We start from the raw sequence: 56774 nt of genomic DNA, 5'->3' as shown, positions 1-56774 counted from the left end.
CCAAGCGTCAGCGCGACGGCCTGGACCGCTGCCGCAGGGAGGACCGCGCCCCAGTGGACGCGCTCGGCCGACATGGCGGCCAGCCTGCCCGTCAACGCCCTGCCTGTCGAGGCCGCTGTCAGTCTCGGGTGAGAGGCTGTCACCCTCATGGCAGCAGACGTGCTCGACAGGTTCTCCCCCGCCACCGCGGCGTGGTTCAGGGGCTCCTTCACTGCGCCCACCGCCGCGCAGGCGGGGGCCTGGGAGGCCATCTCCACCGGGCAGCACGCCCTGGTCGTCGCCCCCACCGGGTCGGGCAAGACCCTGTCGGCGTTCCTGTGGGCGCTCGACCGGCTGGCCGCCGAGCCACCCCCGGCCGAGAAGCTCAAGCGCTGTCGCGTGCTCTACGTCTCCCCCATGAAGGCGCTCGCCGTCGACGTCGAGCGCAACCTGCGCTCACCCCTGGTGGGCATCGGCCACGCGGCCACGCGGCTCGGCGTTGCGCCACCCGACATCACCGTCTCGGTGCGGTCCGGCGACACCCCTGCGGGTGAGCGCCGCGCCTTCGCCCGCACACCCACCGACGTGCTGATCACGACGCCGGAGTCGCTGTTCCTCATCCTCACCTCGCAGGCCCGCGAGGCCCTGGCCGGCGTGGAGACCGTCATCCTCGACGAGGTGCACGCCGTCGCCGGCACCAAGCGTGGCGCCCACCTCGCCCTCAGCCTCGAGCGGCTCGACGCGCTGCTCGAGAAGCCCGCCCAGCGGATCGGGCTGTCTGCCACCGTCGAGCCGGTCTCCGAGGTCGCCCGCTACCTCGCCGGGGGTCGCCCGGTCGAGATCGTGCGCCCGCCGTCGACCAAGGAGTGGGACCTCGACGTCGTGGTCCCCATCGCCGACATGTCCGCCCTCGGGGAGGTCATCGAGGACGACCTGTCCGGCCCCGCCTCCGGGGCCGAACGCCGCGCCTCGATCTGGCCCCACGTCGAGGAGCGGATCGTCGACCTCGTGTCGTCCCACCGCTCGACGCTGGTCTTCGCCAACTCGCGCCGTCTCGCCGAACGGCTCACCGCCCGGCTCAACGAGATCTGGGACGAGCGGCTCGAGACCATGCGCGAGGCGCAGGGCGACGCGTCACCCGAGCCGGCCCCGCGGCACGCCGGCAACCGCACCCCGGCCCAGCTGATGGCTCAGTCGGGCGCGTCGTCCGGCGCACCCGCCGTGCTGGCCCGCGCGCACCACGGCTCGGTCAGCAAGGAGCACCGCCAGCTCATCGAGGAAGACCTCAAGGCCGGGCGGCTGCCGGCCGTGGTGGCGACCAGCTCGCTGGAGCTGGGCATCGACATGGGCGCCGTCGACCTCGTCATCCAGGTCGAGTCCCCGCCCTCGGTCGCGTCGGGTCTGCAACGCGTCGGCCGGGCCGGCCACCAGGTGGGGGCGGTGTCCCGGGGCGTGTTGTTCCCGAAGTTCCGCGGCGACCTGGTGCAGACCGCCGTGGTGGTCGAGCGGATGCGGGCCGGCGCCATCGAGTCGCTGCGGGTGCCGGCCAACCCGGTCGACGTCCTGGCCCAGCAGATCGTCGCCATGTGCGCCCTCGACGAGTGGACCGTCGACGACCTCGAGTCCGTGGTCCGCAAGGCCACGCCGTTCGCCGCGCTGCCGCGCTCGATCCTCGAGTCGGTGCTCGACATGCTGTCGGGGCGCTACCCGAGCGACGAGTTCGCCGAGCTCCGTCCGCGGATCGTCTGGGACCGCGTCACCGGCGTCCTCACCGGCCGGCCCGGGGCCCAGCGCCTCGCCGTCACCTCCGGCGGCACCATTCCCGACCGCGGCCTGTATGCCGTGTTCCTGGCCTCCAGCGAGGGTGCCGGCCGCCGTGTGGGCGAGCTCGACGAGGAGATGGTCTACGAGTCGCGGGTCGGCGACGTCTTCACCCTCGGCACCTCGACCTGGCGGATCGAGGACATCACCCACGACCGCGTCCTCGTGACCCCTGCACCCGGCCTGCCCGGGCGGTTGCCGTTCTGGAAGGGCGACCAGCAGGGCCGACCCGCCGAGCTGGGCCGGGCCGTGGGGGCCTTCGTCCGCGAGGTCGTCGGCCTCTCGCCCGAGAAGGCCCGCGCCCGGGTCGCGGCCGCCGGGCTCGACGAGTGGGCTGCCGACAACCTCCTCGGCTACCTCAAGGAGCAGCAGGAGGCCACCCGTCACGTGCCCGACGACCGCACGATCGTCGTGGAGCGGTTCCGCGACGAGATCGGCGACTGGCGGGTGGCGGTGCACTCCCCGTTCGGGGGACAGGTCCACGCCCCGTGGGCGTTGTGCGTCTCGGCGCGGATGCGTGAGCGCTACGGCGTGGACGTCCAGGCGATGCACGGCGACGACGGCATCGTCTTCCGGCTGCCCGACCTCGAGTTCGAGGACGACGGCGGCTCCGGCCGCGGAGTGGGCGCCGAGCTGCTCGAGCTCGTGCGGCTCGACGCCGACGACGTGCACGACCTCGTCACCTCCGAGATCGGCGGGTCCGCGTTGTTCGCGGCCCGCTTCCGGGAGTGCGCCTCACGGGCCCTCCTGCTCCCCCGTCGCCGGCCCGACCGTCGGCAACCCCTGTGGCAGCAACGCCAGCGGGCCGCCCAGCTGCTCGAGGTCGCCAGCCAGTACGCGTCGTTCCCGATCGTGCTCGAGACGGTGCGCGAGTGCGTCCAGGACGTGTTCGACGTGCCCGGGCTGACGGCGCTGATGCGCTCCATCGAGTCCCGTGAGGTCACCCTTGTCGACGTCGAGTCGACCCAGCCGTCGCCCTTCGCCCGCTCGCTGATGTTCGGCTACGTCGCCCAGTTCCTCTACGAGGGCGACTCACCACTGGCCGAGAAGCGGGCCGCCGCGCTCGCCCTCGACCCGACCCTGCTCGCCGAGCTGCTCGGACGCGGTGAAGGGCTCTCGCTGCGCGACCTGCTCGACCCGGCCGAGGTGACCCGCACCGAGTCCGAGCTCCAGAGGCTCGTGGCGGAGCGCGCGTGCCGTGATGCCGAGGACGTCGCCGACCTGCTGCGCGTGCTGGGCCCGCTGCCGCTCGACGCGATCCGGGCGCGGTCCAAGGACACCTTGACGCACCAGGAGATCGGCGGCTGGCTGGTCGAGCTGGAGGGGGCCCGTCGGGTCATCCGGGTCCGGGTCGCGGGTCAGGAGCGATGGGCGGCGATCGAGGACGCCGGTCGCCTGCGTGATGCCCTGGGCTGTTCGTTGCCGGTCGGCATCCCGCAGACCTTCATGGAGTCGGTGCCCGACCCGCTCGGCGACCTCGTCCGTCGCTACGCCCGCACGCACGGCCCCTTCCCCGCCGCCTCGGTCGCCGCGTGGTGGGGCGTGGGCCCGGCGGTGGCCCTCGACGCGCTGCGCCGGCTGGTGTCCTCCGGCCGGGTGGTGGAGGGCGAGCTGCTCCCGACCGAGAACGGTGGGGGCGTCCACGGCCTCGACTACTGCGACGCCGAGGTGTTGAGGCTGCTGCGCCGTCGTTCGCTGGCTGCGCTGCGCGCCGAGGTGGAGCCGGTCCCTGCCGTCGAGCTCGCCCGGTTCCTGCCCCAGTGGCAGTCCGTCGGTGGCGGCCTGCGTGGTCGCGAGGGGCTGGTGCGGGCGGTGGAGCAGCTCGCCGGGGCGGTCGTGCCGGCCAGCGCGCTCGAGAGCCTGGTCCTGCCGTCCCGGGTCGTCGACTACTCCCCTGCCCTGCTCGACGACCTCACCAGCAGCGGCGAGGTGCTGTGGCGCGGCCACGGTGCGCTGCCCGGCGACGACGGCTGGGTGTCGCTGCACCTCGCCGACACGGCCCACCTCACGCTCGCGCCGCTCACCGACAGAGGGCTCGGCGAGAGCGAGCAGGCCGTGGTCGACGCGCTGGCCGGCGGTGGCGCCTACTTCTTCCGCACCCTCGCCGACGCCGTGGGCAGCCTCGACGACGAGCAGCTCCTGGCCGACCTCTGGACGCTCACCTGGGACGGCCGGGTCAGCAACGACACCCTCACCCCGCTGCGTGCGCTCCTCTCGGGCGGTCGCACCAGCCACAAGCGCAGCCGCCCCGGTCCCCGGACGACCCGGTATGCCGGCCGGCGGGGTTCGCTGGGTGCCCTGTCCGGTCAGCGCGGGCTGGGCCGGCCCTCGCTGCCGACGCGCAGCGGTCCGGCGGGCGGTGCCGGTCGCTGGTCGCTGCTCCCCGAGGGAGAGCAGGACGCCACCGTCCGCGCCTACGCGACGGCCGAGGTGCTGCTCGACCGCTATGGCGTGGTCACCCGCGGCTCGGTCGTGGCCGAGGAGGTGCCGGGCGGGTTCGCCGGGGTCTACCGCGTGCTGGCCGCTGCCGAGGAGTCCGGTCGGGTGCGACGCGGCTACTTCGTCGAGTCGCTCGGGGCCTCGCAGTTCTCCACCACCGGCGCGGTCGACCGGCTGCGGGCCGGCGCCAGGCCGGTCGGCGACGAGGCCGACCGGAGTGTCCCTGCCATGGTCCTGGCGGCGACCGACCCGGCCAACGCCTACGGGGCCGCCCTCCCGTGGCCGGACCGGGCGATCGGGCCGGAGGGCCCGGACCACGACGCTGACCAGGCCGCTGGCAAGGGCGCTGGCAAGGGCGCCGGCAAGCGCGGTCACCAACCGGCTCGCAAGGCCGGGGCGCTCGTCGTGCTCGTCGACGGCGAGCTCGTCCTCTACGTCGAGCGCGGCGGCAAGACGCTCCTCTCCTGGACCGACGACGTCCAGTCGCTTCAGGGTGCCGCCGACGCCCTGGCCCTCGCGGTCCGCGAGGGTGCCCTCGGACGGCTCACCGTGGAGAAGGCCGACGGTGGCTCGGTGCTCGGCTCCGCCCACCCGCTCGCGACGGCGCTGGCCAATGCCGGGTTCCATGCGACGCCGCGCGGACTGCGGCTGCGGCGATGACCACTGCCCCGACGCCGGTGGGCCGGGACCGCAGTGCCTGAGGGCGACACCGTCTGGCGCACCGCCCATCGGCTCCACCAGGCACTGGCCGGAGCCGAGGTCGTCCTGTGCGACCTGCGCTTCCCCAGCGTGGCCACGCTCGACCTGCGCGGTGCCCACACCCTCGAGGTGGTCAGCCGTGGGAAGCACCTGCTCCACCGGTTCGACAGCGGGGTCACGCTGCACTCGCACCTGAAGATGGAGGGACAGTGGCGGGTCGAGAGCCCGGCGGACACCCCGCGCTGGCTGCGTCGCGACGACCTGCGAGCCGCCGTCGGCACGGCGTCGTGGAGCGCGCTCGGGCTGCGCCTCGGGCTGCTCGAAGCCGTGCCGACCAGCGCGGAGGACACCCTCGTCGGGCACCTCGGGCCCGACCTGCTCGGTCCCGACTGGGACCTGGCCGTGGCCCTGGCCAACCTGCGCGCCTCCACCGACCCGATCGGGGCGGCGCTCCTCGACCAGCGCAACCTGGCCGGGATCGGCACGCTCTGGGCGAGCGAGGCGCTCTTCCTGTCGCGCCTCGGGCCATGGACCCCGGCCGCCGACCTCGACGACGCCGACCTCGAACGGCTGGTCACCCGGGCCCACACCCTGCTCGACCAGTCCCGCCACCATGCCGTGCAGTCGAGCACCGGCCACCGCAGGAAGGGCGAGGAGCACTACGTCCACGCCAGGTCGGGTCGCCCCTGTCGGCGGTGCGGTGCGACGATCCGGGTCGCGATGATCGGGCCCCCCGGGCGGGAGCGGACGATGTTCTACTGTCCCGGCTGCCAGCACGGGCTGGGTCCCACCGATGACGGCCGGCCCCAACGCCCCCTCGGGTCGACCTCGGGGCGGGCGACGTCCTACCGCCGAGCCTGAGCGACCCGGGCGAGGATCTCCTCGACCACCGCTGACTTGGCGTCGGCGTAGTCCTGCACGTAGCGCCAGCGCCGGGCGGCCAGCTCGTGCTTCACCGCGGCGTAGCGCGCGCGGTCGTCGTCGTGCGTGCGCAGCCAGTCGCGGAAGCCGAGCATCCTGCCGATCTCGCCCGCCCCGTAGCGGGGCGACAGCACGTGCAGGTTGATGCTGTGGGGGTCACCGTCCGCGACCCGTCGGGACAGCACCCGGTGCTCCATCCAGTGCGGTTCGCGCACCCGCACGCGGTAGCCGAGACCGAGCAGCGAGGGTACGTAGGACGGCTCGTCGGCGGAGTCGGGCACCTGCAGGAGGATGTCGAGGATGGGCTTGGCCGGCAGACCCGGCACCGAGGTCGAGCCCACGTGGTCGACGGCGAGGGCCGTGCCGCCCAGGACGGTCTCGATGGCGTGCCGGTCGGACTCGAACTCCACGGCCCACAGCGGGTCGTGGTCGACGAGGACGACCTGTTCGGCATAGGGCTGCGGAGCAGGCGGGACCGTGCGCTCGTCAGGCAGCGGAGGCGGAGACCAGGGCCGATGCGGGCAGCGGCAGCGAGACGGGCGCGGTGAGCGCCTCGGTCTCGGCAACCCGCTCGGAGACCTGTCCGAGCACCTCGGACAACGGCAGGTGCAGAGCCCCACAGATGGAGGCCAGCAGCTCAGACGACGCTTCCTTCTCGCCGCGCTCGACCTCACTGAGGTACCCGAGCGAGACGGAGGCGGCGGCGGACACCTCGCGCAGGGTGCGGCCCTGGGTCTGGCGTTGCTCGCGGAGCACGTCACCAAGTTCACGACGAAGCAGAATCATGACGCCTCCTTCACTGCTCGTGCGGTCATTGCTGCTGACGGCCATGGTCGTCGCGCGGACTGTGGGCACCAACGTTACCCCGAGGCCCTGACGCTTCGCGCGCAGGATTCGCAGAACACGCGGTACGAGGAGGTCAACCGTCCGCGGGCTGAGAATCTTCCGTCCCACTCACCCCACCCGCCACCGCCTCCGTGAGCAGTCCCAGGGCCGCGTCGACGGTGCGGGCCCGGATGGTCCCCCGGTCGCCGGACAGCGCCAGCTCGCGCACGAGGACCCGGCCCTCCATGGCGACCGCGACGAACACGGTGCCGACCGCGCGGCCGTCCTGCGATTCCGGACCGGCGACCCCGGTGGTGGCGACGCCGACCTCGGCCCCGAGCACGCGGCATACGCCGGTCGCCATCTGGCGCGCCACCTCGGCCTGGACGGCGCCACCGGTGGCGAGCAGGTCAGCGTCGACCCCGAGCACCTGCGCCTTGAGCTCGGTCGCATAGGCGACCACGGCACCCCTGACCACCGCCGAGGCGCCGGGCACGTCGGTGAGCGCCGCGCAGACCAGGCCGCCGGTGAGGGACTCCGCGGTCGCCACGGTGCGTCCCGTCGCGACGAGCGCGGCGACCACCTGCGCCGGTGTCGTCATCCCTGTCGGGCCGCGCGACGGGCTCGCTTCATCGCCGACCGCTCGCTGGTCTGGCGCAGCCGCAGCGCCTTGACCGCGATGTCCAGACCGGTCACCACGGTCACCGTCACCGCCAGACCCACGATGACGTCGGCCACGGTCGTCCAGGTGTCAGCGCCGGAGAACGACGCAAGTGGCAGCGTGAAGAGCAGGAGGCCGAAGAACTGCAGCGTGGTCTTGACCTTGCCACCGCGACCGGCCGGCATGACGCCGTGCCGGATGACGAAGAACCGCAGGACCGTGACGCCCCACTCGCGCACGAGCACCAGGAGGGTGACCCACCACGGGAGCTCGCCGAGGATCGACAGACCCACGAAGGCCATGCCCATCAGCGTCTTGTCGGCGATGGGGTCGGCGATCTTGCCGAAGTTGGTGATCAGCCCCTTGCGCCGGGCGATGTCACCGTCGACGCGGTCGGTGAGGGTGGCCACGACGAAGACGCCAGCCGCGGCCCAGCGCATGCCGGGCCGTCCTCCCCCGTCGAAGAGCAGCAGCCAGCCGTAGACCGGGACGAGCAGGATCCGGGTCACGGTGAGGGCGTTGGCGATGTTCCAGGAGCTCGGGGGCGGCACCGCGACGGGGGCGGCGGCCGGGTCCGGAGCCGGTGCGGACTCACTCAGCATGGCGCGGCCAGCAGGTCGATCCCCTCGGTGCCGGTGACCACCGCGCGCACGATGTCGCCGACGGCGACATCGGGGAACTCGGCGGGGTCGAGCAGCGTGACTCCGTCGACGTCAGGCCCCTGGTGGGCGGCCCGGCCGACCACCGAGGTCTCGTCGTCGTCCGCCCCATCGCTCGGCACGGACTCGACGAGCACGTCGACCTGCTCCCCGATCCGCTCCTCGGCGCGCTGGAGGTTGAGCTCCTCGATCAGGGCGGTGAAGCGCGAAACGCGTTCTGCCACCACGTCTTCGGACAGCTTGTCGCCGTAGGACTCCGCCTCGGTGCCGTCCTCGTCGGAGTAGCCGAACACACCCACGACGTCGAGGCGGGCTGCCACGAGGAACGCCTCGAGCTCGGCCAGGTCGTCCTCGGTCTCCCCGGGGAAGCCGACGATGACGTTGCTCCGGATGCCGGCCAGCGGCACCCTGGCGCGGACCTCGTCGAGCAGCCCGAGGAACGCCTCGCGTCCGCCGAAGCGCCGCATCGAGCGCAGCAGCGGTGCCGAGGCGTGCTGGAAGGAGATGTCGAAGTAGGGGACGACACCGGGCACGGACGCCATGGCGTCGAGCAGTCCGGGGCGGATCTCGGCCGGCTGCAGGTAGCTGACCCGGACCCGCTCGATCCCGGGGACGGCGGCGAGGTCGGGCAGGATCTTCTCGAGCAAACCGAGGTCACCGAGGTCCTTGCCGTAGGACGTGGAGTTCTCGCTGACGAGGAAGAGCTCCTTGACTCCGCGCTCCCCCAACCAGCGTGCCTCGGCGATGATGTCGTGCGGCCGCCGGGAGACGAAGGCGCCGCGGAACATGGGGATGGCACAGAACGCGCACCGGCGGTCGCAGCCGCTGGCGATCTTCAGCGGCGCCCAGGGGCGTCCGTCGAGGCGGGCCCGGATGACGCGCGGGCCGGAGGCCGGGACCGGGCCGTCGATGGTGACGTCCACCGGCTCCGACGACAGCAGCTCGGGCGACAGCAGCTCGGGCGACGTGGGGCCGGCGGTGTTGCCGTGCCCGGGCAACGCCACGCCGGCCGAGCCGTCCTGACGCTGCAGCGGTGCCAGCGGGAGCAGCTGGCGACGGTCGGACGGCAGGTGTGACGCGGGCGCGTGCCCGTCGAGGATGTTGCGCAGGTGCGTGGACATGTCGACGTAGGAGTCGAAGCCCAGCACCGCGTCGGCCTCGGGGAGCTCGTCGGCGAGCTGCTGCCCGTACCGCTCGGCGAGGCAGCCGACGGCCACCACCTTCTGCGTCTTGGAGTGACCCTTGCGGGCCGAGGCCTCGAGCAGCACGTCGATCGAGTCCTTCTTCGCCTGCTCGACGAACCCGCAGGTGTTGACCACCGCGACGTCGGCGTCGTCGGCGTCGTCGACGAGCAGCCACCCCTCGGCCGCCAGCCGGCCGGCGAGCTCCTCGGAGTCGACCTCGTTGCGGGTGCACCCCAGGGTGACCAGGGCGACGCTGCGCTGTGCTGTCGAGCTCATGCGCCCACTCTAAGGGTGGGTAGCGTGGCGCCATGACCGCCACAGCCGATGCGACCACTGCCCGAATCAGCGCCCTCCTCGCCCGTCACCCCGTGGTGGACGGGCACAACGACCTCCTGTGGGAGGCGCGCGAGCAGGTCGGGTACGACTTCGACCGGCTCGACCTCGAGGCCGGCGGCACCCCGACCCACACCGACCTCCCCCGGCTGCGGGAGGGCGGGGTCGGCGGACAGTTCTGGTCGGTCTTCGTGCCGGCGTCGCTGAGCGGGGACGACGCGGTGAGCGCCACCCTGGAGCAGATCGATGCGGGCCACCAGATGGTGGCGAGGTATGCCGGTCAGCTGGCTTTCGCGCGCACCGCTGACGACATCGAGGCGGCCTGGGAGTCCGGGCGGATCGCCTCGCTCCTCGGGGCCGAGGGCGGCCACTCGATCAACAGCTCGCTCGCGACCCTGCGGATGCTGCACGTGCTCGGGGTCCGCTACCTGACGCTCACCCACAACAGCAACGTCGACTGGGCGGACTCCGCCACCGACGAGCCGGTCCATGGCGGCTTGTCCGCGTTCGGCGTCGAGGTGGTGCGCGAGATGAACCGGATCGGCATGCTCGTCGACCTCAGCCACGTGTCAGCCGACACCATGCGGGATGCCTTGCGCGTCGCGGAGGTGCCGGCCATCTTCAGCCACTCCTCGGCGCGGGCCGTCTGCGACAGCCCGCGCAACGCGCCCGACGACGTGCTGGAGTCGTTGCGCGACAACAACGGCGTCTGCATGGTGACGTTCGTCCCGACCTTCGTCAGCCCGCAGGCTGCCGCGTGGCGGCACGAGCTGAACGACATCGCCGCCGGGCAGGGCATCACGCCGGCCGACGCGGCATACACCGCGTTCTACGACGACTACGCGGCCGCGCACCCGACCCCGACGGCCACCTTGGCCGACGTCGTCCGGCACGTCGAGCACGTGCGCGAGGTGGCCGGCGTCGACCACGTCGGGCTCGGAGGCGACTACGACGGGGTGGGCACCCTGCCCGAGGGGCTGGAGGACGTCACCGGCTACCCCCGGCTGCTCGCCGCGCTCGCAGACCGCGGCTGGTCCGACGACGACCTGGGCAAGCTCACCAGCGGCAACATCGTGCGCGTCCTGCGGGACGCCGAGGCAGGCGCGAGGGCGCTGCAGGAGCAGCGTGGTCCGAGCCTCGCCACGATCGGTGAGCTCGACTCCTAGCTGGCTCCGGCCTCCTCGACGGACTCAGTTGCGCCAGCGCGTGATGGTGAGACCGACGACGCGCGCGATGATCAGCGCGACGTACATGACGCCCGCCACCTGTTCGATGATCACGACCGACCTGGCCAACGGCAGCACGGCGGTGACGTCGGACAGCCCGACGCTGGTGAGGTTGGCGAACGACAGGTAGAGCAGCTCGAGGAAGGTGCGGTGGCCCTCTCCCTGGTAGGCGGTGAACGACCCCGGGACGACCACCTGCACCGCCATGAAGAGGTGCGCGAACATCCACGAGACCACCGTGAAGTTGGCGCCCACGGCGAAGACCTCGTCGCGGGTGACCCACGAGTCGTCGAAGAGGTAGCGGATCAGCCCGTAGCCCGTGTAGCCGTAGAACGCGGCGTGCAGCACGGCGGACCAGAAGACGACCTGCTGGTTCGTGGGTGCGAACCCCTCGGCGATGGTGAGGGCGACGACCGGGATCCCGAGCACGACCGCCACCCAGGTCAGGGCTGGCGTCGCGCGCACGGCATACACGGCGATCGACAGCACGAGGACGCCGAACACCCCGATGAGGGTGCGCCCCAGCGGGGTGTCACCCGCGAAGGGGTAGGCCAGCACCTCGAGCAGCTGGGCTGCGAGCAGCACACCGCTCGGGTGGCCCTTGACGGCGTCGAACCATTCGCGCATGGCGACCACCCTAGAGGTGGCCGTCACCGTGGCGGCGCGGCGCAGGGTCAGGCGGTGACGACCTGGACCCGGAGCGTGCGGGCCGCGACCACGGCCGCGAGGGTCGCGGTGGTCGCCATGACCAGGGCCATCGGGACGGCCGAGCCGGAACCCATGACACCGATCAGCGGAGCGGCCGCTCCACCGATGACGAACTGCGACGCACCGAGCAGGGCCGCCGCAGTCCCGGCCGCCTCACCGTGCCGGGTCAAGGCAAGTGCCGGGGTGTTGGGCAGGGTCAGGCCGCACGCGAAGAGCAGGAACCACAGCGGCACGAGGATCAGGGTGAGGCCCCCGAAGCCGGTCGCGGCGGACGCGAGCAGGAGGAGGGCAGCCGTGGCGCCGATCGACACCCCGGCCCGGACCAGCTGGCGCGACGCGAACTTCTTGAGCAGGAACGGGTTGAGCTGCGAGCCGGTGAGGAAGCCGAGGGAGTTGACCCCGAAGGCGAGCCCGAACTGGGCGACGCTCAGGCCGTAGATGTCCTGCAGCACGAACGACGATCCGCCGATGTAGGAGAACAGGGTGGCGAACATCAGGCCGCTGATCAGGACGAGCCCGACGAAGGTCCGGTCGCGCAACAGGCTGGCGTAGGTGGCGAGGACCGGACGCAACGCGAGCGGGCGACGCCGCTCGACGGGGAGGGTCTCCCGGAGCGCGAGGCTCGCGAGCGTCACCATCAGCACGCCGGCGACGGCGAGGATGACGAACACCCCGCGCCACGACGTCAGCTGCAGGATGAAGCCACCGAGTGTCGGCGCGAGCACCGGGGCCAGACCCATGACGAGCATGAGGCGCGAGAGCATCGTCGCGGCGGCGGAACCGGCGAAGAGGTCACGGACCATGGCCATGGAGACGACCGCGACAGCCGCGTTGCCGAGCCCCTGGATCGCGCGACCGACGGTCAGCAGCTCGATGGAGGGGGCGAACGCACAGAACACCGACGCCGCGATGTGCAGCGCCAGTCCGGCGATCAACGGGCGCCGGCGGCCCACGGCGTCGGCCAGCGGACCCACGAGCAGCTGACCCAGGCCCATGCCGAGCAGGATGCCCGTGAGGGTGCCCTGGACGGCCGACTCCGACGCGGCGAGGTCACGCGTGATGGACGGCAGGGCGGGCAGGTAGGTGTCGATCGTCAGTGGCCCGATGGCGATCAGTGCACCGAGGACGAGGACGAACCGCACGTAGGAACGCCCCGTCGGCGCCACCGGCGCGGCGGGCGCAGCAGTGGCGGACGTGGGGGCAGTGCGGGCAGTGGTCGTCTCGGGGGCGGCAGTCACCCTTGCGCAACGACATGGGGCACGGGATCCATTCCATCCCGTGCCCCATTTCTCACCAACTGGTGTTGCTCAGTCGCGGCCGGTCAGCTCCCACGCGTCGGTCGACTCCTCGACCTCGTCGAGCCCGTCGTGGGCCCGGGCCACCGGGTCGTTCGCGTAGCGCGGGTCCGGCTCGGCGGCATACCCCGTGCGGACCTCGTCGGTGCGCTCGACGGACTCGTGGGTGCCGGACGGCGACCCCGAGAGCGCATCGACGTCGAACACCGGCTCCGGATCGGCCACGACGTCGCCGCGCATCAGCGCGAGCGTCATCGGCAGGTCGTCGAGCTTGACCAGCACGTCGCGGGCCTTGGAGCCCTCGGAGGGACCCACCACGCCCCGCGACTCGAGCAGGTCCATCAGCCGTCCTGCCTTGGCGAAGCCGACCCGCAGCTTGCGCTGGAGCATCGACGTCGAGCCGAACTGCGTCGTCACGACCAGCTCGGTGGCCTGCAGCAGCAGCTCGAGGTCGTCACCGATGTCGTCGTCCACCTGCTTCTTGGCCGCGACCACGGTGACGTCGTCGCGGTAGTCGGGCTTGAGCTGGCCGGTCACGTGCTTGACCACCTGCTGGATCTCCGACTCGGTGACCCAGGCGCCCTGCACGCGCATCGTCTTGGAGGCACCCATCGGCAGGAAGAGCGCGTCACCCTGGCCGATCAGCTTCTCGGCTCCGGGCTGGTCGAGCACGACCCGGCTGTCGGCGAGCGAGGAGGTCGCGAACGCCATCCGCGACGGCACGTTGGCCTTGATCAGGCCGGTGACGACGTCGACCGAGGGTCGCTGCGTGGCCAGCACCAGGTGGATGCCGGCGGCGCGCGCGAGCTGCGTGATGCGGACGATCGACTCCTCCACGTCACGCGGCGCGACCATCATGAGGTCGGCGAGCTCGTCGACGATGACCAGCAGGTAGGGGTAAGGGTGGATGGTCCGCTCCGACCCGGGCAGCGGCTTGACCTTGCCGGCTTTGACCGCCTTGTTGAAGTCGTCGATGTGCTTGAACCCGAACTGCGCGAGGTCGTCGTAGCGGGTGTCCATCTCACGGACCACCCAGGCCAGCGCCTCGGCCGCCTTCTTGGGGTTCGTAATGATCGGGGTGATGAGGTGCGGGATCCCCTCGTAGGCCGTGAGCTCGACGCGCTTGGGGTCCACCAGGACCATGCGCACCTCGTCGGGCGTCGCCCGCATGAGGATCGAGGTGATCATCGAGTTCACGAAGCTCGACTTGCCGGCGCCGGTGGCGCCCGCGACCAGCAGGTGGGGCATCTTGGCGAGGTTGGCGATGACGTAGCCACCCTCGACGTCCTTGCCCACCCCCATGACCATCGGGTGCTCGTTGCCGCGCGCGGCCTGGCTGCGCAGGACGTCGCCGAGGCTCACCTTCTCGCGGTCGGCGTTGGGGATCTCGATGCCGATCGCGGACTTGCCCGGGATCGGCGAGAGGATGCGCACGTCTGCCGACGCGACGGCATACGCGATGTTCTTGGACAGCGCGGTGACGCGCTCCACCTTCGTGCCGCGGCCGAGCTCGACCTCGTAGCGGGTGACCGTCGGGCCGCGGCTGAAGCCCGTGACCTGGGCGTCGATGTCGAACTGCTCGAGGACCTGGGTGAGCGACTCGACGACGCGGTCGTTGGCGGCGCTGCGGGTCTTGTGGGGCGAGCCGGGCTCGAGGATCGCGTTGTCGGGCAACGTGTAGGTGATGTCGCCGGCGAGGGCGAGCTGCTCGACACGCTGCGGGAGCGGCGTCGTGGGCGGCGCCTCGAGGGCGGCCTTGACCTCGATCACGGGGCTCTTCGCTGCAGTGCTCGACTCCGGGGCAAGGACTCCCGGAGTGGTGGGGCGCTTCTCGCCGGGACGGAACCGGCGTCCGTCGGGGGCCACCAGGGCGGCCTGCTCGAACGCCTCGTCACCCTCGAGCGGACCCTCCGGGTCGATGACCCGGCGACGACGCTTCGGCTTCTCCTCGGCGACCTCCAGGGGCGCCGCGGCGCCGTCGTCGGGGTGGCCACGGTGGAGCAGGTGGTCGCGCAGGTCGGAGAGGCGCGTGGGGATCATGTGCACCGGGGTCGCGGTCATCACCAGCAGGCCGAAGAAGCCCAGCATCAGCAGGATCGGCACGGTGCCGTAGACCGACACCGCGGCCTCGAGCGGGCTCGAGGCCAGGAACCCGATGATCCCGCCACCGTCCCGCATGCCCTCGGCGCCCTGGGGTGGGGTCGGGATGCCCGCGGCGACGTGGGCCAACCCGGAGGCCGCGAACGCGAGGGCACCCAGGCCCACCCCGATGCGGGAGTTGGCCGAGTCCTCCTGCGGCGCGCGCAGGAAGCGGATGCCCAGGAAGAGCAGGGCGAGTGGCACGGCATACGCCACGACTCCGAAGGTGCCTGCGACGACGGCGTGCACGATGTCACCGAGGGCGCCGTCGAAGGCCCACCACTCACGGGCGGCCACGAGGATCGACAGTCCGATGAGGAAGAAGCCGAGCCCGTCACGGCGGTGCTCGGGCTCGAGCTCACGGGCGCTGGTGCCGACCCGGCGCACGGCGCCACCGGCCACGTGCGCCATGCCCATCCAGGTGCCCCGGACCGCGCGAAGGGGCAGCGGCAGCCCTCCCCCCTTGGTCTTGCCACGGGCGGAGGTCTTGCGGGGTGTGCTGCTCTTGCGGTTGGCGGGGCGTGTTGCGGTGCCCCGGCTCCCGGACGAGCGCGACCCTGCTGCTGATCGTGCTGAGGTGGACGGACGTGTCGCCATGCTCCGCAGGCTACGCGAAGGTCACACCGGAAACACGCGTCACACGCGTATCACCGGGGGGCAATCTGCCCCCACCGTCCCTCATCCGAACGGTCGACATCTGGTCGCGATTGGGTCGCCCGAGCCCCTTTCCCCTTACCAAGAGGCGACCCCAGGTGACACGCTCGGCCTTGCGTCTGGCGGGGCCTGCGCCGACGACCAGCAGTGGTCGTCGGCGCAGGCGCGCATCGAGGGGGAACCGGTCGCGGGACCCGGCTCTGCCGACCCCCCGCCAGGCCACGTCGCAGACCCCTCGAGTCCTCGCGGTCCACGTCTCAGATGACGGGAAGCTCCGCCCACGGGCTGGATCGCCCCGTGCTCGACGCCCTACTCTCGACACCAGGTCATGAGTGTCAGCGCGAAGCCCCGGCTTGCTGACCAGCAACCCTCCTCCGCGGTGGGGTGCTCCGGGTGACGACCGGGCCGTCTGCACCCGCAGCCGGCAAGCGCGGACCCGGGAGCACGTTCGGGTCCCACCCGGACCAGGAGCACTCCCCATGTCGATCGCGAGCACCCCCCCACCCGCCTTCCGCCGGAGCGCGCCCCTCGCCCACGCCCGCACCCACCTGCGCCCCGTCCCGGACGCGCACACCTGGGGCGAGGTCGGACCGCTTCCTGCCGTGGTCTCCGAGTCGCTGCCCGTGCCGACCCTCGAGGGCACGGTCGACTACGCCAACTTCGACCACGCCGCCTCGACCCCGGCCCTGGTGAGCGTCAAGGCCGCCGTCGACAGCGCGCTGCGCACGTACTCCTCGGTGCACCGCGGCAACGGCTGGGCCTCCCGCGTGACCTCCTCCTGGTACGAGCAGGCCCGGGCCGAGGTGCGCGCGTTCGTCGGGGCGCGCGAGGGCGACGAGGTCGTCTTCACCCGCAACAGCACCGACTCCTTCAACCTGCTGGCCCGTTGCCTCCCCCGCGACACCCAGGTGTTCGTCTTCGAGACCGAGCACCACGCGGCCCTCCTGCCGTGGTCACCCCGTCGGACCCACCGCCTCCCGGTGCCCGGCAGCGTCGGTGACGCCGCGGTGCTGCTGCGGACGGCGCTGCGTGAGCACCCGGGCCGCCACAAGCTGGTCGTGCTCGCCGGCGCCTCCAACGTCACCGGCGAGATCTGGCCGATCCGCGAGCTCGCGGCGATCGCGCGTCGGGGCGGTGCCCGCGTCGTCCTCGACGCAGCGCAGTACGCACCGCACCGCCCGGTCGACCTCGACGACCTCGGGGTCGACTACGTGGTGCTGTCGGGTCACAAGCTCTACGCGCCGTTCGGCGCCGGGGTGCTGGCCGGACGGGTCGACTGGCTCGACGCGGCCGCGCCGTACCTCGCCGGGGGCGGGGCCACCAAGGCAGTCACCACCCGCGGGGTCGTGTGGCAGGACGGCGCGGCCCGCCACGAGGCCGGCAGCCCGAACGTCATCGGCGCCGTCGCCCTCGCCGCGGCCTGCCACAGCCTGCGCTCCCACGCCGAGGCGATCGAGGCCCACGAGGCGGCCCTCGGGCGCCGGCTGCTCGACGGCCTGGCCGCCATCGACGGCGTCGAGACCTACTCCCTCTTCAGCCCCGACCACGAGCGCGTGGCCGTCGCGACCTTCACCGTCGACGGCGTGGAGTCCTCGCTCGTCTCCGCCGCCCTGTCGGCCGAGCACGGGATCGGCGTCCGGGACGGCAAGTTCTGCGCGCACCTGTGCGTCGACGCCCTGCTCGACGACCCGTATGCCGCGGCGTCGACGACCGCGGTCCGCGCCAGTGTCGGGCTGGCCACGACGGCCGAGCACGTCGACCGGCTGCTCGCCGCCGTGGCCGAGCTCGCCGAGCACGGCCCGCGGGCCGAGTACGTCGAGGGTCCGCAGGGCTGGGCGCCGGTCAACGACCCGCGCGCCCTGGACGTCGCCCGCCCCTGGTAGCCGACCCGCGGCATACCCCGGCCGACAGCTCGCACCCCACCCGCCACCCCTTTATCGGGTTACCCGATAAAGGGGCGCTTCACCCGGGAACGGTTCTCGGGTGGAGCGCAACCTTGTCGGGCGGACCCAGCACAGGTCAGGCCTGGATGACGACCGGGATGATCATCGGGCGGCGACGGATCTTGCCGCCCACCCAGCCGCCGATGGCCCGGCGCATGACCTGCTCGAGCTGGTGGGAGTCGGTGACCCCGTTTCCGGTGGCCTCCGCCAGCGCCTGCTCGATCTTGGGGCGCACCTGGCTGAAGATCTCGTCGTCCTCGGCGAACCCGCGGGCCTGGATCTCGGGGCCCGCCGCGATCTTGCCGGTCGCGGCGTCGATCACGACGATGACCGAGATGAAGCCCTCGTCACGCAGGATGCGGCGGTCCTTGAGCAGCGCCTCGTCGAACTCGCCGACCGACGACCCGTCCACGTAGACGTAGCCGCACGGCACGGCACCGACGATGCGGGCGACGCCGTCGACCAGGTCGACGACCACGCCGTCCTCGGCCAGCACGACCTGCTCACGCGGCACACCGGTCTGGACGGCGAGCTCGGCGTTGGCCACGAGGTGGCGCCACTCGCCGTGCACCGGCATGACGTTGCGGGGCTTGACGATGTTGTAGCAGTAGAGGAGCTCGCCGGCGCTGGCGTGACCCGAGACGTGCACCTTGGCGTTGCCCTTGTGCACGACGTTGACGCCGAGCCGCATGAGGCCGTTGATGATGCGGTAGACGGCGTTCTCGTTGCCGGGGATGAGGGACGAGGCCATCAGCACCGTGTCGCCCTCGCCGACGTCGATGCGGTGGTCGCGGTTGGCCATCCGGGACAGGGCTGCCATCGGCTCACCCTGCGAGCCGGTGCAGATGAGGACCACCTGGTCGTCGGGGAAGTTATCGAGCTTCTTGACGTCGACGAGCACGCCGTCGGGCACGTGGAGGTAGCCCAGCTCGGCCGCGATCCCCATGTTGCGGACCATCGAGCGACCCACCATGGCGACCTTGCGGCCGGCCTGCTCCGCGGCGTTGAGCACCTGCTGGACCCGGTGCACGTGCGAGGAGAAGCACGCCACGATGATCCGGCGCTCGGCGTCGCGGAAGACCTTGTCGATGGCCGGCGCGATGTCCTTCTCCGGCGTCGTGAACCCCGGGACCTCGGCGTTGGTCGAGTCGGTCATGAAGAGGTCGACGCCCTCCTCCCCCAGCCGGGCGAAGGCGCGCAGGTCGGTGAGGCGGTTGTCCAGCGGCAGCTGGTCCATCTTGAAGTCACCGGTGTGCAGGATCGTGCCGCCGGGCGTCCGCACGAACACCGCGAGCGCGTCGGGGATCGAGTGGTTGACCGCCACGAACTCGCAGTCGAAGACGCCGAGCTTCTCGCGCATCCCCTCCTTGACCCCGAGGGTGTAGGGGGTGATCCGGTGCTCCTTGAGCTTGGCCTCGATGAGGGCCAGCGTCAGCATCGACCCGACGACGGGGATGTCGCGCTTCAGCTTGAGCAGGTAGGGCACGGCACCGATGTGGTCCTCGTGGCCGTGGGTCAGCACGATCGCCTGGATGTCGTCCAGGCGGTCCTCGAGGTACTCGAAGTCGGGCAGGATCAGGTCGACGCCCGGGTGGTGGTCCTCGGGGAACAGCACCCCGCAGTCGATGACGAGCAGCTGTCCGTCGTGCTCGATGACCGCCATGTTGCGGCCGACCTCGCCGAGGCCACCGAGCGCGATGATGCGCACGCCGTTCTTGGGCAGCGGCCGGGGCAGGTTGAGCTCGGGGTGGGGATGACTCACAGCAGGCCAGACTCCTTGAGACCGGCGCGCAGGATGTCCAGGTGCTCCGGTGGTGACTCGACGAGCGGCAACCGCACCGTCGCGTGGTCGATGACGCCGAGCTCGACGAGCGCGGCCTTGGCCATGATCGCACCCTGGGAGGTGCTCATGATGGCGTCGACGGCAGGGACGAGCCGTCGGTGGATGTCGCGGGCGGCGGCGAGGTCGCCGCGGTCGACGGCTGCGACCATCGCGGCATAGTCCTTGCCGGCCACGTGGCCGACGACGCTGACCGTGCCCACGGCACCCAGCGCGAGCCAGGGCAGGGTGGTCGCGTCGTCGCCGGAGAAGTAGAGCAGGTCGGTCTCGGCCAGCACGTGGGTGGTGGCCCACGGGTCACCCTTGGCGTCCTTGACGGCCACGATCCGGTCGTGTGCGGCGAGCTCGAGGAGGGTGGCGGTGTCGAACGGGATGCCGGTGCGGCCCGGGATGTCGTAGAGCATCACCGGCAGGTCGGTGGCGTCGGCCACCGCGTGGCAGTGCGCGACCAGCCCGGGCTGGGTCGGCTTGTTGTAGTAGGGCGACACGAGCAGCAGCCCGGTCGCGCCGGCGTCGACCGCACGGGTGGCCATCTCGACGCTGTGCGCGGTCGCGTTGGAGCCGACGCCGGCCACCACCGCGGCGTGTCCGTCGGCGGCCTCGGCGACGACCCGGACCATCTCGATCGACTCGTCGTCGCTGAGGGTGGCGGCCTCGCCGGTCGTGCCGTTGACCACGATGCCGTCGTGGCCGCTGTCCAGCAGGTGGGCGACCAGCCGGCGGGCGCCCTCGAGGTCGAGGCTTCCGTCGGCCTGCATCGGGCTGACCATGGCGGTCAGGACGCGGCCGAACGGGGACGAGGTGCTCATGCCTGCAGGCTATCGCCCCGCCGAGCACGCCCCGTGCGGCGGACACCGACCGGAGCGCAATTTGGCGGGAAGGCGACGCCGAGCTGGCGGCATCGACGCGGCGCCGGAGGTATGCCGATGGCTCGGGTTACGCTGCCTCCGTGCAGCAGTACCTCGATCTCCTCGACCACGTCATGACGACCGGCACGGACAAGTCCGACCGCACCGGCACCGGCACCCGTTCGGTGTTCGGCTACCAGATGCGCTTCGACCTGTCCGAGGGCTTCCCGGTGCTCACCACCAAGAAGCTCCACCTCAAGTCGATCATCGGCGAGCTGCTCTGGTTCCTGCGCGGCGACTCCAACGTGAAGTGGCTGCACGACCGTGGCATCACGATCTGGGACGAGTGGGCCGACGAGAACGGCGACCTCGGACCGGTCTACGGCTACCAGTGGCGGTCCTGGCCGACTCCCGACGGTCGGCACGTCGACCAGATCGCGAAGGTCATCGAGTCGATCCGGACCAACCCGGACAGCCGCCGCCACATCGTGTCCGCCTGGAACGTCGCCGACGTGGACTCGATGGCGCTCCCCCCGTGCCACACGATGTTCCAGTTCTACGTCGCCAACGGGCGGCTGTCCTGCCAGCTCTACCAGCGCTCGGCCGACATCTTCCTGGGCGTCCCTTTCAACATCGCGTCCTACGCCCTGCTGACGATGATGGTGGCGCAGGTCTGCGACCTCGAGCCCGGCGACTTCGTGCACACCCTCGGCGACGCCCACCTCTACTCCAACCACGTCGAGCAGGCGACCCTCCAGCTCACCCGGGAGCCGCGTCCGCTGCCCACCATGCGGATCACCCCCGGCAAGGACATCGACCAGTTCGACCTCGACGACTTCGAGCTGGTCGGCTACGACGCCCACCCCTCGATCAAGGCGCCGATCGCGGTCTGACCCGACCGTCCCGTCGGGACGCTCGATAGCCTGTGCCCCATGACCAACGTGACGCTCATTGCCGCGGTCGGCCGCAACGGCGTCATCGGGGCCGACAACGACATGCCGTGGCACCTCCCCGAGGACTTCGCGTTCTTCAAGCGCACCACGATGGGCCACCCGATGGTGATGGGGCGCAAGACCTTCGACTCGATCGGTCGGGTGCTCCCCGGTCGGCGCACGATCGTCGTGACCCGGCAGGCCGACTGGACCCACTCCGAGGTCGAGACCGCGCACTCCCTGAGCGAGGCCCTCTCGCTGGCCGGTCCGGCCGACGAGGTCTTCGTGTGCGGGGGCGGTCAGGTCTATGCCGAGGCGATGCCCTGGGCCCGCCGGCTGCTCATCACCGAGGTCGACCAGTCCCCCGAGGGCGACGTGCGCTTCCCCGAGATCGACCCGCAGGACTGGCAGGAGGTCGCCCGCGAGGGCCGCGAGGGGTTCAGCTGGGTCACCTACGAACGCGCCTGACCGGGTCCTGACCGCGCGCGGGCCCCCTGAGCGGTCGATGGCAGGATGCAGGGCATGGCCCACCAGCACGACCACCACGCCCACTCGCCCGGCCCGCTCGCGGACGCGAGCGTGCGCGTGGCCCGCGAGACCGACGCCCCCGCCGTGGGCCTGGTCCAGGCGGTGGTGTGGCGGGAGGCGTATGCCGCGGTGCTGCCCGAGGAGGTCCTCGCCACCTTCGAGCCGCAGGCCTTCGCCTCGGTCTGGCGCCAGTCCTTGGCGTCCCCGCCCCAGGGCGTCTACCGCCTCCTCGCGGCCTGCGCCGGTGATCAGGTGGTCGGGTTCGCCTCCATCGGGCCCAGCCAGGACCCCGACGCGTCACCCGAGACCGGCGAGCTGTCCGCGCTCGGCGTGCACCCCGACGCCCGTCGGGTCGGTCACGGCTCCCGGCTGCTGAACGCCGTCGTCGACACCCTGCGTGGAGCCGGGGCCACCCGGATGCACGCGTGGGTCCTGGCCTCCGACGAGGCGACCCGCGGGTTCCTCCTGGCCGGCGGACTCGGTCCCGACGGCGCCTTCCGCGACCGCGTGGTCTCCCCCGACGGCGACACCGCCCGTGAGGTGCGGCTCGTCGCAGAGCTCGGCCCGGAAGAGCTCGGCCCGGAAGAACCCGCCCCGGCGCCTCCGGCTCGGTGAGCGCGGTCCCGGCCGCGTCCACCGGCGCACTCGACCCGGACGAACGTCGCCGCGTCGTGCGGCAGTCGGTGTCCGTCGCGGTGGCAACCGGCACCTACGGCCTCAGCTTCGGCGCCCTCTCGGTCGCCGCGGGCCTGTCGGTCGTGCAGACGCAGGCGTTGTCACTGCTGCTCTTCTCCGGTGGGTCGCAGTTCGCCTTCGTGGGTGTGCTGGCGGCCGGACCCGCAGGGGCAGTGGCCGCCATCGCGACCTCGACCCTGCTCGGCGTGCGCAACGCCCTCTACGGTCTCCAGGTCTCCCGCATGCTGGGGGCCCGGGGGCTGCGCCGCGCAGCCGCCGCCCAGCTGACCATCGACGAGTCGACCGCCGTGGCCGTGGCGCAGCCCGGCCGCACCGCCGCCCGGGTCGGGTTCTGGACGACCGGGATGGGCATCTACCTGCTGTGGAACCTCATGACCTTCGTCGGCGCGGTCGTCGGTGACGCGATGGGCGACCCGCGTCGCTACGGCCTCGACGCCGCCGCGGCGGCGGCCTTCTGCGCGCTGCTCTGGCCCCGGCTGAAGTCGGCCGATGCGTTCGCGATCGCTGCGGTGGCCGCCCTGACCGCGGTGCTCGTGGCGCCGCACGCTCCTGCGGGTGTGCCCGTCCTCGTGGCGGCGGGCACCGCCCTGCTGGCCGGCCTGTCGCGGCGGACGCACCACGACCCAGCAGCACCGCACCAGTGGGAGGACCCGGCATGAGCACCTGGACCGCCGTGCTGGTCGCCTCCGGGCTGGCGTTCGTGCTCAAGCTGCTGGGGCACCTCGTGCCGGAGACGTGGCTGGACGGTGACCGCACCACGCGCATCACGTCGGCGCTGCCCATCGCCCTGCTGGCGGCCCTGGTGGCGGTGCAGACGCTGACCACCTCGACCGGCTCCACCGTGCTCGACTCCCGGGCGGCCGCCGTGGGCGTGGCCATCGTGGCCCTGCTGCTGCGCGCGCCGTTCCTGATCGTCGTCGTGCTCGCCGCAGCGGTGGCCGCCGGGCTGCGCCTGCTGGGGCTGCCCTGACCTTAGGGCGCCGAGGTCACGGCCACTCCCGGGCGTCCTCCTCGAACCGGTCACCGGTCTGGATGCCCACGACGCAGAACACGACGCCGCCCGGGTCGGCCATGATCACGTAGCCGTCCCGGCGCTCCACCACGGTGGCGCCGAGCGCCTCGAGGCGCGCCACCTCGGCCGGGATGTCGTCACTCTCGATGTCGAGGTGGACCCTGGGCTGCCCCTCGTCGAGGCGTTGGACCTCGAGGTTCAGCGACCCGATCTCCCCGACGCTGGCGTACGGCCCGTCAGGGACGGGCCGCACCCCCTGGACCCCGGCCCAGAAGGCCAGGGCCGCGTCGTGGTGCTCGCCGGGGTGGTCGACCAGGACGATTCCGATGCGCGAACGGTGCATGCCACCACGGTATGCCGGGGCGGCGCGGCTGGCGCCCTGATCACCCCACGCGGCTCGCGCGCCACGCCCGTACTGCGGCTCGGTAGTGCCGCTGCTCCCCTGCCCGGTCGCCCGCGACCCGGCTCGCCTCGGCCTGCTCGAGCTCGGCGCCCCAGGCTCCCTCGGCCCCACGCTCGCGGGCCTGCGCCATCATCGCCGAGCCGTCCCTGGCCAACCGCACGAGCGGCACCATGGCCAGGAGCGCGACGACGGGGATGAGGATGACGGCCAGCCCGAGGAGCACGGGGACCGGCCGTCCGTCACGGACCAGCTCGACCCCGCGCCACCCGATCGTGGCGGAGTAGAAGCCCAGGACCACGAGCAGGACGAGGGCGGTGACCTTCTCGCGCACTCAGTCGTCCAGGCCGAGGTAGTGCTCCAGCCCGACGGTGAGGCCGGGGTGGGCGCCGACGTGGCGCACCCCCTCGAGGACCCCCGGCATGAACGAGGTGCGGTCGAAGGAGTCGTGGCGCAGCGTGAGCAGCTCGCCCTCCCCGCCCAACAGGACCTCCTGGTGGGCGACCAGGCCACGCAGCCGCACCGAGTGCACGGGAATGCCGTCGACCCGGCCGCCCCTGGTGCCCTCGGGGTCCTGGGTGGTGGCGTCCGGCACGTCGCCGAGGCCGGCGTCCGAGCGGGCCGCAGCGATGAGGTGGGCGGTGCGGGCCGCCGTGCCGGAGGGCGCGTCGACCTTGTTGGGGTGGTGCAGCTCGATGACCTCGACCGACTCGTAGAACCGAGCGGCCTGCTGGGCGAACCGCATCATGAGGATCGCGCCGATGGCGAAGTTGGGCGCGATGAGGACCCCGACCTCGGGGTGCGCGGCCAGCGGCTCCCGCAGGGAGTCCAGCTTCGCGTCGTCCCAGCCGGTGGTGCCGACCACGACGTGCACCCCCTGCCCGACACAGTGCGCCACGTTGCCCGGCGACGCCGCGGGGACGGAGAACTCCACCACGACGTCGGCCCCACTGAGGTCGCCGAGGTCGTCGCCCTGGTCGTACGTCCCGACGAGCGCGAGGTCGGCCGCGGCGGTGACCGCCCGGCATACCTCGGCGCCCATGCGCCCGGCCGCACCGATCACGGCCACCTTGATCGTCTCGCTCACGGGACCACCCTAACGACAGCCGGCCGCACGACAGCGGGCCCGGTGCCCGTGGCACCGGGGCACCGGGCCCGCTGGTCGATCTGGGTTGCTTACTGCACGAAGGCCTTGAGGCCCAGGACCACGGGGTCGTGGTCGGACGAGCGGTACGGACCCGACTGGTGGAAGTCGGTCGAGTGGTAGTTGTACCGGCTGTACTCCAGCGCCAACGACTCACCGGAGTTGATGTTCCAGTGGTCGGCACCCGTCGACATCCGCAGCGCGTAGTCGTTGACGAGGATGTGGTCCAGCGAGCCCGACAGGCCACTGAAGGAGTACGAGTAGCTCGACGGGTCGAAGGTGCTGCCCACGTCGGTGTAGCCGGCCTTGTAGAGCACGTCGAGCGGGTCCTCCATCGTGTAGGAGTTGTAGTCGCCCGCCATGACGATGCCCTTGGCGCCGTACTCCGCCGCGACCGCCGGCACCCAGTCGCGCAGGGCCTGGGCCTGCAGGATGCGGCTGGTCACCGAGGCACCCTGACCGTCGCCGCTGTCCTCGTCACCCGGGAACGGACCGGCCGAGCCCTTGGACTTGAAGTGGTTGACGACGAAGAGGAACTTGTCACCCTTGCCGGTCTTCGTCCGGAAGGTCTGGGCGATCGGCTCACGGGCGTTCCCGAAGGCCTGCGTCGGCCCGCTCTGGTCACCCAGGGCGCGCGAGCGGTCCACCCGCATGACCTTCGCCGGCTGGTAGATGATCGCACTGGTGATGAAGTCCTGGTCGTCGGCGGACGGCAGGTCCGTCGAGGACGGGACGAACGCCCAGGTGCCGGCGCCGGCCTTGGCGTTGAGGGCTGCGACGAGGGCCGCGAGCGCCGTGTCCCGGGGGTGGCCGAACTTGGCGGAGTTCTCGATCTCCATCAGCCCGACGACGTCGGCGTCCAGCGCGCTGATCGCCGACACCTCCTTCTCGGTCTGGCGAGCCAGGTCGCCCGCATCCCACGCGCCGCGGCGGTCGCAGCCGTCGCGGACCGTGACGCCGTTGTCGTCGCGGTCGTAGTAGGCCAGGCAGGTGGGGTCCTGGTCACCGAGGTCGGTGAAGTAGTTGAGGACGTTGAACGAGGCCACCTTCAGGTCGGCCGTGCCGAGCTGGTTGATGTCACCGTTGTCCGGTGCCGCGGTGCGGGTGTTCGTGAAGCTGGCCGGCGACGTGGCGTTGTCGGGACCGACGACCTGGGCCGTCGGCTGGAAGCGCCACAGGCTGAAGCGGAAGTCGACGACGACGGGGGCGCTGAAGGTCGCGGCCTCGCCCACCCGGACCGGCTTGGTGGTGGACACGTAGGCCGGGGTGAGGTCACTGTTGAGCAGGCACGGGATCGGCCGGGTGCCACACACCGCGGGGACGAAGCTGCTCGCCGTGAAGTTGCTCGACGCGCCGTCGTCCAGGGTGACCGCACGCTTGGCGTTGTCGGCCACGACCGCGGCGGCCTCGGGGCTGCCGGGGGCGGCCACCTCGGTGTTCTGGAGCAGCGGGTGGTCACCCACGGCCAGGCCGACCTCACCGAACTGGTTGGTGCCGAAGGTGTTGGTGACGGTGTAGTCGCCGGAGGGCTGGAACAGCATGCCCTCCAGGGACTCACGACCCGCGTCGGTCGCGGGCCACGGGACGGTGAGCGCCTGCACGGGACTGAAGTCCTCGCCCGCGTCGACGATGTCCGCCCCCGCAGCGGTCACCTCGGTCAGCCCGCTGAACTCGCTGACCTTGCCGGTGACCTCGACGTAGTTGCCGAGCACGGCGTCGGCGTCCAACGGCGTGGACGACCCGGACTGGAACACGAAGACGCCGTCCGAGGCACCGGTGGCGCTCGGCTCGGGGCCGGTGCCCTGGGTCTGCAGGTAGAAGCCGTGGAAGCCACCGGTCGGGTAGGCGGCGGTCACGACGCCCTTGATGATGACGTTCTCCCCGACCAGCGGCGAGGTCGAACCGGTGCCCTGCACCTCGGCGATGGTCTTGGGGACCGGGGTGCCGGGGGGCGGCGGGGTGCCCGCGCCGGGTGTCGGAGTGCCGACCGTGAAGTCAGCCGCGTTGTTCGCCGTGTTGGTGCTGGTGCTGTTGCGCGACACCGAGGTGGCGTTCGCCGTACCGGGTGCGGCGGCCGTGCCGGCCCAGTCGTTCGCCGTCGAGCCGTACCCGACGAAGTCGATGACCTGGGGCAGGTCGGAGCAGGCATCGGTGCAGGTGGTGCCGGGCAGGGCGGTCTGGGTGTTGACGAGCGCGACCTTGCCGGCGCTGCCGCTGAGGTTGATGCCGCCCTCGAGGTCCGGGGTGAATGACGCGCCGTTGGCGCCGCCTGCGCCTCCGACGACGAACCGCCCACCGGCCGGGATGGTGCCGGTCAGGTTGGTCTTCGTCGTCCAGCTCGTGCCGGTTGCCGAGGCGTACTGCACGGACCAGCCGGCGAGGTCGACCGCAGCGGTGGTCTTGTTGACCAGCTCGATGAAGTCGCGGTTGAAGGCGGCACCGGAGTTGCCACCCCCGCCGTAGACCTCGTTGATCACCACGGGTGCCCCCGTGGACGGTGCGCCCAGCGCACTCGTCGGGGCCACACCCACTACTCCAGCAGTGAGGGCGATCGCGCCCACCGCTCCCATCACGTGCTTGCGGGGTACGCGCACAGCAGTCCTCCAACAGCGAACTCAGGATTGGCAGCCCCAGGACGGTGGTCCGGGCCGTCGAGCATCACATCACGCGGACGGGGAATGCGGAATGTCTGGAATGGGTCAGGAAGGTAAAGTTCGGGTCAGAGTCTTCAGACGGGACCAGCGAGGCCCGCGAGGTCGACGTCCGGGTCGGCCAGCTGGTCCCGGTCCACGACCGTGCGCGAGCGGATCAGCGCCTTGATGCCGTCGCCGACGTCCCACACGTTGACGTTCATGCCGGCCACCACCCGCCCCTCGCGCAGCCAGAACGCGACGAACTCGCGGTCGGCCAGGCTCCCCCGGACCACCACCTCGTCGTCGGGGCCACCGAGCCCGTGGTACTCCATGCCGAGGTCGTACTGGTCGGTGTAGAAGTACGGCAGCTCGGGCTCGGGGCCGTCCTGGTCCAGCATCGCCGCGGCCACGAGGTCGGGCTGGTTGAGCGCGTTGGCCCAGTGCTCCACCCGCACCCGGTGCCCGAGGAACGGGTGCTCGACGTTCGCGAGGTCGCCCGCGACGAAGATGTCCGGGTCGCTGGTGCGCCCGACCGCGTCGGCCGTCACCCCGTTGTCGACCGCGAGCCCGGCCGCCTCGGCCAGCGCGACGTTGGGGACCGCGCCGATGCCGACGATCACCGCGTCCGCGGGGACGACCGAGCCATCGGCGAGCCGGACCCCGCTCGCGGCACCGTCCGAGCCCTCGATCTCCACGATGGTGACCGAGGTGCGCAGGTCGACTCCGCGCTCGCGGTGCAGGTCGGCGAAGACCTGGGCGACCTGTGACCCGAGCACCCGCACCAGCGGCAGCTCGAGGCTCTCCAGCACCACGACGTCGGCGCCGGCCTCGCGCGCCGCGGACGCCACCTCCAGGCCGATCCACCCGCCCCCGACGAACACCAGCCGCGCGTCGGGCTGCATCAGCGCACGGATCCGGTCGCTGTCCTCGATGGTCCGCAGGGACAGCACCCCACCGAGGTCGTGGCCGGGCAGGGTGAGGGTGCGCGGCGAGCTGCCGCTGGCCAGCAGGAGCCGGTCGTATGCCGTGCGCTCACCGTCCGCGGTGACGACCGCACGGGCGTCGCGGTCGATCGCCGTGACGGTGGTGCCGGTGCGCACGTCGACGTCGTGCGCGGCATACCACTCACGGGGGTGGACGAAGGCCTCGTCGAGGCCCTCGCCGGTCTTGAGGTAGCCCTTGGACAGCGGAGGACGCTCGTAGGGCAGGTGGTCCTCGGACCCGAACAGCACGATCGACCCCTGGAAGCCGCGCTCGCGCAAGGCCTCCGCTCCCTTGGCTCCGGCGAGCCCGCCACCGACGATCACGAACCTGCGCTGGTCAGCCATACCCTCATCCTCTGCGCAGGTGCACCGGTGGCGCCAGCCGGGAGAGCGCAACGGCGCCCGCGAGCAGCCCCACATCACGCAGGGCGACGTCGTAGTAGTCGCCCAGCGTCACGAGATCGACGATGATGCCGGCCAGCCACGCCGCGACGACGAGGCCCCCGACCCGCGGCGCCGCGGCGACGAGCAGTCCGGCCACCACCTCGGTCACGCCGACCGCGTACATCGCCTGCTGCGCCGTCCCGGGCACCAGGTGGTCGATCCACGGCGCGAGGTAGGCCGTCCAGTCGGTCATCAGGTTGGTGAACTTGTCGAGGCCGAAGAGGATCGGTGCGACCGTGAAGGCGGTGCGCAGGACGAGGAAGGCCTGCTTGGCTCCCGGCTGAGCCGGGCTGGTGACGTCGGTGGGAAGTGCTGTGGTGGTTGACGGTGTCGTGTCCATGACTGCTCCCAGACTTTCTATCGGAGTGATATTTTGACTTTACGACCGCAGTGCCAAAATAGTCAACGAATCTGTCCTTTAGAGGTGTCATGACCACCAGCGACGACCTGACCGCCCTCGGCGCGCTTGCCGAGCCTTCCCGACGGGCGCTGTACGACCACGTCGCCGCGGCCGACTCCCCCGTGAGCCGGGAACACGCCGCGACCGCGGTGGGGCTGCCGGTGCACTCTGCGAAGTTCCACCTCGACCGGTTGGTCGAGGCGGGCCTGCTGGAGGTCGAGTTCAAGCGCCTGTCGGGGAGGTCGGGACCGGGCGCCGGGCGGCCGACCAAGCTCTACCGCCGTGCGGGTCGCACGGTCGACGTCTCCCTGCCGCCACGGCGCTACGACCTGGCGGGGGCCATCCTCGCCGCGGCCATCGACGCGGTGACCACGACGGGCGGGACGCTGCCCGCTGCCGTCGCGACGGCGGCAGCCACGACGGGGCGGGAGCTCGCGGCTCAACCGCCGGCGCCCCGGGCCCGCCGGCCACTGGCCAGGGTGGCCCAGCTGTTGGAGCGGCACGGCTATGAGCCGCGGCTCAGCCCCGACGGCACCGAGCTGGCTCTGGACAACTGCCCGTTCGACCGACTCGCCCGGGACCACACCGACCTCGTGTGCGCGATGAACCTCGCCCTCGTCGACGGTGCGATCGAGGGGCTGGGGTGCCCTGAGGTGCGCACCCGCCTCGAGCCGACCCCGGAGCACTGCTGCGTCCGAGCCACGACGACCTGACCGCCATGAGCTGACCGACAGGACCTGACCAACAGGACCTGACCAACACAGAGCGGGCCGGCCCACCTCTCGGTGGACCGGCCCGCTCGTCACGCGTGGGTCAGTCGATCAGCCTGCGGCGTCCTCGGACGTGGCCGGGGCCGCGCCCTCCGCAGCGTCGCCGCCACGGTCGTCGCCACGGTCGTCGCCACGGCCGCCACGACGGCGGTTGCGGCTGCGACCACCCTCGCGACGCTCGCCACGGTCCTCGCGGTCCGCGCGGGGGGCGTCGGTCTGGGTCTCGGACTCGGTGTCGGCGTCGGCGTTCGCGGCCGGAGCCTCGCCAGCCTCGGCGTCGCCACCCTCACCCTCGGCCAGGACGGCCGCCAGCGAGAGCTTGCCGCGCGGGTCGATCTCCTTGAGCTCGACCTGGACCTTCTGGCCAACGGCCAGAACGTCCTCGACGGCCTCGATCCGCTTGCCACCGACGAGCTTGCGCACCTCGGAGATGTGCAGCAGGCCGTCCTTGCCCGGCAGGAGCGAGATGAACGCACCGAACGTCGTGGTCTTCACCACGGTGCCCAGGAAGCGCTCGCCGATCTCCGGCATCTGCGGGTTCGCGATGGCGTTGATCTGCGCGCGGGCGGCCTCGGCCGAGGGGCCGTCGGTCGCACCGATGTAGATCGTGCCGTCGTCCTCGATCGAGATCTGGGCGCCGGTCTCGTCCTGGATCTGGTTGATCATCTTGCCCTTCGGCCCGATGACCTCGCCGATCTTGTCGATCGGGACCTGCACCGAGATGACGCGAGGAGCGAAGGGGCTCATCTCGTCCGGTGCGTCGATGGCCTCGTTCATGACGTCGAGGATGTGCAGGCGCGCGTCGCGGGCCTGGGTGAGCGCGCCAGCCAGGACCGACGCGGGGATGCCGTCGAGCTTGGTGTCGAGCTGGATGGCCGTGACGAACTCACGGGTGCCGGCGACCTTGAAGTCCATGTCACCGAAGGCGTCCTCGGCACCGAGGATGTCGGTCAGCGCGGCGTACTGCGTCTCACCGTCGACCTCCTCGGAGATGAGGCCCATCGCGATGCCGGCGACCGGGGCGCGCAGCGGCACACCGGCGTTGAGCAGCGACAGGGTGGACGCGCAGACCGAGCCCATCGACGTCGAGCCGTTGGAGCCGAGGGCCTCGGACACCTGTCGGATCGCGTAGGGGAACTCCTCGCGGGTCGGCAGCACCGGCATGAGCGCACGCTCGGCGAGCGCTCCGTGGCCGATCTCGCGACGCTTCGGCGAACCCACCCGACCGGTCTCACCGGTGGAGTAGGGCGGGAAGTTGTAGTTGTGCATGTAGCGCTTGCGCGTCACCGGCGACAACGTGTCGAGCTGCTGCTCCATGCGGAGCATGTTCAGCGTGGTGACACCCATGATCTGGGTCTCGCCGCGCTCGAAGATGGCCGAGCCGTGCACGCGGGGCAGGACCTCGACCTCGGCGCCCAGGGCGCGGATGTCGGCGAGGCCACGGCCGTCGATGCGGACCTTGTCGCGCAGGATGCGCTGACGGATCAGCTTCTTCTGCACGGAACGGTAGGCCGCGGACAGTTCCTTCTCGCGCCCCTCGAACTCAGCGGCGAGCTTCTCCTTCATGGAGTCCTTCAGCTCGTCGATGCGCTCCTCGCGCTCCTGCTTGCCGGCAATGGTGAGCGCCTGCGTCAGGTCGTCCGAGGTCGCAGCCTCGACGGCGGCATACGTGTCGTCCTCGTAGTCGAGGAAGATCGGGAAGTCCTGGACGGGCTTGGCGGCCTTGCTCGCCAGCTCGGACTGGGCCTCGCAGAGCGCCTTGATGAACTTCTTGGAGGCCTCGAGGCCCTCGGCGACGACCTCTTCGGTCGGGGCCTGCTTGCCCTCGTTCTTGACCAGGTCCCAGGTGGACTCGGTCGACTCCGCCTCGACCATCATGATCGCGACGTCATCGCCCGCGACCCGGCCGGCGACGACCATGTCGAAGGTCGAGCGCTCGATGTCGGAGAAGTTCGGGAACGCGACCCACTGGCCGTCGATCAGGGAGACGCGGACGCCACCGATCGGACCGGAGAAGGGCAGACCCGAGATCTGCGTGGAGGCGCTGGCCGCGTTGATGGCGAGCACGTCGTACTGGTGGTCGGGGTTGAGCGCGAGCACCGTGATGACGACCTGGACCTCGTTGCGCAGACCCTTGGTGAAGGTCGGGCGCAGCGGGCGGTCGATCAGGCGGCAGGTGAGGATCGCGTCGGTCGACGGGCGACCCTCGCGGCGGAAGAACGAGCCGGGGATCTTGCCCGCGGCGTACATCCGCTCCTCGACGTCGACCGTCAGGGGGAAGAAGTCAAAACCCTCGCGGGGAGACTTCCCGGCGGTGGTGGTGGAGAGGAGCATCGTGTCCTCGTCCAGGTAGGCGGCGACTGCGCCACCGGCCTGCTTGGCCAGGCGTCCGGTCTCGAACCGGACCGTGCGGGTGCCGAACGAACCATTGTCGATGGTTGCTTCGGCGAACTGGATCTCTGGACCCTCCATGGGCCCTCCTTCTCTTCTGTTGAGAGTCTGTCTCTCAGATGACCCTGTGCATCGTCGTTGTGCACGGGTTCTTCTTCGTGGTGGTGCTGTCGGGCGGCACCGAGTGCCACCCTCATGCGAGAGGGACGGTCCTCGTGGCGAGGACCGTCCCTGTCGAATGCTTAGCGGCGCAGACCGAGGCGCTTGATCAGCGAGCGGTAACGCTCGACGTCGACGCTCTCGAGGTAGCGCAGGAGCCGGCGACGCTGGCCGACCAGGAGGAGCAGGCCGCGGCGGCTGTGGTGGTCGTGCTTGTGCTGGCGGCTGTGCTCGGTGAGGTCGAGGATGCGCTGCGTCAGCATCGCCACCTGGACCTCGGGGGAGCCGGTGTCGCCCTCGTGCGTGGCGTACTCGGACATGATCTTCTGCTTGACGTCTGCGCTCAACGGCATGGGTCGGCACTGCTCCTTCGTGTGATCGTTGCGCGGTGCACCAGGGCTGGTTCACCTGGGCTCTCTGAATCCGCGGCCGGTCTACGGCGAGCACAAGGTTACCAGCGGCGTGCTCCGCCTCCCTAATCGCCGTCGGGAGCCGCTGCCGGACCCATCGCCTCGCGAAGGGCCCCAGCGCTAATCCGGCCACGCGCGCCAGTTCCGAGCCGCGGAGCAACAGCCGTCGGGTTGCTACGACACTGCTCGCCCGCTGCGAGCAGTGTCGTAGCAGGGCGCTGGACGTGTGACCTCTGCTCGTGCGGGGGCCGGAGGCGCCAGGTCAGCTCCGCGCGGCCGCGGGTGCGCGCTCCGGCTCGGGGCTCGGACGCGCAGCGCGCGCGTGGAGGAGGCGTCGCGCCGGGCGTTCGACCAGCACGTGCATCAACCAGGCAGCCGCGCCGAGCGCCAGCACGAGGGCGACGACGGCCATCCCGGCCGACCACCAGGCGTCGTCACCCCACTCGCGCAGCCACGTCACGACCGGCCGCATCAGGTAGTGCGTCATGTAGAGGCAGTACGACGCCTCCCCTGCCGCGACCATGAGCGAGGTCGACAGCCAGGAGCCGACCCAGCCGCCGGCCGAGGCCACGACGACGACCACGAGGCCCATCACCGGAGCCATCCAGTAGTCGCCCGACGAGAGGGCCGGCACGAGCGCGACCGCCACCACCGCGACCGGCAGCACGGGCGCGAGCCGACCCAGGGCCAGACCACCCCGCACCCACGCCAGGCAGAGGAACATCCCGGCGATGAACTCCCCCATGATCCGCACGTAGAACATGTGCTCGAGGTTGCCGTTGGGCAGGGCAAAGACCGCGAAGACGGTGAGCATCGCGGCATACGAGAGGACCGCGAGCAGCAGCGAGGTGCGGGCCCGCACCACCCGCGCGACGACCACGAAGAGCAGGGGCGCGAGCAGGTAGGCGAACCACTCCGACGCGATCGACCACGCCGGACCGTTGAAGCTCGGGCGGTCGTTGAACCAGTTGTGCACCATCAGCACGTTCTGCCCGTATGCCGCGGGCGTGCGACGGTGCCCGCCCGCACCGATGCCGAGGGTCCCCGTCGCCACGGCCATCGCCAGGTCGATGTTCAGCGCGACGAAGTGCACCGGCCACACGCGGGCGAACCGGTTGCGCACGAATGACACGGCCGACCCCCGCGAGAAGGTGCGCATCGCGTCGGCGTAGTTGTAGGCGAGGATGAACCCGCTCAGGGGGAAGAACAGGTCCACGCCGAGGTAGCCGGCCCGCATGAAGGTGTCGGCGGGCAGCGTCCACGGGGCGAGCGCCTCGATGTCGGCGCGGTAGTGGAACAGCACCACCCAGACAGCGGCCAGCACCCGCAGCCCCGTCAGTGCCGGGAGCGGGGAGCGACGCTCCCCGGTCCCTGGCGTCGCGGCAACCGTGGCGGAGGTCAGGACGTGGCCCCGGACGTCCACTCGTCGGCGCGGATCGCGTAGACGGCCAGGTCGGTCCACCGTTCCTTGAACCAGGACCCCTTCTCGAAGTACGCCTCGCGCCGCATCCCGAGCCGCTCGCAGATCCGCGACGAGCCGGTGTTCTCCGGCTCGAGCTGCGCCCAGACCCGGTGCGCCCCGAGCTCGGTGAACGCGACCTCGGCGAGGGCACGGGCCGCCTCGGTGGCGTAGCCCTGCCCCTCCACGTCGGGGGTGAACACCCAGCCGAGCTCGACCTGCTTGCCGTCGGAGCCGTCGAGCCCGTTGAAGGCGAGCATGACGTCGCCGATGACCCGACCACCGCGGTCGACCGCGAGCGTGAGGTGTGTGCGCTTGTCGTCGATCAGGCCGGCCGTGGTCGAGTGGGCCACGAGGTCGGACACCTGCTCGCGGTTCCTCGGCTCCCCCGGGATGTAGCGGACCACGTCGGGCTGCGACCGGTAGGCGAGCACGTCGTCGACGTCACGCGGCAGGAAGCTGCGCAGGACGAGGCGCTCGGTCGTGATCGGCAGGCTGACGCGCGGCATACGAAGTCTCGGGTCAGAGGTTGATCATGTGGCCGGCGATGCCCTCGACGGCTTCCTTGACGGCCTCCGACAGGGTCGGGTGGGCAAAGACGTTGCGGGCCACCTCGTCGGCGGTGAGGTCCCACTTCTGGGCGAGCGTCAGCGCGGGCAGCAGCTCGGTGACGTCGGGGCCGATGAGGTGGGCGCCGATGATCTCGTTGTGCGTCGCGTCCGCGACCACCTTGACGAAGCCGACCGCGTCCCCGAGCCCCATCGCCTTGCCGTTGGCCGAGAACGGGAACTTGGCCACCTTGACGTCGAAGCCCTTCTCCTTGGCCTGCTCCTCGGTGTAGCCGAACGACGCGATCTGCGGCTGGCAGTAGGTCGCCCGCGGGATGAAGTCGTACTCGACCGGCATCGTCTCGGCGCCGGCCATCGTCTCCGCAGCGACGACGCCCTGGGCCTCGGCGGTGTGGGCCAGCATGAGCTTCCCGGTCACGTCGCCGATGGCGTAGACGTTTTCGACGTTGGTGCGGCAGTGGTCGTCGATGACGATGGCGCCGCGCTCGGTGGCCACGCCGAGCGCCTCGAGGCCGTAGCCCTCGAGCCGCGGGGCGAAGCCGATCGCCTGGAGCACCTTGTCGGTCTCGATGACCCGCGCGTCGCCCCCGGCCGCCGGCGAGACGGTGACCTTGACCTTCTCGCCGCTGTCGTCGATCGACTCGACCTTGGTCGACAGCAGGACGGTGATGCCGAGCTTCTTGTAGTGCTTGAGCAGCTCCTTGGAGACCTCGGCGTCCTCGGTCGGCACCATCCGGTCGAGGAACTCCACGATGGTGACGTCGACGCCGAAGTTCTTCATGACGTAGGCGAACTCGACGCCGATGGCACCCGAGCCGGCGATGACGATCGAGCCGGGCAGCTGGTCGGTGAGGATCTGCTCCTCGTAGGTCACGACGCGGTCGGACAGCGAGGTGCCGGGAATCAGGCGCGTGGTCGCGCCGGTGGCGATGATGAGCTTGTCGAACGTGACCGTCTGCTTCTCACCGGAGCTGAGCGCGACGTCCATCGAGGTCGGGCTGGTCAGGGTGCCCCAGCCGTCGATCTCGGTGATCTTGTTCTTCTTCATCAGGAAGTGCACGCCCTTGACGATGCCCGCGGACACCGCACGCGACCGGGCGTGCGTCGGGCCGAACGACATCGTGGCGTCGCCCTCGATCCCGAACTTCTCCTTCTCGTGGGTCAGGATGTGGCTCAGCTCGGCGTTGCGCAGCAACGCCTTGGACGGGATGCAGCCGACGTTGAGGCAGACACCGCCCCAGTACTTCGCCTCGACCACGGCGGCCCGGAGGCCGAGCTGGGAGGCGCGGATCGCCGCGACGTAACCGCCAGGACCAGCACCGAGAACTACGACGTCGAAGTCAGCCATGCGCGCCAGCCTACTGACTCGTCCGGCGACGCCCCACCTCGCCCGTGCCTAGCGCAGGGTGCGCAGGACGTCGTGGATCGCCCGGGCTGCGGGCGCGGCGGCCTCGGCGCCGGTGCCGCCCTGGGAGACCACGACCGCGACGGCATACCTCGGTCTGGTGGTCGGCGCGTAGGACACGAACCACGAGGTGTCCTGCTTGTCGAACGCCTCGGCGGTGCCCGTCTTGCCCGCCACCGGCCACTGCGCGAGGGGGAACCCGGCGAAGGCGCCGCGCGCCGTGCCCTTGGTCACGACCCCACCCAGCGCGCCGCGCAGGAAGGCCAGGGTGCCGGGCGGGAACGCCACGGTGCCGGCCTTCACCGGCGTCACCTTCTGCGTCGCGCCACCGGGCGTGACGAGGGCCCGCGCGACCTGCGGCTTCCAGAGCGTGCCACCGTTGGCGATCGCGGCATACACCTGGGCCATCTGGAGCGGGCTCACCGTGATGTCTCCCTGGCCGATCGCGAAGTTCGCCGCGTCACCAGCGCGGAACTGGAAGCCGGTCTGACAGTTCTCGACGGCCAGCTGCCTGAGGTATGCCGCGCGGCTGGGGTCCGTGGCGGCTACCTCGGGGTAGCCGGTCCGGGCCCGCTTGCAGGTGTCGACCCTGGTGTCCTCCCACTGGGTCTGCTTCCACTGCCGGTCGGGGATCCGGCCGGCCTGCTCGCCGGGCAGGTCGATGCCCGTGGTCCGGCCGAGCCCGAACCGGTCGGCCATCTCGACGAACGGGTCACGCGCATCGGACTTCGCCGCCAGCCCGCCCTGCGCCAGCCACGAGCGGTAGGCGAAGTCGTAGAAGATCGTGTCGCAGGAGACCTCGATGGCCTGCCGGAGCGAGATGGGTCCGTAGGCCCGCGACTCGAAGTTGGCGAACCGCCGGTTGCCGATCGTGTAGCCGGACGTGCAGTTGTACGTGCCGCCGAGGGAGTTCCCCGCTGCGACTGCGGCCGGCAGGCTGACCACCTTGAAGGTCGAGGCCGGCGAGAACGCCGCCGAGGTCACCCGGGAGACCAGCGGCGTGCCGGCCTTCGGGTCGGTGAGCCGGGCGAACTCGTCGGCGCCGACGCCGCCGGTCCACACCTGCGGGTCGTAGGACGGGTAGCTCGCCGCCGCCACCACCGCTCCGTTGGTGACGTCGAGGACCACTGCCGCGGCGGAGTCGGCCCGGTCGCCGCGCTTCCGAGCGCTCGCCACCGCAGTGGCCAGCGCCTTCTCGGCGGCGGACTGGACCCGGGCGTCGAGGTTGGTGACGAGGTCCTGTCCCGGTGTCGGGTCGACGTGGCCGAGCTGGCTCGTGACGATCCCGCGCGGGTCGACCGCGACGGTGGTCGTGCCCGGCGTGCCCCGCAGCTGGTGGTCGTACTGCTGCTCCAGACCGGCCCGCCCGACCAGGTCGAGGTCGCCGATCGCCCCCTTGGACGTCCTGACGTCGTCGGCATCCGAGCGACCGAGGTAGCCGAGGAGGTGGGCGGCGTTGACCGTCGGCTCGGCGGGGTAGTCCCGCACGGGTTGGGCGGAGACGCCGACGCCCGGGTAGAGGTCCGGGCGCTCGAGGAGGCTGAGCGCCTTGCGGGGATCCACGCCGCTGACCAGCGGGATGGGCACGTACGCCGAGCCCGCCCAGCAGACCGGGGCCGGCGGCGCACCACTGACCCCGCACAGCTGGGTGCGGCCCCAGAGCTGGCCGAACGGTGCGCCCACCACCATCGCCACCCGCCGGACGAGGTCGCGGCCGCCGTCAGCCGCGTCCACGAGCACCGCCCGGTCGACCGTGACGACGGTCTCGGTCGTGTTGTCGACCAACGGTGTGCCGTTGCGGTCGAGGATCCGGCCGCGCACCGCCGCCTCGGTGACCGTGCGCGTGTTGACCGTGGCCGCAGCGGCCCGGTAGTCCGCGTGGCCGGCGATCTGCACCTGTCCCAGCCTGCCGAGCAGGGCACCCATGAAGCACAGCACGACGAGCGCGAGCACCCACACCCGAGGTGAGTGGTCGGAGCGGACGGCGGGAAGGCTCACCGCCCGCTCCGGGCCAACCGCTGCTCGCAGCGCACGAGGACCGGGACGAGGACCGCGCAGAGGACGACGGTGAGCAGGAGCTCGGCGCCGACCACCGGCCACTGCACCGGCGCACCGGTCAGGGCCGCGACGGCGAGCCGCCCGGTCGTCACCACCACCGCGGCGGCCGCACCGACGGTGGCGATCCAGCCGAACGGCGACTGGCCCTCACGGCGGCCGGCACCGGCGACCAGGCCGGCCGCGGCATACAGGAGGGCTGCGGTGCCGAGCACCGCCGAGCCGGGCGGCATCAGGTCGACCAGCCAGCCACCGGCCAGCCCGAGGATGGCTCCGCGGGACGGCCCGACCCAGAGCGCCCCGGCCACGACCACCGGGAGGACGAGGTCGGGGAGGGCGAGCTGCGTGCGTGCCGAGAGGACCACCGAGGTGACCGCCGCGAGCAGCAGGGCGAGGCTCCGGAAGGTCAGGGTCAGCGACGGAACCGGCACGGCCTCACCCCGCCGTGCTGGGGGTGCGGGGCGTGGTGCGCGGTCCGGCGAGGAGGACCCCGACGACGTCGAGGGTCGTCAGGTCGACGGCGGGTCGCACCGACGCGGTCGGCGTGAGGTCACCGGGCGCCTGGTCGACGTCCTGCACGGTGCCGACCCGCAGGCCGGCTGGGAAGGGTGCCCCGCCGACGCTGCCCAAGGTGGTCACGGCGTCGCCGGCCCGCACCGTCCCGCGTTCGACGACGGTGAGGTTGAGCTGACCGGCCGGGCGGTGCTGGGGACCGCGCGCGCCGCTGCCCACCGAGCCGAGCGTGCCCGCTGCGCCCACGCGGATGCCGACGACCAGGTCGGCGCTGCCGACGAGCAGCACGTCGCAGGTCCAGGGCGAGACCGCGACGACCCGGCCGACCAGTCCCTCGGCGGCGACGACCGACAAGTCGGGCTTCACGCCGTCGCGAGCGCCGAGGTCGAGGGTGACGCGCTCGGGCCCGGCGGCACCCTGACGCCCCACGCCGACCACGCGAGCGGGCAGGAAGGTGCTCCCCGCGAGGTCGGGTGCCCCGGACAACGCGGCGAGCTCGCGGGTCTCGCGGGTCTGCGCGACCAGCTGGTCGCGCAGCACCCCGTCGCGGGCCCCGGACGCACCGGGTCCAGCGGCATCGGCACCCGGCGACAGGACCCGCTCGATCGGCCCGAACGCGGCACCCCCGGCGGACCGCAGCTGCCCCGCGCCCGGCCCACCGGCGACGTCGACCCCGAGCACGACCACGGTCACGGCCAGCAGCACCACGAGGAGGCGGCGTCGGGAGGTCTCGTGCATCGGTCACCCGAGCCCGTCAAAAGCGGCGCGTGTCGATGAGGACCCGCTCCAGCGTCGAGAACTCCTCCACGCACCGCCCGGAGCCGCGCACCACGGCCCGCAACGGGTCGTCGGCGACCCGTACCGGCACGCCGAGCTCGTGGCGGAGCCGCTCATCGAGTCCGCGCAGGAGCGCTCCCCCACCGGTGAGCGTGACGCCGTTGTCGAGGATGTCGCCCGCGAGCTCGGGCGGGCACACGTCGAGGGTGGCTCGCACCACGTCGACGATCTGGAGCACCGGCCCCTCGATGGCCCGCCGGACCTCCTGGCTGGTGATCGTCACGGTCTTAGGGAGGCCGCTCACCAGGTCGCGGCCCCGCACGCGCGTGCTGGTCTCCTCGCTGAGGGGGAACGCGGAGCCGGCCGCCACCTTGATGTCCTCGGCGCTGCGCTCCCCCAGCAGCAGGGAGTACTCGCTCTTGACGTGCGCGATCACCGCCTCGTCGATCTCGTCACCGCCGACCCGCACCGACCTGGCCGTCACGATCCCGCCGAGGCTGATCACCGCGACGTCGGTCGTGCCGCCCCCGATGTCGACGACCATCGAGGCGGAGGTCTCGTTGACCGGCAGGCCAGCGCCGATCGCGGCCGCCATCGGCTCCTCGATCACGTAGACCCGGCGGGCTCCCGACCGGATCGCGGCGTCCTCGAGGGCCCGGCGCTCGACCCCGGTGACCTCACTCGGGACGCACACCACCATCCGCGGGCGGACCAGCCGGGACGGTCGCACCTGGTCGACGAAGTAGCGCAGCATCTGCTCGGTGACGTCGGCGTCCGAGATGACGCCGTCGGCCAGGGGCCGGACCGCCCGGACATGCCCCGGCGTGCGCCCGAGCATCTCCTTGGCCCGGGTGCCGGCGGCGATCAGCCGGCCGGTGCCGGCCTCGACCGCCACGACCGACGGTTCGTCCAGGACGACTCCCCGACCGCGCTCGTAGACGAGGGTGTTGGCGGTGCCGAGGTCGATGGCCAGGTCCCTGCCCATCGTCATCCACCCGCGCGCACCGCTCCTCACGCCGCGATGCTAGGTCGGCGGCAGGGCGGGATCGGGGAGCCGCGCCCGACCCGCTCCGAGGATGGTGCGGGTGTGACTGGTGTGACGGTTCACTCGCCTCGTCGAGGCAACCGCCGGGCTGTGGTCAGGCAGCCAGGGCGGCCTGTCGGACGGGTTGGGCCACCTCGCGCGGCCGGCGCATCGCGGCCCGGAGGCGCCAGGCGGCGAAGACGGCCACCAGGCTGATGGCCACGTGCAGGCCGATGAACACGCTGCCGAGCCCGGCACCGAGGATCACGCCGGCGACCAGCGGTCCCACCGCCGAGAACCCGGTCTGCAGCGCGGTGAACATGCCGAGGGTCGTGCCGACCAGCCCGGACGGGGCCAGGCTCGCGGTCAGCGGGTTGAGCACCGGCGCGTACATCGTCTCGCCGACGGCGAAGATGCCGAAGGTCGTGACGAACAACGCGGCGGACAGCTCGGGGCTCAGCGACGCGGCGGCCAGCACCAGCCACGACACGGTCCAGATCGCGCCCACGCCCATGAGGAGGGTCGCCCCACTGCGCTGGGCCGTCAGCCGGACGACCAGCATCTGCAGCGCGATGATGACGACGCAGTTGACCGCGGCGGCCAGGCCGATGGTGGTCTCCTCGACGTGCAGGACCGTGAGGGCGTACGCCGGGAGGCCCGACTCGAACTGGGCGTAGAAGCCCAGCGCCAGGGTCACCGTGATGAGGGCGGTCCAGCGCAGCGCCGGGATCGCCCAGATGGCGCGCAGGGCCTCGCGCGGGCTGGTGGACCCGACGCCCTGGGAGGTGAGGCCGGGCTCGTCGACCGAGCCGACCGGCATACCCCAGCGGCGGGCGCCGGCCGCCAGGAGGAGGACACCCGAGACGAGGAAGCCGACGGCAGCGGCGGCGAACGCCGGCCACATGCCGGTGGCGCGGTCGAGGTCGACGACGTAGCCGGCGGCGAACGCACCCACGGCCATGCCGAGCGCCTGCCCGGTGAACTGCCACGCGAAGACCTTGCGGCGGTCCGCTCCGCCGACCCAGCGCAGCACGAGGACGGACTGGGCCGGACCCGCGGCGGTGATCCCCAGGCCGAAGACGAACATGCCGACGAGGAAGGAGACGGGGCCGTTCGCCCAGATCAGCGATGCGGCTCCGGCTGCGGCGACGACCTTGGCGGCGACGGCGACCGCGACCGGTGACCTGCGGTCGGCCAGGCGCCCGCCGACGGGCGCCGCGAGCAGCGCGCCCACCGAGAACAGGCTCGAGGCGGCGGCCGCGACGAGCGAGCCCCAGCCGCGCGTGGTGGCTGCGTAGGCGTACTGGTAGGGCAGGACGGTGCCCCAGCCGAGCATGGCAACGGCTGAGGCGATGATCAGGAGACGGGCGCGCATGGGAGGGTCAACAGTTCTTCGAGTCCGAATATTTCGATATCGAAATCTTAGCATGCGAAGATGGGGCCATGCCTCCCCGCGGAAAGCGCGCCCCGAGCGCCCAGGAGCAGTACCAGGAAGCCGTCGCCACCTATGTGGCGGCCGGCGGGGACGAGTCGGTGCAGCGGGTCATCACGGCGGTGAACTCGATGAGCCGCAAGCTCGAGCAGTGGTACACCCGCCAGCTCGTCGACCTCGACCTGTCGCACGGCGAGTGGTCGGTCGTGGCCCAGCTGGCCACCGCCGACGGCGCGCCCATGACGCCGAGCCGCCTCGCGGATGCCAGCAACGTGGCGGCGTCCTCGATGACGCACCGGCTCGACAAGATGACCGAACGCGGACTGGTCCGCCGCTCCCCCGACCCCGACAACCGCACCCGGGTGCTCGTCGAGCTCACCGACCAGGGCTGGGAGCTGTTCGGGGCGGCCGTGCGCGAGGCGAACGTCGTCGAGTCCGACGTCCTCGCCGGCCTGACCCGCAAGGAGCGCGGCCAGCTGGCCGCGCTCCTCGAAGTGGTGATCAGCAGTCTCGACGACCTCGAGACCCCGTAGGGCTCCGGGGCTCAGCGGCCCCGCCGGTCAGAGGTTCGGGAACCAGATCGCGATCTCGCGCGCGGCCGACTCCGCGGAGTCGGAGCCGTGCACGATGTTCTCCTGGACCTTCTTGCCCCAGTCGCGGCCGAGGTCGCCACGGATCGTGCCGGGCAGCGCCGCGGTCGGGTCGGTGGCACCGGCCAGGGCCCGGAAGCCCTCGATGCAGCGGTGGCCCTCGATGACGACTGCCGCGACCAGGCCGCTGGACATGAACTCGACGAGGGGCTCGTAGAACGGCTTGCCCTCGTGCTCGGCGTAGTGCTCGGCCAGCTGCTCGCGGGTCGGGGTGGTCACCGCGAGCGCGGCCAGGGTGTAGCCCTTGGCCTCGATGCGGCGCAGGACCTCTCCGGAGAGGCCGCGGGCGAACCCGTCGGGCTTGACCAGGACAAGGGAACGTTCGGTCTGAGTCGTCACGTCGGCCAGCCTACCGAGCAGAGCAGGGGCTAGCGTCACGGTGTGCGAGGGGCCAGGCGGACGAGCGAGGCCTTCGCGTATGCCGCCTGGCTGGCCCAGCCGCTCTACCTCGTCGGCGAGGTGGGAGTGGCCGCCCTGGCCGGGGTTGCCTACTCGGGGCGTGACGACACGATCAGCGCCCTCGGCACGGCCTGCGACCCCGGTGACGCGGGCTGCTCCTCGGCGCCCGTCGCCATGAACGCCGCCTTCGTCGTCTTCGGGCTGCTCCAGGCGGGCGGCGCGGTACCCCTGCTCGCGCGTCGAGGGCGCAGTGCCCGCAGGGTCCTGGTCGGCTGGCTCTGGGTGGTGGCCGGCCTCGCGTCCGTCGGCGTCGGCCTGCTGCCGGTCGACACGCATCCGACCGCCCACTCGCTGGTCGCCCTGCCCGTCTTCGCGGCGCAACCGCTGGCGCTGCTGCTCCACGCCCGAATGCTCGCTCCGGGCGTCGCCCGGCGGGTCGGACTCGGCCTCGCGACGGTCGCCCTGGTCGGCGTCGCCTGCTTCGTGGCGCTGCTGGGCCACGACGAGTGGGTGGGCACCGCCGAGCGGGCCGCCATCTGGCCGGCCAAGCTCTGGCTGCCCCTGGTCGCGGTGGCTACTGCTGGGTGGCTTCGACCCGGGCCGCCACCTGGTCCTCGACCCGGCGGCACAGGACCAACGAGCCGACCCACAGCACGAGGAAGATGACCCCGACCCCGATCATGGCCGGCACCACCACCGCGCTCGCGAAGGTGAGCACCTGGATCAGCCAGCCCAGCGTCACCCCCCACGGGCGGCGCATCAGCCCAGCGGCGAGGAAGCAGAGCAGCGCCAGCCCGACACCGGTCCAGAGCCACGCGTGGCTGCGGTCGTCACCCTGGGCGCTGGCGAGCCCGCGCGCGACCAGGGCCCCGAGGAACACGACGACTCCCTGGCTGCCCAGCACGGTGGCGAGCATCCGCCAGGTGAACTTGCCGAGGGAGCCGTAGAAGACGATCCCCTTCATCGACCACCCCGGCCGTTGTCACGGAACCTCGTGACGAGCCAGAACACGACGGCCACGACGATGACGAGCACCACGAACTTCCCGATCATGCCTCGAGCGTATGCCGTGCGGTCACGGCCGCGTGCAGGCGCCGGGACGGCGTACTGTCAGAGCACGGAGTCATTCAGGCTTCCTAGCGCTGGGAGCACAGCCATGGCCGACAAGTCACCTCGACAACACCTGGCCAAGAAGGCGGGCAAGTCCATCAAGGAGAAGCGCGCCGAGAAGCACGCGAAGGCCGACGCCAAGACCCATCTCGACGTGGGCCAGATCGGCAAGAAGTAGCGGACCCCGCAGCGGCCCGGTCCCGTCGAGGGGTCGGGCCGCTCGGGTGGCCGGGGTCGGTCAGACCTCGGTGGCGCCGAGGAGCATGCGCACCTCGGCCGCCGTCGTCACCGAGCCGGTGGCGAGCACTCCCCCACCGACGCCGCCCTCGTCGGCCAGGCCCGCTGCGGTGTCGAGGGCGTCGGGCAGGTCCTGGACGACCGTGACCCGGTCCTCGCCGAAGATCTCGACCGCCAGCTCGCCGAGCTCGTCGGGGCGCATCGCCCGCGGCGAGGTGGTCCGTGACACGACGACGTGGTCGAGCACCGGCTCGAGGATCTCCAGCATCTCGGTGGCGTCCTTGTCCTTGAGGATGGCGATCACCCCGATGATCCTCGCGAAGTTGAACGAGTCCTCCAGGGCGGCTCGCAGCGCCAGCGCGCCGGCGGGGTTGTGCGCCGCGTCGACGAGGACGGTGGGCGAACGCCGCACGATCTCCAGCCGCCCCGGCGAGGCCACGGCCGCGATGCCCGCCCGGACGGTGTCGGGGTCGAGGCGCTGCTCGCCGCCGCCGAGGAACGCCTCGACCGCCGCGATGGCGAGCACCGTGTTGTGGGCCTGGTGCGCACCGTGCAGCGGAAGCAGCAGGTCCTCGTACTCGCCACCGAGGCCGCGGACCGAGATCTGCTGGCCACCCACGGCGACCTCACGCGTGAGCAGGCCGAAGTCGTTGCCCTCCAAGGCGATCCGTGCGCCCACGGATTCCGCTCGCTGGGCCATGATCTCGGTGACCTCGGGCTCCTGCACGCCGATGACGGCCAGGGCGTCGGCCTTGATGATCCCCGACTTCTCGTCAGCGATCGCCTCCACCGTGTCGCCGAGCATGCGGGTGTGGTCGAGGCTGACCGGCGTCACGACGGCCACCTGGCCGTCGGCGACGTTCGTCGCGTCCCACGCCCCGCCCAGCCCGACCTCCACGATGGCGACGTCGACCGGCGCGTCCGCGAACGCGGCATACGCGATGGCCACGAGCATCTGGAAGTAGTTCATCCGCGGGCGACCGACCTCCGCGGACTGGGCGTCGACGATCTCGACGAACGGCAGCACCTCGTCGTAGGCCGCGATGAACTTCTCCGGGCTGATCGGCACCCCGGACAGGGCGATCCGCTCACGCATCGAGTGGAGGTGGGGCGAGGTGAAGCGCCCGGTCTTCAGCCCCATCTCGCGCAGCAGCGAGTCGATGATCCGCGTCGTCGAGGTCTTGCCGTTGGTGCCGGTGAGGTGGATGACCGGATAGCTGCGCTGTGGGTCGCCGAGAAGGTCCATCACCGCACGGATCTGGTCGAGGGACGGCTCGATGTCGGTCTCCGGCGCGCGAGCGTCGATGGCCTGCTCGACCTCACGGAGCCGTTTCATGACCTCGAGGTTGTGCGCGGCCTCGCGCTGGGCGGTATCAGGAGCAGGCATGCGCCCATCCTCCCGCAGCGACCACCCCCGACGCGAAACGGGCGGCGGTCGCAGCGGACCGCCGCCCGTTTCGTCCCGCAGCGTCAGTTCACAGCTTCATCACCTTGATGCGCACGGGCTCACCGTCGCCGACCGTCGCGCTGACGACGTCGGCGCGCTCCGGCAGGGCCTCGAGCTGCGGTGCGGACCCGAACTGGCTGGCCAGCGTCTCCTCGACGATCAGGGCCTGGTGGGCCACCGTCGCCTCCCAGACCGCCTGGGAACCGGTGACGGTCAACGAGATCCGGTCGGACACGTCGAGCCCGCCGTCGCGCCGGGCCTGCTGGACGGCCCGCACGATGTCGCGAGCCAGCCCCTCCTGCGCGAGCTCGGGCGTGACCAGCGTGTCCAGGACGACGACGCCGCCGCCGTTGGGCAGCAAGGCGCGGCTGTGCCGCTCGTCCTTCTCCCCGAGGAAGGCCTGCTCGAGGGTGAACTCGCCCTTCTGCAGCACCATCCCGCCGGCCTGCACGGTGCCGTCCTCGTCCACCGACCAGTCGCCCGACTTCGAGGCCTGGATGACCTTCTGCACCTCTCGGCCGAGTCGGGGCCCGGCCACCCGGGCGTGCACGGTCAACCGCTGGTCGACCGCGAACGCGGCCGCGGCCGGGTCGCTCTCGTCGATGAGGGTGACCTGCTTGACGTTGACCTCGTCGGCGATGATCGGCGCGTAGGCCTTCAAGGCGGCGGCGTCGGCCACCACCACGGTGAGGTCACCCAGCGGCAGCCGGGTGCGGAGCCCGTCGGCCTTGCGCAGCGACGAGGCGACGGAGCAGACGTCGCGGACCCGGTCCATCGCCGCCACGAGCGCGTCGTCGGCGGGCAGGTCCGAGGCCTCGGGCCAGTCGGTGAGGTGCACGGAACGGCCACCGGTCAGGCCGCGCCAGATCTCCTCGGTCACCAGGGGGAGCAGCGGCGCCGTCACGCGGCACAGCACCTCCAGCGCGGTGTAGAGGGTGTCGAATGCCTGCTCGGCAGCACCGCCGGCTCCACCGCCCGCCGTGGTCCCGGTGTCCCAGAACCGCTCGCGCGAACGGCGCACGTACCAGTTGGTGAGCACGTCGAGGAAGCCACGCGTCGTCTCGCACGCCGACGCCACCTCATACCCGTCGAGCTGGGTCGTCATCGTCTCGACGTACTGGCGCAGCTTGGCCAGCAGGTAGCGGTCGAGCGGGTCGGTGGAGGCCGTGGACCACCTCGCCTCGTACCCGCTCCCACTCGCACCAAAAGCGTTGGCGTACAGCGAGAAGAAGTACCAGGTGTTCCACAGCGGGATGATCACCTGTCGCACGCCGTCACGGATGCCCTGCTCGGTGACGATGAGGTTGCCACCGCGCAGGATCGGGCTGCCCATGAGGAACCAGCGCATCGCGTCGGCCCCGTCGCGGTCGAACACCTCGCGCACGTCGGGGTAGTTGCGCAGCGACTTCGACATCTTCTGCCCGTCGGAGCCGAGCACGATGCCGTGGCAGATCACCGAGCTGAAGGCCGGGCGGTCGAACAGCGACGTCGAGAGGATGTGCAGCATGTAGAACCAGCCGCGGGTCTGCCCGATGTACTCGACGATGAAGTCGGCCGGGAAGTGGTGCTCGAACCACTCGGCGTTCTCGAACGGGTAGTGCACCTGGGCGTAGCTCATCGAGCCGGAGTCGAACCACACGTCGAGGACGTCCTCGACGCGGCGCATCGTCGACTGCCCGCTGGGGTCGTCCGGGTTGGGCCGGGTCAGCTCGTCGACGAACGGGCGGTGCAGGTCGACCTGACCGTCGGCGCTGCGGGGCAGCCGACCGAAGTCGCGCTCGATCTCCTCGAAGGACCCGTAGACGTCGATCCGCGGGTACTGCGGGTCGTCGGAGCGCCACACCGGCACCGGGCTGCCCCAGAACCGGTTGCGGGTGATCGACCAGTCGCGGGCGTTGTCGAGCCACTTGCCGAACTGGCCGTTCTTGATGTGGTCCGGGGTCCAGTCGATCTGCTCGTTGAGCTCGAGCATGCGGTCCTTGAACTTGGTCACCTCGACGAACCAGCTCGAGACCGCCTTGTAGATCAGCGGCTGCCGGCAGCGCCAGCAGTGCGGGTAGGAGTGGTCGTAGGTCTCCCGGCGGACCAGGACGGTGCCGTCCGTGACCGAGCCGTGGTCGGCCTCGCCGCGGGTGGCGGCCTTGAGGTGGTCGATGATCGGCAGGTTCGCGTCGAACACGAGCATGCCCTCGTATTCGGCGACCGGGAAGGTGAAGCACCCGTCCGGGCCGACCGGCATGACCGGCTCGATCCCCTCGCGGTCCGTGACGATCTTGTCGTCCTCACCGAACGCCCCGGCGCTGTGGACCAGCCCGGTGCCGTCGCTGGTCGTGACGAAGTCGGCCTCGACCACGCGGTGGGCGTTCTCGTGACCCTCGTAGTAGCTGAACGGCGGCGTGTAGGAGCGACCCATCAGGTCGCGACCCTTGAGCCGCTCGACGACGAAGGACCCGACGTCGGCCTTGGGGTCGCCGAACAGGTCACGCGCATAGCTCGGGAGGCGCTCCGCACCGATGACGTAGCGCTCGGTGCTGCCCGTGGGGACGGCCGACTCCACGACGACGTAGTCGATGTCGGGGTGGACCATCACCGCCAGGTTCGACGGCAGGGTCCAAGGCGTGGTCGTCCAGACCAGGGCCAGCTCGCCGGTGTCCAGCCGCACGCCGACGGTGACGGCCGGGTCCTGCCGCATCTGGTAGACGTCGTCGTCCATCCGCAGCTCGTGGTTCGACAACGGCGTCTGGTCGTTCCAGCAGTAGGGCAGGACGCGGAAGCCTTCGTAGATCAGGCCCTTGTCGTGCAGCGACTTGAACGCCCAGATGACCGACTCCATGTAGTCGGGGTTGAGCGTCTTGTAGTCGTTGTCGAAGTCGACCCAGCGGGCCTGGCGGGTGACGTACTCGCGCCACTCCCCCCTGTACTTCAGCACCGACTGCCGGCACTTGGCGTTGAACTCCTCGATGCCGATCTCGAGGATCTCGTCCTTGGTCTTGATGCCGAGCTGGGCCATCGCCTCGAGCTCGGCGGGCAGGCCGTGGGTGTCCCACCCGAACCGTCGCTCGACCCGGCGCCCGCGCATCGTCTGGTAGCGCGGGATGAGGTCCTTGACATAGCCGGTCAGCAGGTGGCCGTAGTGCGGCAGGCCGTTGGCGAACGGCGGGCCGTCGTAGAAGACGAACTCGTTGTCGCCGTTGGTGCCGGCCGACCGGTTCTCCACCGACGCGATGAAGGTGCCGTCCTCGTCCCAGTACTTGAGGATGCGCTCCTCGATCTCCGGGAAGCGCGGGGACGCGGGCACGCCCGAGGAGGTGCCCGGGGCGTCGCTGGAGACTGTGTCGCTCGAGACTGTGTCGCTGGAGACCTTGGGATAGGTCATGGTGTCGGCGGTCCTCACATCACTCGTGTTCTCACACGAGGACGACGTCGCCGGGTTTCCCGACGGCACCGCGGTGCCACCTCGCTTGCCGTGCCCCGCGTGCTGACGCACGCGGCATACGGCCGCTCTTGCCCAAGGTTGTCACGGACCCACCCGTCCGGTTCTAGTGAGCCTGGTGCCCTGCGTATGCCGCGGGGCGCCCTGCCGTTCTTCCGGAGGCTCCCCGGTGATGGCCGGTTCGACGCCTGTGCACCCCAGTCTAGCCATCCGTGACGAAGGGCACGTGCGCACGGCCGGAGGACGCCGTCGTGCGGTGTAGTCTGAGCGGCGTTGCCCTGAGGTCCCCGACCGCATGGCGACACCACGACGCGACACCAGGGGAAGCCGGTCAGATGCCGGCGCTGACCCGCAACCGTAGGCCGCCTGAAACGCGGCAAGCCGGAACACCTGGTACGCGAAGCGGCTCCATTTCCGTCGAGGTACGCGGGGCGGAGCCCGGACACCCAGTCCGAGGCCGCCCCCCGATGTCGCTCCAGCGACGCCGGGGGTCTTTCACGTTCTGGTGCCGGTGCACCGTCGCGACACCGTTCGCATTGAAGAGGCACCATGCACCGCACCCTTCGCACCGCCCGTCCGGCGGCGGCGCTCGCCCTGGCCCTGGCGGCCAGCCTGGTAGTCCCCGGCGCGGCGTTCGCCGGCACGACCGAGCCCACCGGCACGACCACCGGCACGAGCTCGAGCACTACTACGCCGTCGACGACGACCTCGACCTCCACCGAGTCGGCCACGACGTCGACCACCACCCCGCCGACCACCGGCACGGCCACCACGACCTCCACCGAGTCGGCCACGACGTCGACCACCACGCCGCCCTCGACGACGAGCACGACCCCGTCGAAGCCGAAGACCGCGGCGAGGTCCAAGGCCCTGGCCGCGACGTCGGAGCGGATGCCGTTCGGCGCGGGGTCCACCCTGCGAGCGGCCCTGGTCCCGGGTGACCCCACCGACCAGGCCGCGTACGCCGCCGGCTTCATCGTGCGCACCCTCGCCGCGCGCGACGACCACTACAACTACCCCGCCTCGACGTTCTTCGACGGTGGCAACACCATTGACGCCGTCCTGGCGCTGGACGGCGCAGGCGCCGGCCTCGACCAGGCCGACGCCACCACCGACTACCTCGCCGCACACGTGAACGACTACGTGGGCTACCCCGACCCGCCCGGCTCCCCGACCGCCGAGACCTACGCCGGCCCGCTCGGCAAGCTCGTCCTCGGCGTGGTCGCCCAGGGCGGCAACCCCACCGCCTTCGGTGGGCAGGACCTCGTCGCCCGCCTCGAGGGCCTGATGACCGTTGGCGGTCGTTTCTCGGACAAGTCCAACTTCGGCGACGCGACCAACCCGAGCGGCGACTACTCCAACACCATCGGGCAGGTCCTCGACATCATCGCCCTCGGTCGCGCCACGGGCTCGGTGCCGGACGCCGCTGGGAACTACCTCCTCGACCAGCAGTGCGACGACGGCGGGTTCCGCGGCAACCTCGACGTCGCGGGTGCTGCCTGCTCCAGTGACGCGGACGCGACCGCCTTCGCCGCCCAGGCCCTCGTCGGCCTGCTGGGCGCGGACGACCCCGCGACCGTGGACGCGCTCGAGTGGCTCTCGTCGCACCAGGCGCCCAACGGCGGCTTCCTCAACGACGACGGTCAGTACAACGCCAACACCGCGGGCGTCGCAGCCCAGGCCTTCGCCGCGGGCGGCCTCGACGCCGAGCTCGCGAGCGCCCAGGACTTCCTGGCCGGTCTGCAGTTCGACTGCTCCTTCGCCGCCGGCCTCCGCGGCGGCATCGCCTTCACCGCGGCCGACCACGCCACCCTCAAGGCTGCCCCGACGACGGCTGCGGCGATCGACCGCGCGCTGCGGGCCACGCCCCAGGCGACCCTGGGCCTGGCCGGCGACTCGCTGCTGACGGTCACGGCTGACGGGGCTGCGGCCACCGCGCCGACGCTCGACTGCCGCACGACCACCACGACGACCACCTCTCCTGCGTCGTCCACCACGAGCACGTCCTCGACTCCCTCGACGGGGAGCAACGACCCGGCCGACCCCGGGTCGGCCACGCCCGGCTCGCTGGCCCTCACCGGCACCGACGTGGCGGCGATGTCCCTGCTGGGCGCACTGCTGCTGCTGGCCGGTGCCGGCGCGATCGTCCTGGCCCGGCGCAAGGGCGTGCACGCCTGATGCGGCTGGTCGCGCGCTTCGTCGCCATTGCCGGTCTGGTGGTCGCCGGCGGCCTCGCCCTCCCGGGCGGGGCCGCCCAGGCGGCGGCCTGTAGCAGCTCGACCGGCGTGACGGTGGTGATCGACTACGGCTCGAGCAGCAGCACGCTCTGCGCCGCGGACGACACCTCCGCCATGAAGGTGCTCACAAAGGTCGCCACCGTCGTGAGCCCGGTCCAGTACCCGGGAACGGTGGTCTGCAAGATCAACAGCGTCCCTGCCGACCAGTCCTGCCAGCGGATGCCTCCGGCCAGCGCCTACTGGGCCTTCTTCCATGCACCCCGTGGCGGATCGTGGACCTACAGCAGCTCCGGCGTGGCGGACTACAACCCGGCGGCCGGCAGCGTGATCGGGTTCGCGTTCGGCTCCGGAGGGGCTCCCAGCAGCCCTCCGCCCGCCGCAGCCGCACCCACGCCGTCGCCGAGCCCGTCCTCGTCGTCGAGCCGGCCGCCCGCCCCCAAGCCGAAGCCGAAGCCCACGACGACCACCCCCGCGCGTCCCGGGAGCTCGGGCACCTCGACCGGGTCGACGCCGGCAGCCGGGAGCAGCTCTGCTGCCGGCTCGGTGACCAAGCCCGGCGCGAAGCCGTCGACCACGACCCCGGGGAGCACGACCACCACGTCGCCGACGGGTGGCGCCACCACGGGCACGACGCCGTCGACGGACTCGACCGGCGACAGTGCGAGCACCGCAGCGGCCCAGGGGGACTCGACGGACTCGGGCTCGCCCACCACCCTGCTCGCCGGCCTCGGCCTGGTCGCGTTGGTCGGCGCCGGCGCGGCCTACGTCGCGATCCGTCGCCGAGCCACCAGCTGAGGACCGTGCGCACGGCTGGCTCCCCGCTGTCCCGACACCTCCACCCGGTCGCCTGGTGGGTGTGGGCGATCGGGCTGGCGGTGGCCTGCTCACGCACCAGCAACCCGGTGCTGCTCCTGCTCGCGGTGACCGTCGCCAGCCTGGTCGTCGCGGCCAAGCGCGGCAGCTCGCCGTGGGCACGGGCCTTCCGCCTGTACCTCGTGCTCGCGGCGGTCATCATCGTCCTGCGGGTACTCCTGCACGTCGTGGTGGGCTACAAGCTCGGCAGCACGAGGCTCTACCAGCTGCCCAGCATCGAGCTGCCCGGCATCACCCTCCTCGGCCCGCTCTACCTCGAGGGCCTGCTGGCGGCGGCGGTCGAAGGGCTGCGGCTGGCCAGCCTGATCGCCTGCATCGGCGCGGCCAACGCGCTGGCCAACCCCAAGCGCCTCCTCCGGGCCCTCCCGAGTGCCTTGCACGAGATCGGCACCGCCGTGGTCATCTCGGTCACCGTCGCGCCGCAGCTGGCCGAGAGCGTCCAGCGGGTCCGGCGGGCCCGAGTCCTGCGCGGCGAGGGTGGCACCGGGATCCGGTCGGTCGGCCGGGTCGCGCTGCCCGTCCTCCAGGACACGCTGGACCGGTCGCTCTCCCTCGCCTCGGCGATGGACTCGAGGGGGTACGGCCGCCGGACCGAGCAGTCACCGGTCACGAGGAGGGTCACCGCTGCGCTGACCCTCACCGGGCTCCTGGGCGCCGGCATCGGGATGTACGGCCTGCTCGACAGCACCGCGCCCGCGGTCATCGGCCTGCCCATGCTCGTCCTGGGCCTGGCCCTGTCGGCGATCGGCATGTGGGTCGGTGGGCGGAGCGTGCAGCGCAGCGTCTACCGGCCCGACCCGTGGGCGGTGCCCGAGTGGCTCGTCGCCGGCTCGGGTCTGCTGGCCGCGGTGCTCGTGGTCGTGCAGTCCGCCCGGGCGCCGGGCACCCTCGTCCTCCCCCTCGAGCCGCTGGCCGCCCCCGCGCTGCCGCTGCTCCCCGTCGTCGGCATCCTGGCGGCGGCCCTCCCGGCGTTCGTCGCCCCCGACCCACCGGTCGCGCGGCGCGGAGACCCGCGATGAGCCGCCCCGTCGACCCGCACTCCCCGGTCGTCTTCGACCGCGTCACCATCCGGTATGCCGGGAGCCCACCTCCCGCGATCCGCTCGGTGTCGTTCGCGCTCCAGGAGGGCGAGCTCGTCGTCGTCACCGGCCGCACGGGTTCGGGCAAGTCGACCCTGCTCGGCGCCGTGAACGGCACCGTCCCCCACTTCACCGGCGGTCACCTCTCGGGCCGGGTCACGGTCTTCGGCCACGACACCCGCACGCACCGACCACGGGACCTCGCGGGCGTCGTCGGCGTCGTGCGTCAGGACCCGCTGGCGGGCTTCGTGACGGACACTGTGGAGGAAGAGCTCGCCTACACGCTCGAACAGCTGGCCCTCGACCCGGCCGCCATGCGCCGCCGGGTGGAGGAGGTGCTCGACCTCATGGGGATCGCCGACCTGCGCGACGCACCCCTGCGCGACCTCTCGGGCGGGCAGCAGCAGCGGGTCGCGATCGGGTCGGTGCTCACGGCGAACCCGCGGCTCCTCGTCCTCGACGAACCCACCTCGGCCCTCGACCCGACCGGTGCCGAGGAGGTGCTCGCGACGCTCTCGCGGCTCGTGCACGACCTCGGCCTGACCGTCCTGCTGTCGGAGCACCGGCTGGAGCGGATCGTCGGCGCGGCCGACCGGGTCATCGAGGTGCACGACGACGGCACGGTCAGCGACGGCCGGCCGAGCGACGTCATGGCCACCTCGGCCCTCGCGCCACCGGTGGTCCACCTGGGGCGCTGGGCCGGCTGGGACCCCCTGCCCCTGACGGTCCGGGATGCCCGGCGCGCAGCCAGCGCCCTGCGGGCCGAGCTCATCGAGACGGGTCCCGCCGGCACCGCCGACCCCAACCGGCGCGCGCTGCCCCAAGGAGCCGCGCGGCTGGTCGCGTCTGCTCTCTCGGTCAGCCACGGGACGGTGGCCGCGGTGCGCTCCGTGGACCTGGCCCTGCGCGACGGCGAGGTCGCAGTCCTCATGGGCCGCAACGGTTCTGGCAAGTCCTCCCTGCTCTGGGCACTCCACGGCAGCGGCCCCCGCAGTGACGGTGCGGTCACCGTCGTCACGGCCACCGGCGCGCGGGTCGACCCCGCCACGGAGGCACCCCGCACCCGCCGCGGCCACGTCGGGCTGGTCCCCCAGAGCGCCCCCGACCTGCTCTACCTCGACTCGGTGCGCGCCGAGTGCCAGCAGGCAGACCACGAGTCAGGAGCCGCACCGGGCGCGACGCGCGCCACGCTCGACCGGCTCGCACCCGGCATACCCGACGACCACCACCCCCGCGACCTGTCCGAGGGGCAGCAGCTGGCCCTGGTGCTGGCGATCCAGCTCTCCGCGTCGCCCGGGGCGCTGCTCCTCGACGAACCCACCCGGGGGTTGGACTACCCCGGCAAGGCCGCCCTGGCCGAGGTCCTGCGCGACCTCGCCGCAGCCGGGACCGCCCTGGCGGTGGCGACCCACGACGTGGAGTTCGCCGCCACGGTGGCCGACCGGGTGGTCGTGCTGGCCGAGGGGACGGTCGTCGCGGACGGGACGGCCACCGACATCCTCTGCGACTCCCCCGCCTTCGCACCGCAGGTGGCCAAGGTGCTCGCCCCCGCGCGGCTGCTGTGCCTGGACCAGGTACTGAGCGCCGCCACCACCCTCGGGGCGCCCTGATGGCCACCCCGATGCGCGCCATCGCGCTGCGGCCGCGCTCCACCGCGGCGCTCGTCCTGGTGTCCGTGGCCGGGCTGCTCGCCTTCCTCTGGCCGCTGTTCGCGACGGCCGGCTCGCGGCTCGGCCAGAACGCCGATGCACCACTGGTCTTCGCCCTCCTGCTGCCGCTGCTGATGGCGGTGGTGCTGTTCGAGATCAGCGAGGGCGGGCTCGACGTCAAGGCCGTGGCGATGCTCGGCGTCCTGTCCGCGGTCGGGGCTGCCCTGCGCCCCTTGGGCGCCGGCACCGCAGGGCTCGAGACGGTCTTCTTCCTGCTCGTCCTCGGCGGCCGGGTGTTCGGGCCGGCCTTCGGGTTCGTGCTCGGCTCCACCACGCTCTTCGCCTCCGCGCTGGTCACCGGCGGGGTCGGCCCGTGGCTGCCCTACCAGATGCTCGGCGCCGCCTGGGTCGGCCTGGGCGCCGGCCTCCTCCCCCGGGTCCCCCGTCGCTGGGAGCTGCTCCTCCTGGCCGTCTACGGCGCGCTGGCCGGGCTGCTCTACGGCGTGGCACTCAACTTCTCGTTCTGGCCCTTTGCCAGCGGGCTGGCGAGCGACCTGTCGTTCGTGGCGGGTGCCCCTGCGTGGGAGAACCTGCGCCGGTTCGGGCTCTTCTCCCTGGCCACGTCGGTCTGGTGGGACCTCGGGCGCGCGGTCACCAACGTCGTCCTCATCGCCGTCACCGGGCGCGCGGTCCTCGGGACCCTGCGCCGGGCCTCGCGTCGGGCCGCCTTCGACGCCGACGTGGAGTTTGCCGACGCGGAGCTTGCTGACGTCGCGCTCGAGCACGGTGACCGCGCCGACCAGCCGGCCCCGCGGCATACGCTGCACGAGTGAGCACGCACACCTCGCTGCCCATCCGCACCGTCACCGACCCCGACGTCAAGGCGACCTACGCCGTCGACCAGTCGGTCGGCGCCACCGCGCCGACCGCCTTCGAGGTGGTGCGGGCGCGTGACCTCGGTGACGTCGTCGAGGTGATGCAGTGGGCGCACGAGACCCGCACGCCGGTCGTGCCACAGGGCGCGCGCAGCAGCCTCACCGGGAGCTCGGTCGCGATCGAGGGCGGCGTGGTCCTCAACACCGAAGGGCTCGACACGATCTCCACCGTCGACCCGCTCGAAGGGCTGGCCGTGCTCGGGCCCGGCGTCATCACCCAGAGCCTCAAGGACGCTGCGGCCGCCGAGGGGCTGTTCTACCCACCGGACCCCGCCAGCTCGGCGTTCTGCACGGTCGGCGGCAACGTCGCCACCAACGCCGGTGGCCTGTGCTGCGTGAAGTACGGCGTGACCGCCGACTACGTCCGCTCCCTCCAGGTCGTCCTGCCCGGCGGGGAGGTCATCCGCACCGGACA

50 protein-coding genes and 2 riboswitches (2 of these 52 cut by a window edge) are annotated in these 56774 nt (G+C 71.9%); of the genes, 19 read left to right on the top strand and 31 right to left on the bottom strand.

The features are described from left to right. Positions 1-74 carry the beginning of a glycosyltransferase family 39 protein gene (locus AC1DWJ_RS14565; RefSeq protein WP_477621151.1) on the bottom strand. Its footprint begins 1381 nt before the window's first position, so the window shows 74 of its 1455 coding nt (coding positions 1-74); the start codon lies at positions 72-74; its stop codon lies off the left edge, out of view. Between the two features lie 73 nt (positions 75-147). Between AC1DWJ_RS14565 and AC1DWJ_RS14560 the strand changes: the two genes are divergently transcribed. Beyond that, entirely contained in the window at positions 148-4899 is a 4752-nt protein-coding gene (locus AC1DWJ_RS14560; protein WP_477621150.1) for an ATP-dependent helicase, read from the top strand. Positions 4900-4932: 33 nt separating this feature from the next. Further along, positions 4933-5799 carry an Fpg/Nei family DNA glycosylase gene (locus tag AC1DWJ_RS14555; protein ID WP_477621149.1) on the top strand — a complete coding sequence of 289 codons (867 nt, stop codon included), beginning with the start codon at positions 4933-4935 and terminating at the stop codon, positions 5797-5799. On the opposite strand, the gene AC1DWJ_RS14550 is transcribed toward AC1DWJ_RS14555, so the two are convergent. The 5 genes from AC1DWJ_RS14550 to rimO form a co-directional block, all read right to left on the bottom strand. Further along, on the bottom strand, positions 5784-6353 hold the full coding sequence (locus AC1DWJ_RS14550; protein ID WP_477621215.1) for a GrpB family protein: 570 nt from the start codon (positions 6351-6353) through the stop codon (positions 5784-5786). The genes AC1DWJ_RS14555 and AC1DWJ_RS14550 overlap by 16 nt on opposite strands. Then, on the bottom strand, positions 6346-6645 hold the full coding sequence (locus AC1DWJ_RS14545; protein WP_457255712.1) for a helix-turn-helix domain-containing protein: 300 nt from the start codon (positions 6643-6645) through the stop codon (positions 6346-6348). Before AC1DWJ_RS14545 ends, AC1DWJ_RS14550 begins: the two co-directional genes overlap by 8 nt. 133 nt (positions 6646-6778) lie before the next feature. Next, positions 6779-7285 (bottom strand): CinA family protein, encoded by a 507-nt coding sequence (locus AC1DWJ_RS14540; RefSeq protein ID WP_477621148.1) that lies wholly within the window; start codon positions 7283-7285, stop codon positions 6779-6781. Further along, positions 7282-7947 (bottom strand): CDP-alcohol phosphatidyltransferase family protein, encoded by a 666-nt coding sequence (locus tag AC1DWJ_RS14535; RefSeq protein ID WP_477621147.1) that lies wholly within the window; start codon positions 7945-7947, stop codon positions 7282-7284. Before AC1DWJ_RS14535 ends, AC1DWJ_RS14540 begins: the two co-directional genes overlap by 4 nt. Beyond that, the gene (rimO, locus tag AC1DWJ_RS14530) at positions 7941-9464 is read right to left on the bottom strand and encodes a 30S ribosomal protein S12 methylthiotransferase RimO (protein ID WP_477621146.1); all 1524 of its coding nucleotides are present in this window, start codon (positions 9462-9464) and stop codon (positions 7941-7943) included. Before rimO ends, AC1DWJ_RS14535 begins: the two co-directional genes overlap by 7 nt. A 32-nt stretch (positions 9465-9496) precedes the next feature. Here rimO and AC1DWJ_RS14525 point away from each other — a divergent pair, with 32 nt between their 5' ends. Beyond that, positions 9497-10687 carry a dipeptidase gene (locus tag AC1DWJ_RS14525; protein ID WP_477621145.1) on the top strand — a complete coding sequence of 397 codons (1191 nt, stop codon included), beginning with the start codon at positions 9497-9499 and terminating at the stop codon, positions 10685-10687. Between the two features lie 24 nt (positions 10688-10711). Here the strand turns inward: AC1DWJ_RS14525 and AC1DWJ_RS14520 are convergent, their stop codons facing one another. From AC1DWJ_RS14520 to AC1DWJ_RS14510, 3 genes are all read right to left on the bottom strand, one after another. Then, the gene (locus AC1DWJ_RS14520; protein ID WP_457255706.1) at positions 10712-11374 is read right to left on the bottom strand and encodes an ion channel; all 663 of its coding nucleotides are present in this window, start codon (positions 11372-11374) and stop codon (positions 10712-10714) included. 47 nt (positions 11375-11421) lie between these two features. Continuing rightward, complete coding sequence (locus tag AC1DWJ_RS14515) at positions 11422-12693, bottom strand: multidrug effflux MFS transporter (RefSeq protein WP_477621144.1); 1272 nt, start codon at positions 12691-12693, stop codon at positions 11422-11424. A gap of 69 nt (positions 12694-12762) precedes the next feature. After that, positions 12763-15486 (bottom strand): FtsK/SpoIIIE family DNA translocase, encoded by a 2724-nt coding sequence (locus AC1DWJ_RS14510; protein WP_457255704.1) that lies wholly within the window; start codon positions 15484-15486, stop codon positions 12763-12765. Positions 15487-15867: 381 nt separating this feature from the next. After that, a riboswitch (SAM riboswitch) is annotated at positions 15868-15980 on the top strand. Positions 15981-16022: 42 nt separating this feature from the next. Between AC1DWJ_RS14510 and AC1DWJ_RS14505 the strand changes: the two genes are divergently transcribed. Continuing rightward, the gene (locus AC1DWJ_RS14505; protein WP_457255703.1) at positions 16023-17426 is read left to right on the top strand and encodes an aminotransferase class V-fold PLP-dependent enzyme; all 1404 of its coding nucleotides are present in this window, start codon (positions 16023-16025) and stop codon (positions 17424-17426) included. Between the two features lie 136 nt (positions 17427-17562). On the opposite strand, the gene AC1DWJ_RS14500 is transcribed toward AC1DWJ_RS14505, so the two are convergent. Together AC1DWJ_RS14500 and dapA are read right to left on the bottom strand one after the other, a co-directional pair. Continuing rightward, positions 17563-19248 carry a ribonuclease J gene (locus tag AC1DWJ_RS14500; RefSeq protein WP_056923559.1) on the bottom strand — a complete coding sequence of 562 codons (1686 nt, stop codon included), beginning with the start codon at positions 19246-19248 and terminating at the stop codon, positions 17563-17565. Beyond that, on the bottom strand, positions 19245-20135 hold the full coding sequence (dapA, locus tag AC1DWJ_RS14495; RefSeq protein WP_477621143.1) for a 4-hydroxy-tetrahydrodipicolinate synthase: 891 nt from the start codon (positions 20133-20135) through the stop codon (positions 19245-19247). Before dapA ends, AC1DWJ_RS14500 begins: the two co-directional genes overlap by 4 nt. 140 nt (positions 20136-20275) lie before the next feature. Between dapA and AC1DWJ_RS14490 the strand changes: the two genes are divergently transcribed. Genes AC1DWJ_RS14490 through AC1DWJ_RS14470 form a run of 5 tightly spaced genes read left to right on the top strand, consistent with a single transcriptional unit; the run spans position 20276 to position 23300 of the window. Then, positions 20276-21067, top strand: a complete 792-nt coding sequence (locus AC1DWJ_RS14490) for a thymidylate synthase (RefSeq protein WP_477621142.1) — start codon at positions 20276-20278, stop codon at positions 21065-21067. A 39-nt stretch (positions 21068-21106) separates the two neighbouring features. After that, the gene (locus AC1DWJ_RS14485) at positions 21107-21574 is read left to right on the top strand and encodes a dihydrofolate reductase (protein WP_457255700.1); all 468 of its coding nucleotides are present in this window, start codon (positions 21107-21109) and stop codon (positions 21572-21574) included. Between the two features lie 54 nt (positions 21575-21628). Then, positions 21629-22249, top strand: coding sequence for an N-acetyltransferase family protein (locus AC1DWJ_RS14480; RefSeq protein ID WP_477621141.1), 621 nt, complete (start codon positions 21629-21631; stop codon positions 22247-22249). After that, positions 22246-22989, top strand: coding sequence for an AzlC family ABC transporter permease (locus tag AC1DWJ_RS14475; RefSeq protein ID WP_477621140.1), 744 nt, complete (start codon positions 22246-22248; stop codon positions 22987-22989). Before AC1DWJ_RS14480 ends, AC1DWJ_RS14475 begins: the two co-directional genes overlap by 4 nt. Further along, positions 22986-23300 (top strand): AzlD domain-containing protein, encoded by a 315-nt coding sequence (locus AC1DWJ_RS14470; protein ID WP_477621139.1) that lies wholly within the window; start codon positions 22986-22988, stop codon positions 23298-23300. Before AC1DWJ_RS14475 ends, AC1DWJ_RS14470 begins: the two co-directional genes overlap by 4 nt. A 16-nt stretch (positions 23301-23316) precedes the next feature. On the opposite strand, the gene AC1DWJ_RS14465 is transcribed toward AC1DWJ_RS14470, so the two are convergent. The 6 genes from AC1DWJ_RS14465 to AC1DWJ_RS14440 form a co-directional block, all read right to left on the bottom strand. Further along, positions 23317-23685: a VOC family protein gene (locus AC1DWJ_RS14465; protein WP_457255696.1), complete on the bottom strand. Its 369-nt coding sequence runs from the start codon at positions 23683-23685 to the stop codon at positions 23317-23319. 40 nt (positions 23686-23725) lie between these two features. After that, positions 23726-24076, bottom strand: a complete 351-nt coding sequence (locus AC1DWJ_RS14460; RefSeq protein WP_457255695.1) for a hypothetical protein — start codon at positions 24074-24076, stop codon at positions 23726-23728. Further along, on the bottom strand, positions 24077-24829 hold the full coding sequence (gene dapB / locus AC1DWJ_RS14455) for a 4-hydroxy-tetrahydrodipicolinate reductase (protein ID WP_457255694.1): 753 nt from the start codon (positions 24827-24829) through the stop codon (positions 24077-24079). Positions 24830-24918: 89 nt separating this feature from the next. Further along, positions 24919-27480: an ExeM/NucH family extracellular endonuclease gene (locus AC1DWJ_RS14450; protein WP_477621138.1), complete on the bottom strand. Its 2562-nt coding sequence runs from the start codon at positions 27478-27480 to the stop codon at positions 24919-24921. Positions 27481-27614: 134 nt separating this feature from the next. Beyond that, a complete protein-coding gene (locus AC1DWJ_RS14445; protein WP_457255692.1) occupies positions 27615-28847 on the bottom strand; it encodes an NAD(P)/FAD-dependent oxidoreductase in 1233 nt (410 codons plus the stop codon). A 4-nt stretch (positions 28848-28851) separates the two neighbouring features. Further along, positions 28852-29286, bottom strand: coding sequence for a hypothetical protein (locus AC1DWJ_RS14440; protein ID WP_457255691.1), 435 nt, complete (start codon positions 29284-29286; stop codon positions 28852-28854). An 89-nt stretch (positions 29287-29375) separates the two neighbouring features. Between AC1DWJ_RS14440 and AC1DWJ_RS14435 the strand changes: the two genes are divergently transcribed. Then, positions 29376-30059 (top strand): helix-turn-helix transcriptional regulator, encoded by a 684-nt coding sequence (locus AC1DWJ_RS14435; RefSeq protein ID WP_457255690.1) that lies wholly within the window; start codon positions 29376-29378, stop codon positions 30057-30059. Positions 30060-30167: 108 nt separating this feature from the next. On the opposite strand, the gene AC1DWJ_RS14430 is transcribed toward AC1DWJ_RS14435, so the two are convergent. From AC1DWJ_RS14430 to AC1DWJ_RS14385, 10 genes are all read right to left on the bottom strand, one after another. Then, positions 30168-32588 carry a polyribonucleotide nucleotidyltransferase gene (locus tag AC1DWJ_RS14430; protein ID WP_457255689.1) on the bottom strand — a complete coding sequence of 807 codons (2421 nt, stop codon included), beginning with the start codon at positions 32586-32588 and terminating at the stop codon, positions 30168-30170. Positions 32589-32749: 161 nt separating this feature from the next. Then, entirely contained in the window at positions 32750-33019 is a 270-nt protein-coding gene (gene rpsO / locus AC1DWJ_RS14425; protein WP_056923573.1) for a 30S ribosomal protein S15, read from the bottom strand. A gap of 319 nt (positions 33020-33338) precedes the next feature. Continuing rightward, positions 33339-34499 carry an acyltransferase family protein gene (locus tag AC1DWJ_RS14420; protein WP_457255688.1) on the bottom strand — a complete coding sequence of 387 codons (1161 nt, stop codon included), beginning with the start codon at positions 34497-34499 and terminating at the stop codon, positions 33339-33341. Continuing rightward, a complete protein-coding gene (locus AC1DWJ_RS14415; RefSeq protein ID WP_457255687.1) occupies positions 34475-35044 on the bottom strand; it encodes a GNAT family N-acetyltransferase in 570 nt (189 codons plus the stop codon). The genes AC1DWJ_RS14420 and AC1DWJ_RS14415 overlap by 25 nt, the downstream gene beginning before the upstream one ends. A gap of 13 nt (positions 35045-35057) precedes the next feature. After that, positions 35058-36452: a dihydrolipoyl dehydrogenase gene (gene lpdA / locus AC1DWJ_RS14410; protein ID WP_457255686.1), complete on the bottom strand. Its 1395-nt coding sequence runs from the start codon at positions 36450-36452 to the stop codon at positions 35058-35060. 48 nt (positions 36453-36500) lie between these two features. After that, the gene (mrdA, locus tag AC1DWJ_RS14405; RefSeq protein ID WP_457255685.1) at positions 36501-38507 is read right to left on the bottom strand and encodes a penicillin-binding protein 2; all 2007 of its coding nucleotides are present in this window, start codon (positions 38505-38507) and stop codon (positions 36501-36503) included. Continuing rightward, positions 38504-38995: a rod shape-determining protein MreD gene (locus AC1DWJ_RS14400; protein WP_457255684.1), complete on the bottom strand. Its 492-nt coding sequence runs from the start codon at positions 38993-38995 to the stop codon at positions 38504-38506. Before AC1DWJ_RS14400 ends, mrdA begins: the two co-directional genes overlap by 4 nt. 4 nt (positions 38996-38999) lie before the next feature. Continuing rightward, complete coding sequence (gene mreC, locus AC1DWJ_RS14395; protein WP_477621137.1) at positions 39000-39815, bottom strand: rod shape-determining protein MreC; 816 nt, start codon at positions 39813-39815, stop codon at positions 39000-39002. A gap of 16 nt (positions 39816-39831) precedes the next feature. Then, on the bottom strand, positions 39832-40845 hold the full coding sequence (gene mreB / locus AC1DWJ_RS14390) for a rod shape-determining protein MreB (RefSeq protein ID WP_477621214.1): 1014 nt from the start codon (positions 40843-40845) through the stop codon (positions 39832-39834). A gap of 148 nt (positions 40846-40993) precedes the next feature. After that, entirely contained in the window at positions 40994-42253 is a 1260-nt protein-coding gene (locus tag AC1DWJ_RS14385; protein ID WP_457255682.1) for an MFS transporter, read from the bottom strand. 68 nt (positions 42254-42321) lie between these two features. Between AC1DWJ_RS14385 and AC1DWJ_RS14380 the strand changes: the two genes are divergently transcribed. Then, complete coding sequence (locus tag AC1DWJ_RS14380; RefSeq protein ID WP_457255681.1) at positions 42322-42843, top strand: MarR family winged helix-turn-helix transcriptional regulator; 522 nt, start codon at positions 42322-42324, stop codon at positions 42841-42843. A 27-nt stretch (positions 42844-42870) separates the two neighbouring features. Here AC1DWJ_RS14380 and ndk read toward each other — a convergent pair whose 3' ends face one another. Further along, positions 42871-43299 carry a nucleoside-diphosphate kinase gene (ndk, locus tag AC1DWJ_RS14375; RefSeq protein WP_457255680.1) on the bottom strand — a complete coding sequence of 143 codons (429 nt, stop codon included), beginning with the start codon at positions 43297-43299 and terminating at the stop codon, positions 42871-42873. A gap of 42 nt (positions 43300-43341) precedes the next feature. Between ndk and AC1DWJ_RS14370 the strand changes: the two genes are divergently transcribed. Then, positions 43342-44025: a DUF998 domain-containing protein gene (locus AC1DWJ_RS14370; RefSeq protein WP_477621136.1), complete on the top strand. Its 684-nt coding sequence runs from the start codon at positions 43342-43344 to the stop codon at positions 44023-44025. Here the strand turns inward: AC1DWJ_RS14370 and AC1DWJ_RS14365 are convergent. Next, complete coding sequence (locus tag AC1DWJ_RS14365) at positions 43934-44323, bottom strand: DUF4233 domain-containing protein (protein ID WP_457255678.1); 390 nt, start codon at positions 44321-44323, stop codon at positions 43934-43936. The two genes, AC1DWJ_RS14370 and AC1DWJ_RS14365, sit on opposite strands and share 92 nt — an antisense overlap. Before the next feature lie 192 nt (positions 44324-44515). Here AC1DWJ_RS14365 and AC1DWJ_RS14360 point away from each other — a divergent pair, with 192 nt between their 5' ends. Continuing rightward, positions 44516-44647 carry a hypothetical protein gene (locus AC1DWJ_RS14360; protein ID WP_255358323.1) on the top strand — a complete coding sequence of 44 codons (132 nt, stop codon included), beginning with the start codon at positions 44516-44518 and terminating at the stop codon, positions 44645-44647. Positions 44648-44707: 60 nt separating this feature from the next. On the opposite strand, the gene AC1DWJ_RS14355 is transcribed toward AC1DWJ_RS14360, so the two are convergent. Both AC1DWJ_RS14355 and ileS read right to left on the bottom strand, forming a co-directional pair. Then, positions 44708-46093, bottom strand: coding sequence for a bifunctional folylpolyglutamate synthase/dihydrofolate synthase (locus AC1DWJ_RS14355; protein ID WP_457255677.1), 1386 nt, complete (start codon positions 46091-46093; stop codon positions 44708-44710). Positions 46094-46181: 88 nt separating this feature from the next. Next, positions 46182-49529 carry an isoleucine--tRNA ligase gene (ileS, locus tag AC1DWJ_RS14350; protein WP_477621135.1) on the bottom strand — a complete coding sequence of 1116 codons (3348 nt, stop codon included), beginning with the start codon at positions 49527-49529 and terminating at the stop codon, positions 46182-46184. A 377-nt stretch (positions 49530-49906) separates the two neighbouring features. Beyond that, positions 49907-50034, top strand: a riboswitch (cobalamin riboswitch). Between the two features lie 101 nt (positions 50035-50135). Between ileS and AC1DWJ_RS14345 the strand changes: the two genes are divergently transcribed. The 6 genes in view from AC1DWJ_RS14345 to AC1DWJ_RS14320 are tightly spaced (at most 5 nt apart) and all read left to right on the top strand, a layout consistent with a single transcriptional unit that may run on beyond the window. After that, entirely contained in the window at positions 50136-51764 is a 1629-nt protein-coding gene (locus AC1DWJ_RS14345) for a hypothetical protein (RefSeq protein ID WP_477621134.1), read from the top strand. Beyond that, positions 51764-52618 carry a hypothetical protein gene (locus AC1DWJ_RS14340; RefSeq protein ID WP_477621133.1) on the top strand — a complete coding sequence of 285 codons (855 nt, stop codon included), beginning with the start codon at positions 51764-51766 and terminating at the stop codon, positions 52616-52618. The genes AC1DWJ_RS14345 and AC1DWJ_RS14340 overlap by 1 nt, the downstream gene beginning before the upstream one ends. Positions 52619-52623: 5 nt before the next feature. Continuing rightward, a complete protein-coding gene (locus AC1DWJ_RS14335; protein WP_477621132.1) occupies positions 52624-53715 on the top strand; it encodes an energy-coupling factor transporter transmembrane component T in 1092 nt (363 codons plus the stop codon). Next, entirely contained in the window at positions 53712-55385 is a 1674-nt protein-coding gene (locus tag AC1DWJ_RS14330) for an ABC transporter ATP-binding protein (protein ID WP_477621131.1), read from the top strand. The genes AC1DWJ_RS14335 and AC1DWJ_RS14330 overlap by 4 nt, the downstream gene beginning before the upstream one ends. Further along, positions 55385-56257 (top strand): ECF transporter S component, encoded by an 873-nt coding sequence (locus tag AC1DWJ_RS14325; protein ID WP_477621130.1) that lies wholly within the window; start codon positions 55385-55387, stop codon positions 56255-56257. The genes AC1DWJ_RS14330 and AC1DWJ_RS14325 overlap by 1 nt, the downstream gene beginning before the upstream one ends. Further along, positions 56254-56774, top strand: the 5' end (the start) of a protein-coding gene (locus tag AC1DWJ_RS14320) for an FAD-binding oxidoreductase (RefSeq protein ID WP_477621129.1). 835 nt of this gene lie beyond the right edge of the window; only the first 521 of its 1356 coding nucleotides appear in the window; its start codon is at positions 56254-56256; its stop codon lies off the right edge, out of view. The genes AC1DWJ_RS14325 and AC1DWJ_RS14320 overlap by 4 nt, the downstream gene beginning before the upstream one ends.

The organism is Pedococcus sp. P2_D7 (assembly GCF_056404295.1).
This window is presented reverse-complemented; position numbering and strand designations above follow the sequence as displayed.

Excerpts from the sequence above, each read along its gene's own strand:
- rimO (WP_477621146.1), bottom strand. The coding sequence starts at position 9,464 with ATGAGCTCGACAGCACAGCGCAGCGTCGCCCTGGTCACCCTGGGGTGC.
- AC1DWJ_RS14365 (WP_457255678.1), bottom strand. The coding sequence starts at position 44,323 with ATGAAGGGGATCGTCTTCTACGGCTCCCTCGGCAAGTTCACCTGGCGG.
- ileS (WP_477621135.1), bottom strand. The coding sequence starts at position 49,529 with ATGACCTATCCCAAGGTCTCCAGCGACACAGTCTCGAGCGACACAGTC.
- AC1DWJ_RS14415 (WP_457255687.1), bottom strand. The coding sequence starts at position 35,044 with ATGCCGCGCGTCAGCCTGCCGATCACGACCGAGCGCCTCGTCCTGCGC.
- AC1DWJ_RS14535 (WP_477621147.1), bottom strand. The coding sequence starts at position 7,947 with ATGCTGAGTGAGTCCGCACCGGCTCCGGACCCGGCCGCCGCCCCCGTC.
- mreC (WP_477621137.1), bottom strand. The coding sequence starts at position 39,815 with ATGCACGAGACCTCCCGACGCCGCCTCCTCGTGGTGCTGCTGGCCGTG.
- AC1DWJ_RS14355 (WP_457255677.1), bottom strand. The coding sequence starts at position 46,093 with ATGCCTGCTCCTGATACCGCCCAGCGCGAGGCCGCGCACAACCTCGAG.
- AC1DWJ_RS14485 (WP_457255700.1), top strand. The coding sequence starts at position 21,107 with ATGACCAACGTGACGCTCATTGCCGCGGTCGGCCGCAACGGCGTCATC.
- AC1DWJ_RS14520 (WP_457255706.1), bottom strand. The coding sequence starts at position 11,374 with ATGCGCGAATGGTTCGACGCCGTCAAGGGCCACCCGAGCGGTGTGCTG.
- AC1DWJ_RS14470 (WP_477621139.1), top strand. The coding sequence starts at position 22,986 with ATGAGCACCTGGACCGCCGTGCTGGTCGCCTCCGGGCTGGCGTTCGTG.
- AC1DWJ_RS14380 (WP_457255681.1), top strand. The coding sequence starts at position 42,322 with ATGCCTCCCCGCGGAAAGCGCGCCCCGAGCGCCCAGGAGCAGTACCAG.
- rpsO (WP_056923573.1), bottom strand. The coding sequence starts at position 33,019 with ATGCCGTTGAGCGCAGACGTCAAGCAGAAGATCATGTCCGAGTACGCC.
- AC1DWJ_RS14435 (WP_457255690.1), top strand. The coding sequence starts at position 29,376 with ATGACCACCAGCGACGACCTGACCGCCCTCGGCGCGCTTGCCGAGCCT.
- AC1DWJ_RS14345 (WP_477621134.1), top strand. The coding sequence starts at position 50,136 with ATGCACCGCACCCTTCGCACCGCCCGTCCGGCGGCGGCGCTCGCCCTG.
- AC1DWJ_RS14505 (WP_457255703.1), top strand. The coding sequence starts at position 16,023 with ATGTCGATCGCGAGCACCCCCCCACCCGCCTTCCGCCGGAGCGCGCCC.
- AC1DWJ_RS14325 (WP_477621130.1), top strand. The coding sequence starts at position 55,385 with ATGGCCACCCCGATGCGCGCCATCGCGCTGCGGCCGCGCTCCACCGCG.
- AC1DWJ_RS14465 (WP_457255696.1), bottom strand. The coding sequence starts at position 23,685 with ATGCACCGTTCGCGCATCGGAATCGTCCTGGTCGACCACCCCGGCGAG.
- AC1DWJ_RS14560 (WP_477621150.1), top strand. The coding sequence starts at position 148 with ATGGCAGCAGACGTGCTCGACAGGTTCTCCCCCGCCACCGCGGCGTGG.
- lpdA (WP_457255686.1), bottom strand. The coding sequence starts at position 36,452 with ATGGCTGACTTCGACGTCGTAGTTCTCGGTGCTGGTCCTGGCGGTTAC.
- AC1DWJ_RS14480 (WP_477621141.1), top strand. The coding sequence starts at position 21,629 with ATGGCCCACCAGCACGACCACCACGCCCACTCGCCCGGCCCGCTCGCG.
- AC1DWJ_RS14525 (WP_477621145.1), top strand. The coding sequence starts at position 9,497 with ATGACCGCCACAGCCGATGCGACCACTGCCCGAATCAGCGCCCTCCTC.
- AC1DWJ_RS14440 (WP_457255691.1), bottom strand. The coding sequence starts at position 29,286 with ATGGACACGACACCGTCAACCACCACAGCACTTCCCACCGACGTCACC.
- AC1DWJ_RS14540 (WP_477621148.1), bottom strand. The coding sequence starts at position 7,285 with ATGACGACACCGGCGCAGGTGGTCGCCGCGCTCGTCGCGACGGGACGC.
- AC1DWJ_RS14510 (WP_457255704.1), bottom strand. The coding sequence starts at position 15,486 with ATGGCGACACGTCCGTCCACCTCAGCACGATCAGCAGCAGGGTCGCGC.
- AC1DWJ_RS14340 (WP_477621133.1), top strand. The coding sequence starts at position 51,764 with ATGCGGCTGGTCGCGCGCTTCGTCGCCATTGCCGGTCTGGTGGTCGCC.
- AC1DWJ_RS14545 (WP_457255712.1), bottom strand. The coding sequence starts at position 6,645 with ATGATTCTGCTTCGTCGTGAACTTGGTGACGTGCTCCGCGAGCAACGC.
- AC1DWJ_RS14430 (WP_457255689.1), bottom strand. The coding sequence starts at position 32,588 with ATGGAGGGTCCAGAGATCCAGTTCGCCGAAGCAACCATCGACAATGGT.
- AC1DWJ_RS14330 (WP_477621131.1), top strand. The coding sequence starts at position 53,712 with ATGAGCCGCCCCGTCGACCCGCACTCCCCGGTCGTCTTCGACCGCGTC.
- AC1DWJ_RS14385 (WP_457255682.1), bottom strand. The coding sequence starts at position 42,253 with ATGCGCGCCCGTCTCCTGATCATCGCCTCAGCCGTTGCCATGCTCGGC.
- AC1DWJ_RS14360 (WP_255358323.1), top strand. The coding sequence starts at position 44,516 with ATGGCCGACAAGTCACCTCGACAACACCTGGCCAAGAAGGCGGGCAAG.
- mreB (WP_477621214.1), bottom strand. The coding sequence starts at position 40,845 with ATGACGATGGGCAGGGACCTGGCCATCGACCTCGGCACCGCCAACACC.
- dapA (WP_477621143.1), bottom strand. The coding sequence starts at position 20,135 with ATGAGCACCTCGTCCCCGTTCGGCCGCGTCCTGACCGCCATGGTCAGC.
- AC1DWJ_RS14445 (WP_457255692.1), bottom strand. The coding sequence starts at position 28,847 with ATGGCTGACCAGCGCAGGTTCGTGATCGTCGGTGGCGGGCTCGCCGGA.